At 53.6% G+C, this 57,671-nt stretch carries 45 protein-coding genes (2 of these 45 running past the window's edge); 33 read left to right on the forward strand and 12 right to left on the reverse strand.

Annotation, left to right across the window (positions count from 1 at the left end; translation table 11 throughout):
• Both cydD and trxB read right to left on the reverse strand, forming a co-directional pair.
• Positions 1–1,382, reverse strand: the 5' portion of a protein-coding gene (gene cydD / locus RT197_RS07325) for a heme ABC transporter permease/ATP-binding protein CydD (protein WP_312948799.1). The gene continues 385 nt to the left of window position 1, outside the view; the window shows 1,382 of its 1,767 coding nt (coding positions 1–1,382); its start codon is at positions 1,380–1,382; its stop codon lies off the left edge, out of view.
• Positions 1,383–1,495: 113 nt separating this feature from the next.
• Positions 1,496–2,461: a thioredoxin-disulfide reductase gene (gene trxB, locus RT197_RS07330; RefSeq protein ID WP_312948801.1), complete on the reverse strand. Its 966-nt coding sequence runs from the start codon at positions 2,459–2,461 to the stop codon at positions 1,496–1,498.
• Positions 2,462–3,010: 549 nt separating this feature from the next.
• Between trxB and lrp the strand changes: the two genes are divergently transcribed.
• The 9 genes from lrp (at position 3,011) to RT197_RS07375 (ending at position 16,778) form a co-directional block, all read left to right on the forward strand.
• On the forward strand, positions 3,011–3,505 hold the full coding sequence (gene lrp, locus RT197_RS07335) for a leucine-responsive transcriptional regulator Lrp (protein ID WP_000228473.1): 495 nt from the start codon (positions 3,011–3,013) through the stop codon (positions 3,503–3,505).
• Positions 3,506–3,624: 119 nt separating this feature from the next.
• Complete coding sequence (ftsK, locus tag RT197_RS07340) at positions 3,625–7,728, forward strand: DNA translocase FtsK (RefSeq protein ID WP_312948803.1); 4,104 nt, start codon at positions 3,625–3,627, stop codon at positions 7,726–7,728.
• A 121-nt stretch (positions 7,729–7,849) separates the two neighbouring features.
• Entirely contained in the window at positions 7,850–8,464 is a 615-nt protein-coding gene (lolA, locus tag RT197_RS07345) for an outer membrane lipoprotein chaperone LolA (RefSeq protein ID WP_312948804.1), read from the forward strand.
• 8 nt (positions 8,465–8,472) lie between these two features.
• Complete coding sequence (locus tag RT197_RS07350; protein ID WP_312948805.1) at positions 8,473–9,816, forward strand: replication-associated recombination protein A; 1,344 nt, start codon at positions 8,473–8,475, stop codon at positions 9,814–9,816.
• Between the two features lie 93 nt (positions 9,817–9,909).
• On the forward strand, positions 9,910–11,202 hold the full coding sequence (serS, locus tag RT197_RS07355; protein ID WP_312948806.1) for a serine--tRNA ligase: 1,293 nt from the start codon (positions 9,910–9,912) through the stop codon (positions 11,200–11,202).
• A gap of 215 nt (positions 11,203–11,417) precedes the next feature.
• Entirely contained in the window at positions 11,418–13,862 is a 2,445-nt protein-coding gene (dmsA, locus tag RT197_RS07360) for a dimethylsulfoxide reductase subunit A (protein WP_312948807.1), read from the forward strand.
• Between the two features lie 10 nt (positions 13,863–13,872).
• Positions 13,873–14,490, forward strand: a complete 618-nt coding sequence (locus RT197_RS07365) for a DMSO/selenate family reductase complex B subunit (protein ID WP_312948808.1) — start codon at positions 13,873–13,875, stop codon at positions 14,488–14,490.
• 1 nt (position 14,491) lies between these two features.
• Positions 14,492–15,355, forward strand: a complete 864-nt coding sequence (locus RT197_RS07370) for a dimethyl sulfoxide reductase anchor subunit family protein (protein WP_312948809.1) — start codon at positions 14,492–14,494, stop codon at positions 15,353–15,355.
• Between the two features lie 274 nt (positions 15,356–15,629).
• Positions 15,630–16,778 carry an MFS transporter gene (locus tag RT197_RS07375; RefSeq protein WP_312949467.1) on the forward strand — a complete coding sequence of 383 codons (1,149 nt, stop codon included), beginning with the start codon at positions 15,630–15,632 and terminating at the stop codon, positions 16,776–16,778.
• Here RT197_RS07375 and RT197_RS07380 read toward each other — a convergent pair.
• From RT197_RS07380 to RT197_RS07400, 5 genes are read right to left on the reverse strand one after another with little or no spacing between them, the layout of a single operon-like run.
• Positions 16,748–17,209 (reverse strand): PTS sugar transporter subunit IIA, encoded by a 462-nt coding sequence (locus RT197_RS07380; RefSeq protein ID WP_312948811.1) that lies wholly within the window; start codon positions 17,207–17,209, stop codon positions 16,748–16,750. The genes RT197_RS07375 and RT197_RS07380 overlap by 31 nt on opposite strands.
• A gap of 52 nt (positions 17,210–17,261) precedes the next feature.
• A complete protein-coding gene (locus tag RT197_RS07385; RefSeq protein WP_312948812.1) occupies positions 17,262–18,173 on the reverse strand; it encodes a transketolase C-terminal domain-containing protein in 912 nt (303 codons plus the stop codon).
• A complete protein-coding gene (locus tag RT197_RS07390) occupies positions 18,173–18,970 on the reverse strand; it encodes a transketolase (RefSeq protein ID WP_312948814.1) in 798 nt (265 codons plus the stop codon). The genes RT197_RS07385 and RT197_RS07390 overlap by 1 nt, the downstream gene beginning before the upstream one ends.
• Positions 18,971–18,982: 12 nt before the next feature.
• The gene (locus tag RT197_RS07395; protein ID WP_312948816.1) at positions 18,983–20,248 is read right to left on the reverse strand and encodes a PTS ascorbate transporter subunit IIC; all 1,266 of its coding nucleotides are present in this window, start codon (positions 20,246–20,248) and stop codon (positions 18,983–18,985) included.
• Between the two features lie 17 nt (positions 20,249–20,265).
• Positions 20,266–20,541 (reverse strand): PTS sugar transporter subunit IIB, encoded by a 276-nt coding sequence (locus tag RT197_RS07400; protein ID WP_312948818.1) that lies wholly within the window; start codon positions 20,539–20,541, stop codon positions 20,266–20,268.
• A gap of 120 nt (positions 20,542–20,661) precedes the next feature.
• Between RT197_RS07400 and RT197_RS07405 the strand changes: the two genes are divergently transcribed.
• Positions 20,662–21,510: a MurR/RpiR family transcriptional regulator gene (locus RT197_RS07405; RefSeq protein ID WP_312948820.1), complete on the forward strand. Its 849-nt coding sequence runs from the start codon at positions 20,662–20,664 to the stop codon at positions 21,508–21,510.
• Between the two features lie 54 nt (positions 21,511–21,564).
• Here RT197_RS07405 and pflA read toward each other — a convergent pair whose 3' ends face one another.
• The 4 genes from pflA to ycaO form a co-directional block, all read right to left on the reverse strand.
• A complete protein-coding gene (gene pflA / locus RT197_RS07410; RefSeq protein WP_312948822.1) occupies positions 21,565–22,305 on the reverse strand; it encodes a pyruvate formate lyase 1-activating protein in 741 nt (246 codons plus the stop codon).
• Between the two features lie 187 nt (positions 22,306–22,492).
• On the reverse strand, positions 22,493–24,775 hold the full coding sequence (gene pflB, locus RT197_RS07415) for a formate C-acetyltransferase (RefSeq protein ID WP_312948824.1): 2,283 nt from the start codon (positions 24,773–24,775) through the stop codon (positions 22,493–22,495).
• 51 nt (positions 24,776–24,826) lie between these two features.
• Positions 24,827–25,684: a formate transporter FocA gene (gene focA, locus RT197_RS07420; RefSeq protein ID WP_312948826.1), complete on the reverse strand. Its 858-nt coding sequence runs from the start codon at positions 25,682–25,684 to the stop codon at positions 24,827–24,829.
• Positions 25,685–26,088: 404 nt separating this feature from the next.
• Positions 26,089–27,849: a 30S ribosomal protein S12 methylthiotransferase accessory factor YcaO gene (ycaO, locus tag RT197_RS07425; RefSeq protein WP_312948827.1), complete on the reverse strand. Its 1,761-nt coding sequence runs from the start codon at positions 27,847–27,849 to the stop codon at positions 26,089–26,091.
• Between the two features lie 137 nt (positions 27,850–27,986).
• On the opposite strand from ycaO, the gene RT197_RS07430 reads away from it, so the two are divergent.
• From RT197_RS07430 to RT197_RS07490, 13 genes are all read left to right on the forward strand, one after another.
• Positions 27,987–28,679: a DUF421 domain-containing protein gene (locus RT197_RS07430; protein WP_312948829.1), complete on the forward strand. Its 693-nt coding sequence runs from the start codon at positions 27,987–27,989 to the stop codon at positions 28,677–28,679.
• A 183-nt stretch (positions 28,680–28,862) separates the two neighbouring features.
• Complete coding sequence (gene serC, locus RT197_RS07435) at positions 28,863–29,951, forward strand: 3-phosphoserine/phosphohydroxythreonine transaminase (RefSeq protein ID WP_312948831.1); 1,089 nt, start codon at positions 28,863–28,865, stop codon at positions 29,949–29,951.
• 123 nt (positions 29,952–30,074) lie between these two features.
• Positions 30,075–31,358, forward strand: coding sequence for a 3-phosphoshikimate 1-carboxyvinyltransferase (aroA, locus tag RT197_RS07440; protein ID WP_312948832.1), 1,284 nt, complete (start codon positions 30,075–30,077; stop codon positions 31,356–31,358).
• 244 nt (positions 31,359–31,602) lie between these two features.
• Positions 31,603–32,286: a (d)CMP kinase gene (gene cmk, locus RT197_RS07445; RefSeq protein WP_312948833.1), complete on the forward strand. Its 684-nt coding sequence runs from the start codon at positions 31,603–31,605 to the stop codon at positions 32,284–32,286.
• A 113-nt stretch (positions 32,287–32,399) separates the two neighbouring features.
• Positions 32,400–34,073, forward strand: a complete 1,674-nt coding sequence (gene rpsA, locus RT197_RS07450) for a 30S ribosomal protein S1 (protein ID WP_312948835.1) — start codon at positions 32,400–32,402, stop codon at positions 34,071–34,073.
• Between the two features lie 145 nt (positions 34,074–34,218).
• Positions 34,219–34,509, forward strand: a complete 291-nt coding sequence (gene ihfB, locus RT197_RS07455; protein WP_312948837.1) for an integration host factor subunit beta — start codon at positions 34,219–34,221, stop codon at positions 34,507–34,509.
• A 224-nt stretch (positions 34,510–34,733) separates the two neighbouring features.
• Positions 34,734–36,998 (forward strand): ComEC family protein, encoded by a 2,265-nt coding sequence (locus RT197_RS07460; protein ID WP_312948839.1) that lies wholly within the window; start codon positions 34,734–34,736, stop codon positions 36,996–36,998.
• 36 nt (positions 36,999–37,034) lie between these two features.
• Positions 37,035–38,783: a lipid A ABC transporter ATP-binding protein/permease MsbA gene (gene msbA / locus RT197_RS07465; protein ID WP_312948840.1), complete on the forward strand. Its 1,749-nt coding sequence runs from the start codon at positions 37,035–37,037 to the stop codon at positions 38,781–38,783.
• A complete protein-coding gene (lpxK, locus tag RT197_RS07470) occupies positions 38,780–39,760 on the forward strand; it encodes a tetraacyldisaccharide 4'-kinase (RefSeq protein WP_312948841.1) in 981 nt (326 codons plus the stop codon). The genes msbA and lpxK overlap by 4 nt, the downstream gene beginning before the upstream one ends.
• Before the next feature lie 25 nt (positions 39,761–39,785).
• Positions 39,786–41,018: a winged helix-turn-helix domain-containing protein gene (locus RT197_RS07475; RefSeq protein ID WP_312949470.1), complete on the forward strand. Its 1,233-nt coding sequence runs from the start codon at positions 39,786–39,788 to the stop codon at positions 41,016–41,018.
• A 52-nt stretch (positions 41,019–41,070) separates the two neighbouring features.
• Positions 41,071–41,253 carry a Trm112 family protein gene (locus RT197_RS07480; RefSeq protein ID WP_312948842.1) on the forward strand — a complete coding sequence of 61 codons (183 nt, stop codon included), beginning with the start codon at positions 41,071–41,073 and terminating at the stop codon, positions 41,251–41,253.
• Positions 41,250–41,996: a 3-deoxy-manno-octulosonate cytidylyltransferase gene (gene kdsB / locus RT197_RS07485; protein ID WP_312948844.1), complete on the forward strand. Its 747-nt coding sequence runs from the start codon at positions 41,250–41,252 to the stop codon at positions 41,994–41,996. The genes RT197_RS07480 and kdsB overlap by 4 nt, the downstream gene beginning before the upstream one ends.
• Before the next feature lie 131 nt (positions 41,997–42,127).
• Complete coding sequence (locus tag RT197_RS07490) at positions 42,128–43,021, forward strand: YcbJ family phosphotransferase (RefSeq protein ID WP_312948846.1); 894 nt, start codon at positions 42,128–42,130, stop codon at positions 43,019–43,021.
• Here the strand turns inward: RT197_RS07490 and elyC are convergent.
• The gene (elyC, locus tag RT197_RS07495) at positions 42,998–43,777 is read right to left on the reverse strand and encodes an envelope biogenesis factor ElyC (RefSeq protein ID WP_312948848.1); all 780 of its coding nucleotides are present in this window, start codon (positions 43,775–43,777) and stop codon (positions 42,998–43,000) included. The genes RT197_RS07490 and elyC overlap by 24 nt on opposite strands.
• Positions 43,778–43,896: 119 nt before the next feature.
• On the opposite strand from elyC, the gene cmoM reads away from it, so the two are divergent.
• From cmoM to RT197_RS07545, 10 genes are all read left to right on the forward strand, one after another.
• Positions 43,897–44,691: a tRNA uridine 5-oxyacetic acid(34) methyltransferase CmoM gene (gene cmoM, locus RT197_RS07500; protein WP_312948850.1), complete on the forward strand. Its 795-nt coding sequence runs from the start codon at positions 43,897–43,899 to the stop codon at positions 44,689–44,691.
• Entirely contained in the window at positions 44,684–46,006 is a 1,323-nt protein-coding gene (mukF, locus tag RT197_RS07505) for a chromosome partition protein MukF (RefSeq protein WP_312948852.1), read from the forward strand. The genes cmoM and mukF overlap by 8 nt, the downstream gene beginning before the upstream one ends.
• A complete protein-coding gene (gene mukE / locus RT197_RS07510) occupies positions 45,987–46,691 on the forward strand; it encodes a chromosome partition protein MukE (protein WP_312948854.1) in 705 nt (234 codons plus the stop codon). Before mukF ends, mukE begins: the two co-directional genes overlap by 20 nt.
• Positions 46,691–51,139 (forward strand): chromosome partition protein MukB, encoded by a 4,449-nt coding sequence (gene mukB / locus RT197_RS07515; RefSeq protein ID WP_312948856.1) that lies wholly within the window; start codon positions 46,691–46,693, stop codon positions 51,137–51,139. Before mukE ends, mukB begins: the two co-directional genes overlap by 1 nt.
• A gap of 561 nt (positions 51,140–51,700) precedes the next feature.
• Positions 51,701–52,399, forward strand: coding sequence for a type IV pilus major pilin (locus RT197_RS07520; protein WP_312948857.1), 699 nt, complete (start codon positions 51,701–51,703; stop codon positions 52,397–52,399).
• A 71-nt stretch (positions 52,400–52,470) separates the two neighbouring features.
• Positions 52,471–54,495 carry a type II secretion system protein gene (locus RT197_RS07525; RefSeq protein ID WP_312948859.1) on the forward strand — a complete coding sequence of 675 codons (2,025 nt, stop codon included), beginning with the start codon at positions 52,471–52,473 and terminating at the stop codon, positions 54,493–54,495.
• A gap of 19 nt (positions 54,496–54,514) precedes the next feature.
• The gene (locus tag RT197_RS07530) at positions 54,515–54,946 is read left to right on the forward strand and encodes a TcpQ domain-containing protein (RefSeq protein ID WP_312948862.1); all 432 of its coding nucleotides are present in this window, start codon (positions 54,515–54,517) and stop codon (positions 54,944–54,946) included.
• Between the two features lie 24 nt (positions 54,947–54,970).
• A complete protein-coding gene (locus tag RT197_RS07535) occupies positions 54,971–56,419 on the forward strand; it encodes a type II and III secretion system protein (RefSeq protein WP_312948864.1) in 1,449 nt (482 codons plus the stop codon).
• Positions 56,420–56,425: 6 nt separating this feature from the next.
• The gene (locus RT197_RS07540) at positions 56,426–56,965 is read left to right on the forward strand and encodes a hypothetical protein (protein WP_312948866.1); all 540 of its coding nucleotides are present in this window, start codon (positions 56,426–56,428) and stop codon (positions 56,963–56,965) included.
• A 12-nt stretch (positions 56,966–56,977) separates the two neighbouring features.
• On the forward strand, positions 56,978–57,671 hold the 5' portion of the coding sequence (locus RT197_RS07545) for a hypothetical protein (protein WP_312948868.1). The gene runs 137 nt beyond the window's last position; 694 of the gene's 831 nt are visible here — the first part of the coding sequence; the start codon lies at positions 56,978–56,980; its stop codon lies off the right edge, out of view.

Genomic DNA, 57,671 nt, shown 5'->3' on the forward strand with positions numbered 1-57,671 from the left:
CGATCCAGCGCGGACTGCAACTGCGCCTCGCTGGCGTCAGGATTTGCCAGCAGGACATTTTCACGCAGGGTCGCCGCCGGAAGCTGCGGATTTTGCCCGACCCAGCTCAGATGCTGTCGCCAGCTATCGGGATCGAGTTCACGCAGCTCAACGTCATTGATACACAGCGAACCGTCATAAGGCAGAAACCCGGAAAGCGTATTCAGCAGCGAACTTTTTCCTGAACCGCTCTGACCGACCAGCACCACCCGCTGACCAGCTGCAAGGGTGAAATTCAGCGGCCCGGCCAGCACTTTTCCTTCCGGCGACTTGATGATGACATCGCGAGCGGTAATGGCGACGGGCTGCTGGGTATTCAACTGGCTTTCACCCCGTTGCGGATATGCCAGCGGCGTTTCAAGAAACGTTTTCAGGCTGTCGGCAGCCCCGACCGCCTGCGCTTTGGCATGATAATAGGTGCCGAGATCGCGCAGCGGCTGGAAGAATTCAGGGGCGAGGATCAGCGCCAGAAAACCGGCGGCCAGCGTCACGCCTGCGCCGTAATGACCAAAATTCAGTTCGCCAAGATAGGAAAAGCCGAAATAGACCGCCACCAGCGCAATGGAGAGAGACGCAAAAAATTCCAGCACCCCGGAGGAGAGAAACGCCAGCCGTAAAACATCCATCGTGCGCTGACGAAAATCCTGTGAGGCCTGGCGGATATTTTCCGTTTCAGCTTCACCGCGACCAAATACCCGCAGAGTCTCCATCCCGCGCAGGCGATCCAGAAAATGCCCGCTCAGCCGCGCCAGCGCCTGGAAATTGCGTCGGTTAGCGTCGGCCGCGCCCATGCCCACCAGCGCCATAAACAGCGGAATGAGCGGCGCGGTGCCGAGTAAAATCAGCGCCGCAGCCCAGTTTGAGGGGAAGATGGCGATCACAATCAGCAGCGGAACAAAGGTCGCCAGCGCCATCTGCGGCAAATAGCGGGCATAGTAATCATGCATGTCGTCGATTTGTTCGAGGATAAGCGTGGCCCAGCTTCCGGCGGGCTTGCCCTGGATCCACGCCGGACCCGCCTGTTGCAGGCGATCCAGCACCTGGCGACGTATCGCGAAGCGAATATGCTGCCCCGCGTGGAACCCCACTTTCTCACGCAGCCAGATGACCCACGCGCGCAGCACAAACACCAGCACCAGCAGAACGAACGGCAGGAGCAGGGCTTCACGCGGGATGTTGTCCATAATCATATGCTGAAGAATATGCGCCAGGCTCCATGCCTGGGCGACAATTAACAGGCCGCTCACCAGTCCCAGCAGACGGGAAATCATCAGCCAGCGGCGGGAAATCACACTTTGCTGTTTTAACCAGCGGGTCAGCTCTTGTTGACGAGTTTTATTCATTACGTGCTTAGCAGGTGAATTATCAGGATTTCAGGCACGGCAATGTTACAACGGGGCAAAAATAAAGGCGACCTATAGTCGCCTTATTTACCTTTGTTACTGTCTTGTAAAGATTATTTGTTATTTTCAGCCAGACCGTCGAGATAACGTTCGGCGTCCAGCGCGGCCATACAGCCTGTTCCTGCTGACGTAATCGCCTGACGGTAGATATGATCCATCACGTCACCCGCAGCAAATACGCCGGGGATGCTGGTCTGGGTGGCATTGCCATGAATGCCTGACTGCACTTTGATATAGCCGTTCTCCAGCGCCAGTTGGCCTTCAAAAATAGCGGTATTCGGGCTGTGACCAATAGCGACAAACAAACCGGCAACATCCAGCGTCTCGATGTTATCGCTCTGCGTGTCGCGCAGGCGCAGGCCGCTCACGCCCATCTGATCGCCGGTCACCTCTTCCAGCGTGCGATGGGTATGCAGGATGATATTGCCGCTTTCCACTTTATCCATCAGGCGTTTGATAAGAATTTTTTCCGCGCGGAAGCTATCGCGACGGTGGATCAGATGCACTTCAGAGGCGATGTTCGCCAGATAAAGCGCTTCTTCAACGGCGGTATTGCCGCCGCCAATCACCGCGACCTTCTGATTCCGGTAGAAGAAGCCGTCACAGGTAGCACAGGCAGAAACGCCGCGGCCTTTATACGCTTCTTCAGACGGCAGACCGAGGTAACGCGCCGACGCGCCAGTAGCGATGATTAGCGCGTCGCAAGTGTACTCTCCGCTGTCGCCGGTCAGACGAAACGGGCGATTTTGCAGATCGACGGTGTGAATATGATCGAAAAGGATTTCCGTTTCGAATTTGGTCGCATGTTCATGCATACGTTCCATTAGCAGCGGCCCGGTCAGATCGTTCGGGTCGCCCGGCCAGTTTTCGACTTCCGTCGTGGTGGTCAACTGACCGCCTTTTTCCATTCCGGTAATCAGTACCGGATGCAGGTTTGCGCGTGCAGCATAGACGGCAGCGGTGTATCCCGCAGGTCCAGAGCCCAGAATTAACAGCTTACTGTGTTTCGCCGTGCCCATGAGATCCCCATAATTGTTGGCAGACATTGGGCGAGATTGTAGGGAATTTAGCGGCGTAAAAAAAGGGCGTAGCAATTTTGTTAACGATATGTGCAATAGAACAGAGCAATGGATTGCCGCGTTTGTAAGTGGCAAACATAATTATTTCTACTGAAAACCGGCCAGTTATAAGAGGATTACATGAGGATCACCGCAGCTGGATGATGAATATCCGGCATGTTGTACTAAAAAACGATGTTTTGCTTTGACAATCCCCTGTGCATTTGCGAAAACATTCGAGGAAGAAAAAAAACCGTATTACGTGTGGAGGGTATTTTCAGCACGCTACGGTCGTTTTGAACCGGGCTAACGAAATCAACGCATGGTGTGGACAGACGCCATACGCGATGTCGTTGGCTGCCTGTCGGCAACGGTCTTCTCACCGCATACCCTGGGTTAGGTTCCGCGCTTTTATTACTCGCGGCACGTTAACGATGGGCGAAGACCCCGAACAGTGAAGTGCACGGGGTCAAGACAGGAGTAGGGAAGGAATACAGAGAGACAATAATAATGGTAGATAGCAAAAAGCGCCCAGGCAAAGATCTCGACCGCATCGATCGCAATATTCTGAACGAATTGCAGAAAGACGGGCGTATTTCCAACGTCGAGCTCTCTAAACGAGTGGGACTTTCTCCGACGCCGTGCCTTGAGCGCGTTCGTCGCCTGGAAAGACAGGGTTTTATTCAGGGCTATACGGCACTATTGAACCCGCACTATCTGGATGCATCGCTTCTGGTCTTTGTTGAGATTACTCTGAATCGTGGCGCACCAGATGTTTTTGAGCAATTCAATACCGCAGTACAAAAACTTGAAGAAATTCAAGAGTGTCATTTGGTTTCCGGTGATTTCGACTACCTGTTGAAGACCCGCGTACCGGACATGTCAGCGTATCGCAAATTACTGGGCGAAACCCTGTTACGCCTGCCGGGCGTCAACGACACCCGCACCTACGTGGTGATGGAAGAGGTGAAACAGAGTAATCGTCTGGTTATTAAGACGCGCTAATACGGAACAGGTGCAAAATCAGCGGAATTTGATTACACTCCTGTTAATCCATACAGCAACAGTGCCGGGGAGACCCGGCACTGTTGTCCGTTTAGCATCAAGGACCTGGAGAGCCTTTCTTGAGCCAGGAATACACTGAAGACAAAGACGTCAAAATTACCCGTTTAAGCAGCAGCCGCCGACTTCTGGAGGCCATGCTGATCCTTTGCGCACTTTTTGCCCTGTGGCTGATGGCTGCGTTGCTCAGCTTTAACCCATCCGATCCCAGCTGGTCACAAACGGCGTGGCATGAGCCTATCCATAACCTGGGAGGCGTGCCTGGTGCGTGGCTTGCCGACACTCTGTTTTTCATTTTTGGCATCATGGCCTATACCATTCCGGTGATCATCATCGGCGGCTGCTGGTTTGCATACCGGCACCGGGCTAATGAAGACTACATCGACTATTTTGCCGTCTCGCTGCGTCTTATCGGCGTGTTGGCTCTGATCCTCACCTCCTGCGGGCTGGCGGCAATTAACGCCGACGATATCTGGTACTTTGCTTCCGGCGGGGTCATCGGTAGCCTGTTAAGCACCACGCTGAAACCGTTGTTGCACAGCAGCGGCGGCACCATCGCGCTGCTTTGCGTGTGGGCTGCTGGCCTGACGCTGTTTACCGGCTGGTCATGGGTCAGTATTGCAGAAAAATTAGGCAGTTTAATCCTCAATATCCTTACCTTCGCCAGCAACCGTACCCGTCGTGATGATACCTGGGTAGAAGATGACGATGAGTACGACTATGAGGATGAAGACGAATACGAAGAAGACGGATCCCGGGAGCCGCCGCATGAGTCCCGCCGCGCCCGCATCCTGCGCGGCGCATTAGCACGCCGCAAGCGCGTGGCAGAGAAATTTGCCAATCCGCTTGGCAGAAAAACCGATGATGCGCTGTTTTCCGGCCGACGGATGGACGATCCTGATGAGATTAGCTACAGCGCCCGTGGCGTAGCCGCCGATCCTGATGATGTGTTGTTCTCCGGTAATCGGGCCACGCAGTCTGACGAGTATGACGAATACGATCCGCTATTAAATGGCCATTCGGTGACTGAACCGGTTGCCGCCGCCGCTGCCGCCACGATGGCAACCCAGGCGTGGGCTGCTCCGGTCGAACCGGTTATTCCACAGCCGCAGGTGCAGGGTGCAGAGCCGGTTATCGGTCAGCCTGACGTTGCCTGGCAGGCAGTGCCACAGCCACAGGTCAGCCAGGAAACCTGGACCCGGCCCCCGGTTGCCCAACAACCATGGGAACAGCCACAGCCTCATGCTGCGCAGGAAGTCTGGCAACAGCCGCAGCCTCACACTGCACAGGAAGCCTGGGAACAGCCGCAGCCTCACGCTGCACAGGAAGTCTGGGAACAGCCGCAGCCTCACATTACACAGGAAGCCTGGGAGCAACCGCAGCCTCACGTTGCACATGACGCCTGGCAACAGCCGCAACCGCCAGCCGCTCACGATGCCTGGAGCCAGCCGGTTGACGATGCAGCGCAATATCCAGAATCGCATTACGATCCCTATGCGCAGTCGCAGCCGTATGAAACTCCGGCGCAACAGCCGTGGGCCGGGCAGTCGGTCAGCGAGCCGCCTCAGTCCACGCAGACGTATAACGAAGAACCGTCCGAGCCGCAGCCGATCGCGCAGGAAGAAGTAAAGGCAGGGCGTCCACCCCTGTATTACTTTGAAGAAGTTGAAGAGAAGCGCGCTCGTGAGCGTGAGCAGCTTGCCGCCTGGTATCAGCCCGTGCCTGAACCGGTGCAGCAGCCGGTTACGCCGCCGCCAGCCGTAGAGCCGCCGTCTGTCGATCCGACGCCGGCAGTCGCACCGGTTGCCGCCAGCGTTCACAAAGCAACCGCTGCCGCCAGCGCCGCCGCGCCGATCTTTAATCTGGCTGCCGGGGGCGTTCGTACCCAGGTGAAAGAGGGGATTGGTCCTCAGCTACCGCGTCCTAATCGCGTTCGTGTTCCTACGCGCCGTGAACTGGCCTCCTACGGCATCAAGCTTCCGTCACAGCGTATGGCTGAAGAGCGGGCGCGCCAGGCAGAACAGCATCACGAAGACGAATCAGACGAATTCGAACAGCAGCAGCTGGCGCGTCAATTCGCTGAGGCGCAGCAGCAGCGCTATGGCGCAGACTATGCTGATTCCCCCGCGCAGGATGACGAAGACGATGCAGCCGAAGCAGAGCTGGCCCGCCAGTTCGCCGCCGCCCAGCAGCAGCGCTATGCCAGCGAGCAGCCAGCAGGGGCGAATCCATTCTCATTAAGCGATTTTGATTTTTCTCCGACGAAAGCGCTGGTAGATGACGGGCCGAACGAGCCGCTGTTTACACCAGGCGTTGTTGAAGAGCCGCGCCCTGTGCAACAGCCAGCGGCACCGCAGCAGGGTTATCGCCCGCAACCGCAGGTACAACAGCCAGCGGCGCCGCAGCAGGGTTATCGCCCGCAACCGCAGGTACAACAGCCAGCGGCGCCGCAGCAGGGTTATCGCCCGCAGCCGCAGGTGCAACAGCCAGCGGCACCGCAGCAGGATTATCAATTCCAGACGCCGGTGAAGCAGCCAGTCACGCCGCAGAATGGTTATCAGCCGCAGGTCCAGCAGCCCGCCGCGCCGCAGCAGAATTATCAGCCGCAGGCACCGCAGCCGAAGGAAAGCCTGATCCATCCATTGCTGATGCGTAACGGTGACAGCCATCCGCTGCAAAAACCCACCACGCCGCTGCCGTCGCTGGATCTTCTCACCCGACCGCCGACTGAAGTTGAGCCGATAGACACCTTTGCGCTGGAACAGATGGCGCGGCTGGTGGAAGCTCGTCTGGCCGATTTCCGTATCAAAGCGGACGTAGTGAACTACTCGCCAGGTCCGGTAATCACCCGTTTTGAGCTGAATCTGGCTCCGGGTGTGAAAGCCGCGCGAATTTCCAACCTGTCGCGAGATCTGGCGCGTTCACTGTCCACCGCTGCCGTGCGCGTGGTGGAAGTGATCCCTGGCAAACCTTACGTTGGTCTGGAACTGCCGAATAAAAAGCGTCAGACGGTTTATCTGCGTGAAGTGCTGGATTGCCCGAAATTCCGTGAAAATCCCTCGCCGCTGACCGTGGTGCTGGGGAAAGATATTGCAGGCGATCCGGTTGTCGCCGATTTGTCGAAGATGCCTCACCTGCTGGTTGCGGGTACAACGGGTTCCGGTAAGTCGGTCGGCGTTAACGCCATGATCCTCAGTATGCTTTATAAAGCGCAGCCGGAAGATGTGAAATTCATCATGATCGATCCGAAAATGCTCGAACTTTCGGTCTATGAGGGCATTCCACATCTGCTGACTGAAGTTGTAACGGATATGAAAGACGCGGCCAACGCTTTGCGCTGGAGCGTGAACGAGATGGAACGCCGTTACAAGCTGATGTCGGCGCTGGGCGTGCGTAACCTCGCAGGTTACAACGAAAAAATCGCGGAAGCGGCACGCATGGGCCGCCCGATCCCGGACCCGTACTGGAAGCCGGGTGACAGTATGGATGCCACCCATCCGGTACTGAAAAAAGAGCCGTATATCGTCGTGCTGGTCGATGAATTTGCCGATCTGATGATGACGGTCGGTAAGAAGGTGGAAGAACTGATCGCACGTCTGGCGCAGAAAGCGCGTGCCGCTGGTATCCACCTGGTGCTGGCTACCCAGCGACCGTCGGTCGACGTGATTACCGGCCTGATTAAGGCGAACATCCCGACGCGTATTGCTTTTACCGTATCGAGCAAAATTGACTCGCGAACTATCCTTGACCAGAGTGGTGCAGAATCCCTGCTGGGAATGGGCGATATGCTCTATTCTGCGCCAAACTCGACCATCCCGGTGCGTGTTCACGGGGCATTTGTGCGCGATGAAGAAGTTCACGCGGTGGTGCAGGACTGGAAAGCGCGCGGTCGTCCGCAGTATATCGATGGCATTACTTCTGACAGCGAAAGCGAAGGTGGCGGTGGCGGTCTGGATAGCGGGGAAGAGCTGGATCCATTATTCGATCAGGCGGTGAACTTTGTAACGGAAAAACGCAAGGCGTCCATTTCCGGCGTGCAGCGTCAGTTCCGCATCGGCTATAACCGCGCGGCGCGTATCATCGAACAGATGGAAGCGCAGGGCATCGTTAGCGAACAGGGGCATAATGGCAACCGTGAAGTGCTGGCTCCGCCCCCGTTTGAATAATGGTAAAGATGGGTAAGTAAGCCAAAATTCAGTATTTTCTTCTGTCGCCATGCGGGCATGACGCCTAGAGTGAGTGACAAAGAGGACTCCCGTATCGGGAAGACGTATGTGAGGAATAACAATGAAAAAAATCGCTATCACCTGTGCATTACTTTCTGGCTTTGTCGTCAGCAGCGTCTGGGCTGACGCCGCAGGCGATCTGAAAACCCGCCTGGACAAAGTCAGCAGCTTTCACGCCAGTTTCACTCAAAAAGTAACGGATGGCAGCGGCGCGGCGGTGCAGGAAGGTCAGGGTGATTTGTGGGTTAAACGTCCCAATCTTTTCAACTGGCATATGACCCAGCCGGATGAAAGTACGCTGGTCTCTGACGGCAAAAACCTGTGGTTCTACAACCCGTTTGTAGAACAGGTCAGCGTCAATCTCCTGAAGGATGCCACCGGCAATACGCCGTTTATGCTGATTGCCCGTAACCAGGCGAGCGACTGGCAGCAGTACAATATCAAACAAAGCGGTGATGACTTTGTGCTGACGCCAAAAGGCAACAGCGGCAACCTGAAACAGTTCACCATTAATGTTGGACGCGATGGCACTATCCATCAGTTCAGCGCGGTGGAGCAGGACGATCAGCGCAGCAGCTATCAGCTGAAATCGCAGCAAAACGGTGCGGTGGACCCGGCTAAATTCACCTTTACGCCACCGCAAGGCGTCACTGTTGACGATCAACGTAGTAAGTAGAGGCATGAGTGAGCAACCTGTCGCTCGACTTTTCCGATAACGAGTTTCAGCCTCTGGCCGCGCGTATGCGGCCAGAAAATTTAGCGCAGTATATCGGTCAACAGCACCTGCTGGCGGCGGGAAAACCACTGCCGCGCGCTATTGAGGCGGGCCATCTGCACTCCATGATTTTATGGGGACCGCCCGGCACCGGGAAAACCACGCTCGCGGAGGTGATTGCCCGTTATGCCAGTGCGGATGTAGAGCGGATCTCGGCGGTGACTTCGGGGATCAAAGAGATCCGCGAGGCCATTGAGCGCGCGCGGCAAAATCGCAATGCCGGGCGACGGACTATTCTGTTTGTCGACGAAGTGCATCGCTTCAATAAAAGCCAGCAGGATGCCTTTTTGCCGCATATTGAAGATGGCACCATTACTTTTATTGGCGCCACCACCGAAAACCCGTCGTTTGAACTTAACTCGGCGCTCCTCTCGCGGGCCAGGGTTTATCTGCTTAAATCGCTGACCACGGATGATATTGAGCAGGTGCTCGATCAGGCCATGAACGACAGCGCGCGCGGTTACGGCGGGAAGGACATCATCCTGCCAGCGGAAACCCGTAAAGCCATTGCTGAACTGGTCAACGGTGACGCCAGACGCGCGTTAAATACCCTGGAAATGATGGCGGATATGGCCGAGGCTGACGATGCGGGAAAACGCGTGCTTCAGCCCGCCTTACTGACCGAAATCGCCGGTGAGCGCAGCGCGCGCTTTGATAACAAAGGCGATCGCTTTTACGATCTTATCTCTGCGCTGCATAAATCTGTGCGCGGCAGTTCCCCGGACGGCGCCCTGTACTGGTATGCGCGGATCATTACCGCCGGAGGCGATCCGCTGTACGTGGCGCGTCGCTGTCTGGCGATTGCTTCCGAAGATGTCGGTAACGCCGATCCGCGAGCCATGCAGGTAGCTATTTCCGCCTGGGATTGCTTCACCCGCGTGGGTCCGGCGGAAGGTGAACGGGCAATTGCCCAGGCGCTGGTTTATCTCGCCTGCGCGCCGAAAAGCAATGCCGTTTATACCGCCTTTAAAGCCGCCATGGCCGACGCCCGGGAGCGCCCGGATTACGACGTTCCTGACCATCTGCGCAACGCTCCGACCAAACTAATGAAAGAAATGGGCTACGGTCAGCAGTACCGCTACGCCCACGATGAACCCAATGCCTACGCCGCTGGCGAACAATACTTTCCGCAGGAAATGGCGCAGACGCGCTATTATCACCCCACAAATCGCGGGCTTGAGGGCAAGATTGGCGAAAAGCTCGCCTGGCTTGCTGAACAGGATCAAAATAGCCCCACAAAACGCTACCGCTAATGCGGGCGTTGCGGTAAGGTTATCGGTGAATCTTTGTGGCCGCAGGCTGCGGCCACATTCTCCTTTTACTCATTCGATAAGCACAGGATAAGCATGCTCGATCCCAATCTGCTGCGTAACGAGCCAGACGCAGTCGCAGAAAAACTGGCACGCCGGGGCTTTAAGCTGGACGTAGATAAGCTGGGCGCTCTTGAAGAGCGTCGTAAAGTTCTGCAGGTTAAAACTGAAAATTTGCAGGCTGAGCGTAACTCACGATCGAAATCCATCGGCCAGGCGAAAGCGCGCGGGGAAGACATCGAGCCATTACGCCTGGAAGTTAATAAACTGGGTGAAGAGCTGGATACCGCCAAAGCGGAACTCGACGTTTTGCAGGCGGAAATTCGTACCATCGCGCTGAGCATCCCTAACGTGCCTGATGAGTGCGTACCGCAGGGTAAAGATGAGAACGACAACGTCGAAGTCAGCCGCTGGGGCACGCCGCGCGAGTTCGATTTCGAAGTGCGCGATCACGTTACGCTGGGTGAGATGCATGGCGGGCTGGATTTTGCCGCTGCCGTTAAGCTCACTGGTTCCCGTTTTGTAGTAATGAAAGGGCAGATTGCCCGGATGCACCGTGCGCTGGCCCAGTTTATGCTGGATCTGCATACCGAGCAGCACGGCTACAGCGAAAACTATGTGCCGTATCTGGTCAATCACGACACCCTGTACGGTACGGGTCAACTGCCGAAATTTGCCGGCGATCTGTTCCATACCCGTCCGCTGGAAGAAGAAGCGGACAGCAGCAACTACGCGTTGATCCCGACGGCAGAAGTGCCGCTGACCAACCTGGTACGCGACGAAATTATCGACGAAGACGATCTGCCGATCAAAATGACCGCTCATACGCCGTGCTTCCGCTCTGAAGCCGGATCCTATGGTCGCGATACGCGCGGTCTGATCCGTATGCACCAGTTTGATAAAGTCGAAATGGTGCAGATTGTCCGCCCGGAAGATTCAATGGACGCGCTGGAAGAGATGACCGGTCACGCGGAAAAAGTGCTTCAGCTGCTGGGCCTGCCGTACCGCAAAATCCTGCTCTGTACCGGTGATATGGGCTTCGGTGCCTGCAAAACCTACGATCTGGAAGTATGGGTGCCTGCACAGAATACCTATCGTGAAATCTCCTCCTGCTCGAACATCTGGGATTTCCAGGCGCGTCGTATGCAGGCTCGCTGCCGCAATAAGTCAGACAAGAAAACCCGTCTGGTGCATACCCTGAACGGCTCTGGTCTGGCAGTAGGTCGTACGCTGGTTGCAGTGCTGGAAAACTATCAGCAGGCCGATGGCCGTATCGAAGTGCCTGAAGTGCTGCGTCCTTATATGAAAGGCCTGCAGTACATCGGTTGATTTGCCTTAAAACAAAAACAAAAAAGCGCCTGATGGCGCTTTTTTTATGCCTGCGTTTTGACGCCAGACAACACATCATTCCCCCAAAGTAGTGATACTTAACGCACTTATTATTAGCATAAAAATCTAATAACGATTCAATTCATTATATAAAAAACTATATAGCGGCATATGCCGCATCTTCATTTTTTTGTGAGCAACTAAAGTGAGTTTCTATGAAAATCAAAGTGCCTGATGCTCTACTGGCAGCCGAGGTGAGTCGTCGCGGGTTAGTGAAAACCACGGCGATTGGCGGCCTTGCTGTCGCCAGCAGCGCGTTCTCCCTGCCTTTTTCACGTATGGCATCGGCGGCGAAAGCTATCGCGCCGATGAGTCCCCCCGAAAAAGTGGTCTGGAGCGCCTGTACCGTTAACTGTGGCAGTCGTTGCCCGCTGCGTATGCACGTTGTCGATGGTGAAATCAAATATGTCGAAACCGACAACACCGGGGATGATAACTACGAAGGGTTACATCAGGTTCGCGCCTGCCTGCGTGGTCGGTCAATGCGCCGTCGCGTTTACAATCCCGATCGCCTCAGCTACCCAATGAAACGCGTGGGTAAACGCGGTGAAGGTAAGTTCGAGAAGATTAGCTGGGAAGAAGCCTTTGATACTATCGCCGGAAACATGCAGCGACTGATCAAAGAGTACGGTAACGAATCCATTTACCTGAACTACGGTACCGGTACGCTCGGTGGCACCCTGACGCGTTCCTGGCCGCCGGGTAAAACGCTGATCGCTCGTCTGATGAACTGTTGCGGCGGGTATCTCAATCACTACGGTGACTACTCTTCCGCGCAGATCGCCGCAGGGCTGAACTATACCTACGGCGGCTGGGCCGACGGCAACAGCCCGTCAGATATCGAAAACAGCAAACTGGTGGTTCTGTTCGGCAACAACCCGGGGGAAACGCGCATGAGTGGCGGCGGGGTGACCTATTACCTCGAACAGGCGCGCGCAAAATCGAACGCCCGGATGATCATCGTCGATCCGCGCTATACGGATACCGGGGCCGGACGCGAAGATGAATGGATCCCGATTCGCCCCGGCACTGATGCCGCGCTGGTTAATGCGCTGGCGTGGGTGATGATCACCGAAAACCTCGTCGATCAGCCCTTTCTCGACAAATACTGTGTCGGTTATGACGAAAAAACGCTGCCTGCCAGCGCGCCGGTCAATGGTCACTACAAGGCGTACATTCTTGGTCAGGGCAGTGACGGTATAGCGAAAACCCCGCAATGGGCCTCCACCATCACCGGCATTCCTGTTGAGCGAATCGTGCAACTGGCGCGTGAAATTGGTTCGGCGAAGCCTGCTTACATTAGCCAGGGCTGGGGTCCGCAGCGTCACGCGAACGGTGAAACCACCACCCGCGCGATTTCGATGCTCTCCATTTTAACCGGCAATGTCGGGATCCACGGCGGCAACTCTGGCGCGCGTGAGGGTTCTTATGAAGTGCCGTTCGAACGTATGCCAACGCTGGAAAACCCGGTTAAGACCAGCATCTCCATGTTCATGTGGACCGATGCGATTGAACGTGGCCCGGAAATGACGGCGCTACGCGACGGTGTTCGCGGCAAAGATAAGCTGGATGTGCCGATCAAGATGATCTGGAACTACGCCGGTAACTGCATTATCAATCAGCACTCGGACATCAACCGCACGCATGACATCCTGCAGGATGACAAAAAATGCGAGATGATTGTGGTGATCGATTGCCACATGACCTCGTCGGCAAAATACGCCGATATCCTGCTGCCGGACTGCACGGCCTCTGAGCAGATGGACTTCGCGCTGGACGCCTCCTGCGGCAACATGTCGTATGTCATCTTTACCGATCAGGTCATCAAACCGCGCTTCGGATGCAAAACCATTTATGATATGACGACCGAACTGGCAAAACGCCTCGGCGTTGAGAAGACGTTCACCGAGGGCCGCACGCAGGAAGGGTGGATGCGTCATCTGCATGAGCTCTCCCGTCAGGCGATCCCTGATTTGCCTGATTTTGATACCTTCCGCAAGCAGGGGATATATAAGCAACGTGACCCGGAAGGGCATCATGTGGCCTACAAAGCGTTCCGCGAAGATCCGCAGGCAAACCCGCTGACAACGCCGTCAGGAAAAATCGAAATTTACTCCGAAGCGCTGGCAAAAATCGCCTCCAGCTGGGAGTTGCCGGAAGGTGACGTTATCGACCCATTACCGATTTACACCCCAGGTTTTGAAAACTATAACGATCCGCTCACGGCCAGATACCCGCTACAACTGACAGGTTTCCACTATAAAGCCCGCGTTCACTCCACCTACGGCAACGTCGACGTGCTGAAAGCGTCCTGTCGCCAGGAGATGTGGATGAACCCGATGGACGCGCAGAAACGTGGCATCACCAACGGCGACCGTGTGCGTATTTTCAACGATCGCGGTGAGGTGCATATCGAAGCGAAAGTGACACCCCGCATGATGCCTGGCGTGGTCGCGCTGGGAGAAGGGGCCTGGTACAACCCGGATGCTAATCGCATCGACCAGGCTGGCAGCATTAACGTGCTCACTATGCAGCGCCCGTCGCCGTTGGCGAAAGGCAACCCGTCCCACACGAACCTGGTTCAGGTTGAAAAGGTATAAGGAGTAACCGATGACTACCCAGTATGGATTTTTCATTGATTCCAGTCGTTGCACCGGTTGCAAAACCTGCGAGTTAGCCTGTAAAGATTACAAAGACTTAACCCCGGACGTCAGCTTCCGCCGTATTTACGAATACGCGGGTGGCGACTGGCAGGAGGACAACGGCGTCTGGAATCAGAATGTGTTTGCCTACTATCTGTCGATTGCCTGTAACCATTGTGAAGATCCGGCGTGCACCAAAGTCTGCCCAAGCGGCGCGATGCACAAGCGTGAAGATGGGTTTGTGGTGGTGGACGAAGATGTCTGCATCGGCTGTCGCTACTGCCATATGGCCTGCCCGTACGGTGCGCCGCAGTACAATGCCGCTAAAGGTCATATGACCAAATGCGACGGCTGCCATTCCCGCGTTGCGGAAGGCAAAAAACCGATCTGCGTAGAGTCCTGTCCGCTGCGCGCGCTCGATTTTGGTCCGATTGAAGAACTGCGTCAGAAACACGGTCAGCTTGCGGCTGTCGCACCGCTGCCGTCTGCGCATTTCACCAGGCCATGTATCGTCATTAAACCGAATGCCAATAGCCGTCCGACGGGTGATACCACCGGCTACCTGGCAAATCCGAAGGAGGTGTGAGATGGGAAGTGGATGGCATGAATGGCCGTTAATGATTTTCACTGTCTTCGGACAGTGCGTGGCGGGTGGTTTTATTGTCCTGGCGCTGGCCTTGCTCAAAGGCAATTTATGCGCTGAGCAGCAACAGCGTCTGCTCATGAGCATGTTCGGTCTGTGGGTGTTGATGGGAATTGGCTTTATGGCCTCGACACTTCATCTGGGATCGCCGCTACGCGCTTTCAACTCCCTGAATCGGATCGGCGCATCTTCGCTCAGTAATGAAATCGCGAGTGGGGCCGTTTTCTTTGCGATCGGTGGCCTGGGCTGGTTGCTGGCAGCGTTGAAGAAATTGCCATCCGGGCTGCGCGGTGTGTGGTTGATTGTGACCATGGTGCTCGGGGTAGTGTTTGTGTGGATGATGGTGCGCGTTTACAACACCATCGATACTGTTCCTACCTGGTATAGCATCTGGACGCCGATGAGCTTCTTCCTGACCCTGTTTATTGGCGGACCGCTATTAGGTTTCCTGCTGTTGCGGGTGGCGGGTGTCGATGGCTGGGCGATGCGCCTGCTGCCTGCGGTTTCGCTGCTGGCGTTAGTCGTCAGTGCGATGGTGGCATTGATGCAGGGCGCTGAGCTGGCGGCTATCCATAGCTCCATTCAGCAAGCATCTGCGCTGGTATCGGATTACGGTTCGCTGATGGCCTGGCGTATCGGACTGCTGGTCGCGGCGCTGGCCTGCTGGGTGATCCCGCAGCTGAAAGGTTATCAACCTGCGGTTCCACTCCTGTCTCTGGCCTTTATCCTGGTGCTGGCAGGGGAGCTGATTGGTCGCGGCGTCTTCTACGGTCTGCATATGACGGTAGGGATGGCTGTCGCCAGTTAATCGTTCATTTGGTTATATCGGGCCGGGGCAAATGCTCCGGCTTTTTTGTTTTCTATCATGAAATTTTTCTACTTAGCGCGCGGATTTATTTGTCTCATAAATGAATAAAAACAATCAGATAATTATTACGTATTTTATTGAATGCACAGGGAGGATGAATTTTTTAAATCGACAGGGAACAATTCGTGCGAGGCCGCTAACAGTATGGATTGACTTTGTTTTTGATGGTGGCACGATGCGCTCGAAATCTTTACTTCCTTACGGTTTACCATCCATGACCACCTATACCCGGCCCGTGCTGTTACTGCTCTGCGGCCTGCTTTTGTTGACCCTGGCGATCGCTGTCTTAAACACGCTCGTTCCGCTTTGGCTCGCCCATGAAAATCTTCCCACCTGGCAGGTCGGAATGGTCGGTTCATCCTATTTCACCGGTAATCTGGTGGGGACGTTGCTGACCGGGCGCTTAATTAAACGTCTGGGGTTTAATCGCAGTTATTATATTGCATCGCTGATTTTCGCGGCGGGCTGCGTGGGTCTGGGAATGATGATCGGCTTCTGGAGCTGGCTGGCGTGGCGATTCATCGCGGGCGTTGGCTGCGCGATGATCTGGGTGGTGGTTGAAAGTGCTCTGATGTGCAGCGGGACGTCAAATAATCGCGGACGCCTGCTGGCGGCTTACATGATGGTTTATTACGTAGGGACGGTGCTGGCGCAACTGCTGGTCAGCAAAATGCCAACCGGGCTTCTTAGCGTGTTGCCGTGGGTGACCGGGGTGATCCTGGCGGGCATCCTGCCTCTGCTGTTTACCCGCATCGTCAATCAGCACAGCCAGCATCAGGAAGCAGCCCGGATCTGGCCGATGCTCAAAATGCCACAGGCGCGCCTTGGGGTGAACGGCTGCATTATTTCAGGCATTGTGCTTGGCTCACTGTACGGTTTAATGCCGCTCTACCTGAACCATCGTGGCGTCAGCGATTCCGGGATTGGTTTCTGGATGGCGGTGCTGGTCAGCGCCGGGATCTTTGGTCAGTGGCCGATTGGCCGCCTGGCAGATAAATTTGGTCGCCTGCTGGTACTTCGCGTTCAGGTGTTTGTGGTGATCCTCGGCTGCCTGGCGATGCTCAGCCATGCGGCGATGGCTCCGGCACTGTTTGTACTCGGCGCGGCAGGCTTTACTCTTTATCCGGTGGCGATGGCGTGGGCCTGCGAAAAAGTCGAACATCACCAGCTGGTGGCCATGAATCAGGCGCTGCTGCTGAGTTACACCATCGGTAGCCTGCTGGGGCCGTCGCTGACGGCCATGCTGATGCAAAACTATTCTGACAATCTGCTGTTTATCATGATTGCCAGCGTATCGTTTATCTATCTCCTGATGCTGCTGCGCAAAGCGGGTCAGCATCCTACTCCGGTGGCGCACGCCTGATCGTAAAGCGCGGAGTGAAGTTCCTCCGCGCTGCAAATAGCCGATAGCCGTTGCAGTCGATCGCCGTCATCCAGCCAGCATACCAGCCGTTGAATTGTCTCAATGTGCTGGGTGCTGTTAGCGGCAGCCAGCACGATCACCAGCCGTATCCCCGGATGATCGGGAAAAGCGACCGGCTCTTTCAGGCTCAGCAGCGATAAATGCGTTTGCTGACTGAGGACGCCTTCTTCCGGACGGGCGTGCGGCAGGGCAAACGCCGGGCTTAAAATATACCAGGGGCCGCTTTCCTCCGTTGCGCTGATAATCGCCTGGGCATAATCCTTGCTGACGATTTGCTGTTCCTCAAGCGGGGAGCAGGCGAGGCGGATAGCGTCCCGCCAGCAGGGACATTTCTCCCGAAACTGGCAGGCGGCAAAAAGGGAATCTTCCATTGTTTATCTCCTTTCCCAATAAGGCAGGCCGACACGCGGCCTGCCTTTCGTGTTAACGCAACGCGTTACAGAGCGCGGCAGCAGAAATACCGTATTTCTCTTTAAGCTGGCGACTATTACCCGATTCAGTAAAGGTGTCCTGGGTGCCGAGACGGATCAGGCGGGCGCTGTGCCCTTCCTCTGCAAGGACTTCCGCTACTTGTCCTCCAAGTCCGCTGTTGATGGTGTGGTTTTCGATGGTAGCAATACGCGGGCAGCCACTGACGAGTTCAAGAAATGCCCGGCGATTAAACGGTTTTAACGTGGCTACGTGGATCAGTTTGCCCGTTTTACCCTCAGCCAGTAATTGCTGATAGCCGCCGGTAGCCTGTTCAAGCACCGTTCCTTCGTACAGGATCGCGAAATCGTTACCTGAATCTTCAACGGCGGCAATATCGCTCACCCGGGGTATGCGGGTTTTATCCCGCACCGGCATCGGCTCGCGCGCAACGCGAATATAAACCGGGCCGTGGATCCTCGCCGCCTGCTCAAAGGCGGCTTCGACTTCTTCCGCATCCGCCGGGGCTAAAATCGTGATCCCCGGCAGAACGCGGGTGAGGGCCAGATCTTCCAGCGCATGGTGCGATGCGCCATCCGGGCCATCGTCCATTCCGGGATGGCTGCCCACCAGCTTGATATTGGCTTTGGCATAGCAGGCCTGACGTAGCTGGGTCCAGGCGGTTCCGGTAACAAACATGGCAAAGTTAACGTAAAAAGGGATATTGCCTTCCAGCGCCTGCCCGACGGCGAAACTCATTGCTGAACCTTCTGCAATGCCCATTTCGAAAAAGGCGTCAGGATATGCTGCCTGGAACTGATCCGTACGGGTTGAGCTTGCCAGATCGCTGTCGATGGCAACGACAGGGTAGCCTTTGGCTTTTAACGCGATCAGCGCTTTGCCGATCTCATCACGTGGTGCTTTCATTATTGTAATTCCTCCATTGCCTGCTGGTACTGTTCCGCGCTGGGGGTTTTGGAATGCCAGTCCCCGTTGTTTTCCATGTAACTGACGCCACTGCCTTTGGTGGTATGGGCGAGAATGGCGACCGGTTTGCCCTTCAGATGGCGTGACAGCAGCAGCGTATCGGCAACCTGATGCATGTCATTGCCATCCTGCATTTCCAGTACGTGCCAGCCAAAACTGCGGATCTTGTCGGCCAACGGTTCAAGATTGATCACTTGATTAACCGGATCGTGGGAAGAGAAACCGTTGTAGTCGATGACGGCGACCAGATTATCCATTTTCATATGCGCGGCCTGCTGCAACGACTCCCAAATCTGGCCTTCATGCATTTCGCCGTCGCCGATGATGGCGAAGACCCGGTGAGGATCGCCCGCGCGTTTTTTCGCTGCTGCCATGCCCAGCGCTACCGACAGTCCCTGCCCGAGCAGCCCGGTGGTGGCATCAACCTCCGGCAGCGATTTAATGCTGGGATGTCCCTGCAAACGCGAATTGATCTGCCTGAAGGTATTAAATTCGCTGCGCTCAACTTTGCCTTTTTGGTGGAGCAGGACGTACTGCGCGGCCACCGCATGACCCTTGCTCATCACCACTTTGCTGCGCGGCGCGGCATCCAGATCGACCTCCTGGTGATAAATCCACGTCAAAATATCAATGATTGACAGCGCCCCACCCGGATGGCCGATTCCCGATTCGTAAATCATGGTCACAATATCGCGGCGAGCCGCCAGCGCATGAGATTTCAGTTGTTCGATAGTCATGTTTTTTCCTTATCAGGGCAGCATTTTGCCCATGTAGTACACCACCAGCCCCAGAACGACAAAGTCAGTTTCCGGGAAGCTGGTACCGGAGAGGCCAACGGATTCCATAATCGGATAGATCAGTGCCGGACCGACGCCGATAAGAATGCCTGTGACGAAGCTGCCCGCAATCGCGCCTTTCCAGCCGCCGGATGCGTTGCCAAAAACCGCCGCCGTGGCACCGATGAAAAAATAGGGGATGGCAACCGGAATAATCACCGTCTGACCAATCAGCGCGAGAATGCCCATCACCACCAGACCGCCGATGAATGAAGAGATGAAGCCAAGCACCGTGGCGGTTGGGGCGTAAGGAAATACCACCGGACAATCGAGCGCCGGTTTGGCATTGGGAATAAACTTTTCCGAGATCCCAAGAAACGCCGGGACGATTTCAGACAGCAGCAGACGCACGCCAGTGATGATGATGTACAGCGAGGCGGTAAACGTCAGTGACTGAAACAGAGGGTACACCAGCCAGTGCATACCTCCGGCAGCGGCAGTCACCGCAGCTTTACCCGCAGCCAGCGCGGCGATGTAGTAGAAGATACTGACTGAAATAGAGACCGAGACGATATAGTCTTTGAAGATCCCCAGCCAGCCCGGCAGATTAAGTTTTTCCGTGGACTGTTTGGGATCGCCAACTTTAGAACCGATCCATCCCGATAACGCGTATGCCAGCGTAACGTAATGCCCCATCGCAATTTCGTCGTTACCGGTAATTTTGCGCATCCATGGCTGGGCGATGGCCGGATAAATACAGGCCGCCAGACCCAGCAGAATGGAGCCAGCCACAATGGTGACGACATCGCTGTAACCCAGCGCCTTTAACGTTACGGTCAGCAGTGCTGACAGATAAAGGTTATGCTGGCCGGTCAGGAAGATATACTTAAAGGGCGTGATGCGGGCAAAAAGCAGGTTCCAGCCAAATCCCACCACCATAATCAGTGACACGCACATGGAAAACTTCGTCTGCGCCAGACCGGTTAACGCTTCTGCCAGCGGCATCACGCCTTTCAGTCCGAAACCGTCGCTGAACAGCGTCTGGAAATTGCCCAGTGACGTTACCGCCAGCCCGGCACCGCCTGCAAATACCAGAAAGCCGACGATAGTCTTAAAGGTGCCGGACAATACTTTTTCGATGGGTTTACGTTGGATTAGCAGGCCGATTAATGCGATAAAGCCAACTAAAAGTGGGGTTACACCCAGAATGTCGAATACAATAAACTTGAGGAGATCCATATTTCCTCCGGGATTGGTTAGTTACCCTGAACTACGCTGGTGAGCGCAGATTCCATTTCGTCGCTGTTCATCAGGTCGACGATGCCGATAGCTCTGAATCCGGCAGCTTCGACCTCATCGGTGAGGTCGCGCATGGTGATGACAAAATCAATATTTTGCCAGGTACGGAGACCGGAAAGCACGTCATGTTCGAGGTCAATATCCCATCCATGTTTATCAATAATTTTTTGTGCTTTGATTTTGAGCATTAAGGAACTGCCCATGCCGGTACGACAGACGATAAGACCTTTCATTTACTTTCTCCTGTTTTGTAAAAATAATTATTTTTATTGATGATGTGACGAAAAAAATTATTATCTTTATACAAACAGATTAATGTGACAGCGTTTGCATTTTGTGCAAAAAGGCAAAAAATGAGCCAGATTAATGCTAATTTATTGATAAATATAAGAAATGAGTCTGCGGCGCTTAGCCCGATACTTGAGAAAGTTGGGCGCTTTGTGACGGAGAATCCAGATTTTGTCATGCGCCATACCATTACTGAACTGGCGGATTCGATTGAAACCAGTGAAGGGAGCATCACGCGCTTTTGCCGGGCCTTTGGCTTCAGGGGCTTCTCTGATTTCAGAACTGCGCTCGCAATGGAGCAGGGCGCAGCCCGTCCTGAAGACAAAAACAAAGAAGAAATCTCTTCGGTGCTGGCAAGCATCCGCGACAGCCATACCATCATTAACAGCCAGGAATTGCAGGCGGCAGCGGCATGGCTCAATCTGGTGAGTAACGTCTCGATTTACGCGGTGGGAACGGCGGTGCCGGTGGCGCTGTTTTTACAGATGAACCTGATCAAAATGGGTAAGGCCGCCAGCTTCGTCGATCGTTTTTACCTTTCGCCTTCAGCAATGATGGTGGAGCCGCAAAGTCAGGGGATCATTGTGATCCATACCGAGCAGACCTCCGCCGATATGATGCAGGTGCTGACGCTGGCGAAGCAGCACGGCGTGAAAATTTTATCGCTGACGCGCGGAACGTTTGCGCCGCTCAGTCGGCTTTCAGACTGGAATTTGCAGGCCGCCGTGGCGCTTAAAGGGGAAGGGGAGTACGGTTTTGCCGAAATCGCCGGGGCGATGATGGTGGCGGACAGAGTGCTTAACGCGCTCGAAGAGCAGGATGAGCGTTATGCGGAGTGCCGCAAGGCGCATCAGAAGAGTATTTTCTCGATTGAGAGCGTGGCGAATAAGCTGTCGGAATATTTTATGTCGTAATCGCTTTGCGCCGCTGGCACGGCCCGGAAAGGTCAGCGCCAGCGGCGTAGTTTGTCAGTACATCACCTTGTGTCCGTACTGCTCCAGAATGCCCTTCACGCGTTCCATCGTTTCTTTCTTCGGTGGTTTAACGCCGTCCAGCTTATATTCTTCGCCCATCGCCACCCACTTGTGCTTGCCTAACTCATGATAGGGCAGCATTTCAATTTTCTCGACGTTGCCCATGTCGCGGGTAAATTCACCCAGGCGGTGTGCGGAGTCATCATCATCAGACCAGCCGGGAACGACCACGTAGCGGATCCAAACTTTGATGTCTTTATTAGACAGGTAGCGAGCAAACTCCAGGGTGCGGTGGTTGGACACCCCGACCAGATTCTGGTGGATCTCATCGTTCATCTGCTTGAGATCCAGCATGACTAAATCGGTCACTTCCAGCAGTTCATCAATCACCGGATCGTAACGGCGCACAAAGCCGTTGGTGTCCAGGCAGGTATGAATGCCTTCTTTCTTACAGGCGCGGAACCAGTCGCGCACGAATTCAGCCTGCAGGATGGCCTCACCGCCGGACGCGGTTACGCCGCCGCCGGAGGCGTTCATAAAGTGGCGATAGGTGACGACCTCTTTCATCAGCTCTTCAACGGTAACTTCCTTACCGCCGTGCGTGTCCCAGGTATCGCGGTTATGGCAATACATGCAGCGCATCAGGCAGCCCTGAAAGAAGGTAATAAAACGGATGCCCGGGCCGTCAACGGTGCCACAGGATTCAAAGGAGTGAATGCGACCAGTAACTGACATTGCGATGGTTTCTCCAGCTTTGGCCTTCCTGGCCTGTGTATGCTCAACTCACTAAGATTGGAGTCTGTTTTGGCTGTCACCCATAAGTATAGATAACGGACAAAACCGACTGCGGGTATGAAAAAGGCCCCACTGCTGTGGAGCCTTTATTTTACGCTTTTTTAATCGCGATTTCAGTCAAAACCAATTACATGGTCTGAGTGAAGGTACGGGTAATAACGTCCTGCTGCTGTTCTTTAGTCAGGGAGTTAAAACGTACTGCGTAGCCAGATACACGAATGGTCAACTGCGGATATTTTTCCGGGTGTTCCATCGCGTCGAGCAGCATTTCGCGGTTCATGACGTTCACGTTCAGGTGCTGACCACCTTCGATGGACGCTTCGTGGTGGAAGTAACCATCCATCAGACCTGCCAGGTTGGTCTTACGAACTTCGTCGTCTTTACCCAGCGCGTTCGGCACGATAGAGAAGGTGTAAGAAATACCATCTTTCGCGTAAGCAAACGGCAGTTTAGCCACGGAGGTCAGAGAGGCAACCGCACCTTTCTGGTCACGACCATGCATCGGGTTAGCACCTGGTCCGAACGGCGCGCCAGCGCGACGACCGTCTGGGGTGTTACCGGTTTTCTTACCATAAACCACGTTAGAGGTGATGGTCAGAACAGACTGAGTCGGGATAGCGTTACGGTAAGTCGTCAGTTTCTGAATTTTCTTCATGAAACGTTCTACCAGGTCAACCGCCATGTCATCTACACGAGAGTCGTTGTTACCAAACTGCGGGTATTCGCCTTCGATTGCGAAGTCGACAGCCAGACCGTCTTCGTCACGAATCGGTTTAACTTTCGCATATTTGATAGCAGACAGGGAGTCAGCCGCAACGGACAGACCTGCGATACCACACGCCATGGTGCGGATAACGTCACGGTCGTGCAGCGCCATCAGAGAGGCTTCGTAGCTGTACTTGTCGTGCATGTAGTGGATAACGTTCAGCGCGGTGACATACTGTTTAGCCAGCCAGTCCATGAAGTGATCCATACGTTCCATCACTTCGTCGAAGTTCAGAACGTCGCCTTTGATCGGCTCAGATTTCGGACCAACCTGCATTTTCAGTTTTTCATCAACGCCGCCGTTGATTGCGTACAGCATGGTTTTCGCCAGGTTAGCACGCGCACCGAAGAACTGCATTTGTTTACCGACAATCATCGGGCTTACGCAACAAGCGATAGCATAGTCATCGTTGTTGAAGTCAGGGCGCATCAGATCGTCATTCTCATATTGCAGAGAAGAGGTATCGATGGAGACTTTAGCTGCGTATTTTTTGAAGTTCAGCGGCAGTTTTTCAGACCACAGAATGGTGATGTTCGGCTCCGGAGACGGCCCCATGGTGTACAGGGTGTTCAGGAAACGGAAGCTGTTTTTGGTGACCAGAGTACGTCCATCAACGCCCATACCACCGATAGATTCAGTTGCCCAAATCGGGTCGCCGGAGAACAGTTCATCATACTCAGGAGTACGCAGGAAGCGAACCATACGCAGTTTCATGACCAGGTGGTCAACCATTTCCTGCGCTTCTTGCTCGGTGATTTTACCGGCTTTCAGGTCACGTTCGATGAAGATATCCAGGAAGGTCGCGGTACGACCAAAGGACATTGCAGCACCGTTCTGAGATTTAACAGCAGCCAGGTAACCGAAGTAGGTCCACTGGATAGCTTCCTGAGCGGTGGTAGCCGGACCAGAGATATCGCAGCCATATTTAGCCGCCATTTCTTTGATCTGACCCAGAGCGCGATGCTGTTCTGCGATTTCTTCACGCAGACGGATAGTCGCTTCCAGGTTTACGCCGTTTTCCATGTCGGATTGCAGGGACAGGAACTGAGCGTATTTGTCTTTCGCCAGGAAATCGATACCGTACAGCGCAACACGACGGTAGTCACCGATGATACGGCCACGGCCGTAGGCATCCGGCAGACCGGTCAGCACGCCAGATTTACGGCAGTTCAGGATGTCTTTGGTGTAAACATCAAAAACGCCCTGGTTGTGAGTTTTACGGTATTCAGTGAAGATTTTCTTCAGCTGCGGGTCCAGTTCGCGGTCATACGCTTTGCAGGAACCTTCAACCATTTTGATACCGCCAAACGGGATAATCGCACGTTTCAGCGGGGCTTCAGTTTGCAGACCAACGATTTTCTCAAGCGCTTTGTTGATGTAGCCAGCGTCGTGAGAAGTGATAGTGGAGGCAACGGAGGTATCGAAGTCAACAGGCGCGTGAGTGCGGTTTTCCTGTTTAACACCTTCCATTACGTTGTCCCACAGCTTGGTGGTAGCGTCAGTCGCACCTGCCAGGAAAGACTCGTCACCCTCATACGGAGTGTAGTTTTTCTGGATGAAGTCACGGACGTTTACTGCGTTCTGCCAGTCACCTTTCGCAAAACCTTCCCAGGCTGTGGCTAATTTTTCATTAAGCTCGGACATGTAACACCTACCTTCTAAAGTGGACTTTTTATTTACTGCCTGGAACAATCATTAGTGATGATTGTTGCCACGCAGGTAAATGACCCAGTATGTCAACCCGACTAACAAACCACCGCCGATAATGTTCCCGATAGTCACTGGGATCAGGTTATCCGTGATGAAGTTCATAACAGTCAGATGAGAAAAATTGTCCGGTGATGAACCGATTGCGGTCCAGAATTCCGGGCTGGCGAAATTACGGATTACGATACCCAGGGGGATCATAAACATATTCGCGATGCTGTGTTCAAAGCCGCTGGCAACGAACATGGCGACCGGTAAAATCATAATCAGTGATTTATCGGTCAGGCTGCGGCCGGAGTAGCTCATCCACACAGCGAGGCAGACCATCAGGTTTGCCAGAATGCCGAGGCAGACGGCTTCAATAAAGGTGTGGTGCATTTTGTGGTCGGCGGTTTGCAGGACGTTAAGCCCCCATCCCCCGTTGGCGGTCATATACTCGCCGGAAAGCCACATCAGCAGCACAAAGAGCAGCGCGCCTATCAGGTTGCCGAAGTACACATTAAGCCAGTTACGTCCCAGTTGACCCCAGGTAATGCGTCCGCTGGCTTTCGCGACAACGATAAGCACGGTGGACGTAAACAGGTCAGCGCCACAAACGACGCAAAGGATCAGACCCAATGAGAAGCAAATCCCGCCTACCAGTTTCGCCATACCGTATGGCATGCCCGCAGTACCGGTCGTCGCGGTGATATAGAAAACAAAAGCAATAGAGATGAAAACGCCCGCAGTAATCGCCAGGAAAAAGGTGGTCAACGGTTGTTTCGTTGCTTTATAGACACCTGCTTCTTCGGCCACTTTGGCCATTGCTGCAGGAAGTATTAGATCAAAAGGGTTGTCAGCTTTCACACTAACTCTCTCTTTATTAAGTCGGCGACGAGATACTAACAAAGCATTATAGAAGAGAATTTGATATAGATCATATCTCGCCTGGCTTATAGGCCTGCATAGCGTATGGTTTTACAGCTATTTAGGGGTAAAGTCTTGATTATCCAAGTAAAAATAAATTTTAAAAATTACAAATTGAGTTGAATTTTTCTTTATGGTCTCCGGAGAATGGTTAATTAAAATGGAGTAATCAACACATAAGGTTACATTCTGGAAAAGATAAATCTAATTACCTTTACTCATATTTAACCTAATGATCACATTTTCGAATTTTGACCAAAAATACAAAAAACGGAGCGGTAAATTCGCTCCGTAATATAACGCAGACTTACGGGTAAGCCTACTGCTGCTATGGTTATCCGCTTTTATTTTGCCCAAAAAGCGGCTTTCGCACGCTGCAATTTTTCGTAGGCGCGTAGCAGCGACTGATGCGCAGGGAAGGCTGCTAATTCGTTATCGACTTCCTGCAACCCGTAGAACGGCGCTTCACCGCTCAGGGCGGCGCTGGCAGCTTCCACCGCTTCTGCACCGTACATGCGCACAAAAGCGTTCAGATACTGAAGCGGCTGGCGCTCTTCTTCCTGAGTAAGCAGCAGCAATGTTTGCAGGCAACGATAGTAGTTCGCCCGTTCCGCGCTGAAGACGGAGGCGTTGAACTCCATCGTCCATTCAGTCCAGATTAGCGCCTGCTCGGTATCACCGCCTGCCAGCGCGAGCATGGCTTTCAGTTCGCCAATACGCAGCGTATACCAGCCGTTATTGCTGCCGGTCGCCAGCCCAAGCAGTTCACGGACGCGAGTAAAATCGTCGTGGCCTTCTTCATCAAGCTGCTCGATAAGGCTGAGATAGTCTTCTTTATCCCAGTTGCTACCCGGCAGCGCCAGAATAGTCTCGCGCAGGTGGCTACCCATGCTGTTATTTGCCAGCCACAGATCTTCTGCCGGATAGATATCCGACATGCCCGGCACGATAATCCGGCAGGCGTAGACGCTGAGGTGTTCGTAATCAGCGATGTACACTTCTTTATCTTCCGACTTAAAGATGGCCATCAGCGTGGCGAATTCTTCTTCGGTGGTTCCTGCAAAGCTCCAGTCAACAAACGGATAATCCGCTTCCTGCTTGAACATATCCCAGGAGATCAGACCGCTGGAGTCGATGAAATGGGTTTCGAGATTGGTATGCTCAGCGACTTCTTCATCATCAAATGTCGGTGGCGTAAAGACGTCGAGATCTTTCAGGCCGCGACCCTGCAACAGTTCGGTGACGGTACGCTCCAGCGCCACGCCAAAATCAGGATGCGCACCAAATGAGGCAAAGCAGGTGCCATTAGCCGGGTTAAACAGCACTACGCAGATCACCGGATACTTGCCGCCCAGCGAACCGTCATAGGCAAAAATAGGGAACCCTTCTGCTTCCAGCGTATTGATAGCTTCAACCACGCCAGGATAACGCGCCAGTACGTCCGCCGGAATTTCCGGCAGGCTGATGGATTCGGCGATAATCCGGTTTTTAATATGACGTTCAAAGACTTCTGAAAGCCCCTGTACGCGCGCTTCATTTGCCGTATTACCCGCTGACATGCCGTTTGAAACATACAGATTGCCGATGATATTCATGGGAATATAAATGGTCTGATTATCAGACTGGCGAGTGAAAGGCAGGGCGCAGATACCGCGATCTTCATTACCGGATTGCAGGTCAATCAGCATTCCCGCGCTTAGATCGTTCTCCGGATCGTAAAAGGCGCGCAGGCGATCGTCGAGGATCCCTTTCGGCAGACTGTCGTCTTCCGGCAGCGGGAACCATTTTTCGTTCGGATAATGTACAAACGGGCCATTGGCGATGGTGTCGCCCAGCCAGAAGTCGGCAAAGAAATAGTTGGTAGAAAGACGCTCAAAATATTCGCCCAGCGCCGACGCCAGAGCCGCTTTTTTAGTCGCCCCTTTGCCGTTGGTAAAGCACAGCGCGCACTCTTTATCACGGATATGCACCGACCAGACGTTCGGCACCGGATTCAACCATGAGGCTTCTTCAATGTCAAAACCGAGGTCCTGAAGTTTGGTCTGGAAGCGAGCGATGGAATCTTCCAGGGCGGCATCTTTGCCGGGTATAAATGTTTGCGTCATGGAATTCACTTTTATCGTACGGAAAGCGCGCAATGATACGGGTTTTAGATGACCGGCGCTATCTCCCCGGCGCGCGCGGCGCAAATAAAAGTATTGGCTATGCTTATGATGAGTAACTGCCTGTTTGAGAATAAAAAATGAAAGCATTCGATCTTCAACGTATGGCGCTGGATAAAGTGCCGCTTGAGTTTCTTGGGGAAGTGGCGCTGCGCAGTTTGTACACCTTCGTGCTGGTTTTTCTGTTTCTGAAAATCACCGGGCGACGCGGCGTGCGTCAGATGTCGCTGTTTGAAGTGCTGATCATCCTGACCCTCGGTTCTGCGGCGGGTGACGTGGCCTTTTATGATGATGTGCCGATGCTGCCGGTACTGGCGGTATTCGTGACGCTTGGGCTGCTTTACCGGCTGGTCATGTGGCTGATGGCGCATAGCGAGAAGCTGGAAGATCTGCTGGAAGGTAAGCCGGTGATCATTATTGAGGATGGACAACTGGCATGGGAAAAGCTGAATGCCGCCAACCTGACCGAGTTTGAGTTCTTTATGGAGTTGCGCATCAACAGCGTTGAGCAACTGGGGCAAATTAAACTGGCGATCATGGAAACCAATGGTCAAATCAGCATTTATTACTTTGAAGATGATGAGGTGAAGCCGGGGCTTTGTATTCTGCCCGACGGTCGTGCCGGGCGTTTCACCGTCTTCCCGGCAGATGGCGAGTACGCCTGTAATCAATGTAGCGCCGTGTACGTGATGAAGGTCGGCGATCGACAGCTCTGCCCGCGTTGTGGAAATCCAGAATGGTCGAAGGCCAGCCGGGCGAAACGCATCACCTGACAGCGCTTTTGTCGGCAATCTTTCGTCAACGTGGCAGATTATATTGTGTGACAGGGCGCACATTTTTGCCTCTGCTCATATTACCCATTGCGACACATGTCACTGAATGGTAAAAACGATATCCACAGGAATAACTTATGCCCAACAGACAGGGCATATCATAATGCAGCGTGGTGAGGGGAAATGACTCAGGTCTTTAACTTTAGTTCGGGTCCGGCAATGATACCGGAAGCAGTGCTCAAACTGGCGCAACAGGAACTGTGTGACTGGCACGGTCTGGGAACGTCAGTGATGGAAATCAGCCACCGTGGGAAAGAGTTTATTCAGGTGGCGCAAGAGGCTGAAAAGGATTTTCGCGATCTGCTGAACGTCCCCTCTAATTATAAAGTGCTGTTCTGCCACGGCGGCGGGCGCGGGCAGTTTGCCAGCGTTCCGCTTAATCTGCTGGGTGACAAAACCACGGCGGACTACGTTGATGCAGGCTACTGGGCTGCCAGCGCGGTCAAAGAAGCCAAAAACTACTGCACGCCAAATGTCATTGATGCAAAAACGACCGTTGATGGACTGCGCGCGGTGAAACCGATGCGTGACTGGCAGCTTTCAGATGACGCCGCTTATTTGCATTACTGCCCGAACGAAACCATCGACGGTATCGCCATTGAGGAAACGCCGGACTTTGACGATGATGTGATCGTCACCGCTGATTTCTCTTCAACCATTCTTTCTCGTCCGCTGGACGTGAGCCGTTTTGGCCTGATCTACGCGGGCGCGCAGAAAAATATCGGTCCGGCCGGGCTGACGCTGGTGATCGTGCGTGAAGATTTGCTGGGCAAGGCGCATAAATCCTGTCCTTCGATTCTTGATTACACCATTCTTAATGACAATGAATCAATGTTTAACACCCCGCCAACCTTTGCCTGGTATCTCTCCGGCCTGGTCTTCAAATGGCTGAAAGAGCAGGGGGGCGTTGAGGCTATGGACAAGATCAACCAGCAAAAGGCCGATCTACTGTACGGCACTATCGATTGCAGCGATTTCTACCGTAATGACGTGGCGAAAGCCAACCGTTCGCGAATGAACGTGCCTTTCCAGCTTGCCGATAATACGCTGGACACGCTGTTCCTTAATGAATCCGTGGCGGCAGGACTGCACGCGCTGAAAGGACATCGCGTTGTCGGCGGAATGCGCGCTTCTATTTATAACGCTATGCCGCTGGAAGGCGTAAAAGCGCTGACTGATTTTATGATCGATTTTGAACGTCGCCACGGCTAATCATTTCATCCGTACGCAAAATCCTTCAGGTCGCAGTCAATGCGGCCTGAAGAATAGCGTATATATTTACCTCTCCCCGCAGTCAGCCTGCGGCGGACAATTTTTCTCTGAGAGTTAAGCTTCATGGATTCCCTGACGTTACAACCTATCGCGCGCGTGGACGGCACCATCAATTTGCCCGGATCAAAAAGCGTTTCTAACCGGGCGCTGCTGCTGGCGGCTTTAGCCCAGGGCACCACGGTGTTGACGAACCTGCTGGACAGCGATGATGTCCGCCATATGCTCAACGCTCTGAGCGCCTTAGGTATTAAGTACACCCTTTCTGCTGACCGTACCCGCTGCGAAATCACCGGCAACGGCGGCGCGCTACAGGCAAGCGGCGATCTGGAGCTATTCCTCGGCAATGCGGGCACAGCGATGCGCCCTCTGGCTGCCGCGCTTTGCCTGGGCAACGGTAATATCGTGTTGACCGGCGAGCCGCGCATGAAGGAGCGTCCGATTGGGCATCTGGTCGATGCGCTACGTCAGGGCGGGGCGCAAATTGACTATCTGGAGCAGGAAAACTATCCGCCGCTGCGTCTGCGCGGAGGTTTCACCGGCGGTCATAGTGAAGTAGATGGCAGCGTCTCCAGCCAGTTCCTGACAGCGTTACTGATGACCGCGCCGCTCGCGCCGCAGGATACAACCATCACCATTAAAGGCGAGCTGGTCTCGAAACCTTATATCGACATCACTCTGCACCTGATGAAAACCTTTGGCGTTGAGGTTGAAAACCAGCATTATCAGCGCTTTGTGGTACGCGGCGCGCAACATTACCGCTCGCCGGGCGCGTATCTGGTTGAAGGCGATGCCTCTTCTGCGTCTTATTTCCTCGCCGCCGCTGCGATCAAAGGCGGCTCGGTGAAAGTGACCGGCATCGGTCGTCACAGCGTGCAGGGCGACATTCGCTTTGCTGACGTGCTGGAAAAAATGGGCGCGGAAATTATCTGGGATGATGACGCGATTACCTGTACCCGCCGGGAGCTGCACGCTATTGATATGGACATGAACCATATCCCGGATGCGGCGATGACTATTGCCACCGCAGCGCTGTTTGCAAAGGGAACGACGACGCTGCGCAATATCTATAACTGGCGGGTTAAAGAAACCGATCGCCTGTTTGCGATGGCTACCGAGTTGCGTAAAGTCGGCGCGGAAGTGGAAGAGGGCGAAGACTACATTCGCGTCACGCCACCCGCGCAGCTTCAGTTTGCTGAAATTAGCACTTACAACGATCACCGGATGGCGATGTGCTTCTCGCTGGTAGCGCTATCCGATACGCCAGTGACCATTCTCGATCCGAAGTGCACCGCGAAAACCTTCCCTGATTATTTCGAACAGCTGGCGCGCATCAGCACGCTGGCCTAGTCCTCTGTTGCGCCGATCGTCAGGTCGGCGCAACACTCTGTCCGGTTCCAAACTTTTTTGCTATTAAAGTGTCATTTCCGGGGTGGGCATCACGCTCTCCCTTCATACCCGCTATAATTGCGCCATTCGTCCCTGGTTGACGTTCAATATTCTGCAATTTGCACGCAAAGATAACTGTTAACGACACAGACGCGTATAATGCGCGGCGTTTACGTTTACGGTATGCCTGTTTAAGGAGAAAAAGATGACGGCGAATGCCCCGGTAATTACCATTGATGGCCCAAGCGGCGCGGGTAAAGGCACTCTGTGCAAGGCAATGGCGGAAGCATTGCAGTGGCATCTGCTGGATTCAGGAGCGATCTATCGCGTGCTGGCGCTGGCAGCGTTACATCACCATGTTGATGTCACCTCCGAAGATGCGCTGGTCCCGCTGGCAACGCATCTGGACGTGCGCTTCATTTCGACCAACGGCAACCTCGAGGTGATCCTTGAAGGTGAAGACGTTAGCGGCGAAATTCGTACCCAGGATGTTGCCAGCGCAGCCTCCCAGGTTGCTGCTTTTCCCCGCGTCCGCGAAGCCTTGCTGCGCCGTCAGCGGGCATTCCGCGAAGCGCCGGGCCTGATTGCCGACGGGCGTGACATGGGTACCGTGGTTTTCCCGGAAGCGCCGGTAAAAATTTTCCTCGACGCCTCCTCTGAAGAACGCGCGAATCGCCGTATGCTGCAGTTGCAGGAGAGTGGCTTTAGTGTTAACTTTGAACGCCTTTTGGCCGAGATAAAGGAACGCGACGACCGCGATCGCAACCGCGCTGTTGCTCCGTTGGTTCCCGCTGCCGATGCTTTAGTTCTGGATTCCACTAGTTTAAGCATTGAGCAAGTGATTGAAAAAGCGTTACAATACGCGCGCCAAAAGTTGGCCCTCGCTTAAAAGCGACCGAATTAGCAGTACCCCCGCTGCAACGGAATGACAGCGGGTATGTTAAACAACCCCATCCGGCACGGAGCCAGGTGGACGTTAAATATGAAACCTGAAGATTAAACATGACTGAATCTTTTGCTCAACTCTTTGAAGAATCCCTGAAAGAAATCGAAACCCGCCCGGGTTCCATCGTTCGTGGCGTTGTTGTTGCTATCGACAAAGACGTCGTTCTGGTTGATGCGGGCCTGAAATCTGAATCTGCAATCCCTGCAGAACAGTTCAAAAACGCAGCTGGCGAACTGGAAATCCAGGTTGGTGACGAAGTTGACGTTGCTCTGGATGCAGTAGAAGACGGCTTCGGTGAAACTCTGCTGTCCCGTGAGAAAGCTAAACGTCACGAAGCCTGGATCACGCTGGAAAAAGCTTACGAAGAAGCTGAAACTGTTACTGGTGTCATCAACGGCAAAGTCAAGGGTGGCTTCACTGTTGAGCTGAACGGTATTCGTGCGTTCCTGCCGGGTTCCCTGGTAGACGTTCGTCCGGTTCGCGACACGCTGCACCTGGAAGGCAAAGAGCTTGAATTCAAAGTAATCAAGCTGGACCAGAAGCGTAACAACGTTGTTGTATCTCGTCGTGCCGTTATCGAATCCGAAAACAGCGCAGAACGCGATCAGCTGCTGGAAAACCTGCAGGAAGGCATGGAAGTTAAAGGTATCGTTAAGAACCTCACTGACTACGGTGCATTCGTTGATCTGGGTGGCGTTGACGGCCTGCTGCACATCACTGACATGGCCTGGAAACGCGTTAAGCATCCGAGCGAAATCGTGAATGTTGGCGACGAAATCAACGTTAAAGTCCTGAAATTCGACCGTGAGCGTACTCGTGTATCTCTGGGCCTGAAACAGCTGGGCGAAGATCCGTGGGTTGCTATCGCTAAACGTTACCCGGAAGGTACTAAACTGACCGGTCGCGTTACCAACCTGACCGACTACGGCTGCTTCGTTGAAATCGAAGAAGGCGTTGAAGGCCTGGTTCACGTTTCCGAAATGGACTGGACCAACAAAAACATCCACCCGTCCAAAGTTGTTAACGTTGGCGACGTAGTGGAAGTTATGGTTCTGGATATCGACGAAGAACGTCGTCGTATCTCCCTGGGCCTGAAACAGTGCAAATCTAACCCGTGGCAGCTGTTTGCAGAAACCCACAACAAAGGCGATCGCGTTGAAGGTAAAATCAAGTCAATCACTGACTTTGGTATCTTCATCGGCCTGGACGGTGGTATCGACGGTCTGGTTCACCTGTCTGACATCTCCTGGAACGTTGCAGGCGAAGAAGCCGTTCGTGAATACAAGAAAGGCGACGAAATCGCTGCCGTTGTACTGCAGGTTGACGCAGAACGTGAACGTATCTCCCTGGGCGTTAAACAGCTCGCAGAAGATCCGTTCAACAACTACGTTGCTGTGAACAAGAAAGGCGCTATCGTAAACGGTAAAGTCACTGCAGTTGACGCTAAAGGCGCAACCGTAGAACTGGCTGACGGTGTTGAAGGTTACCTGCGTGCTTCTGAAGCATCCCGTGACCGCGTTGAAGACGCTACTCTGGTTCTGAGCGTAGGCGACGACGTTGAAGCTAAATTCACCGGCGTAGACCGCAAAAACCGCGTAGTTAGCCTGTCTGTCCGTGCGAAAGACGAAGCTGACGAGAAAGATGCCATCGCAACTGTTAACAACAAACAGGAAGACGGTAACTTCTCTAACGCTATGGCTGAAGCATTCAAAGCAGCTAAAGGCGAGTAAGTTCTCCGAATCCTGTCACCAGGATAACGAGTAACTTGACAGATTACAGTTTTCGTTCTGTAATCAAGCACAAAGGGCGGCTACGGCCGCCCTTGTTCAAGCTGTTACGAATATTGCCTTTGCCTATAAGGAAACCGGAGGAAACATGACCAAGTCAGAGTTAATCGAAAGACTTGCCAGCCAGCAATCGCACATTCCGGCAAAAGCGGTTGAAGATGCCGTGAAAGAAATGCTGGAACATATGGCCTCTACTCTTGCCATCGGCGAGCGTATTGAAATCCGGGGTTTCGGCAGCTTTTCTTTACATTACCGTGCTCCTCGCACCGGGCGTAACCCGAAAACAGGCGACAAAGTGGATCTGGAAGGAAAATATGTTCCGCACTTTAAGCCGGGGAAAGAATTACGCGACCGCGCCAATATTTATGAAGGTGAGTGAGTTATCGCCTGTTAACTGACGGCGTAACTTAAGCATCACAAAAAAGCACCTGCGGGTGCTTTTTTCATTTCTGCCCCTTAAACGATTCTGGAATCTGTCTCGCAAATCGCGCTGTAAATGGCGTCGCAGGAGCAAATCCTTTCCGGCGCGTCTCGCAGAGCCGAAAATCCTCACCGGACAATCCTGTTTCATCGCGCGACACTATCCGTAACAGGGAGGTGTCTATGCGTTTGTCACAGCTGGCAATCTGCGTGATTGCAGGAATAGCCCCGCTTATCTGGCTACCAGTATTGCCGAAAGTTACAACGATCGGGTTAATCATCATTATCGCCAGCGCGTCAGGGTTTTGCCGCCGGAACAGGTATCGCTTCGGCGGGATGATACTACTGTGTTTTTGCTGGGGTGTACTGTCCGCGCATCAGGTGATCTGGCCCGCGCAGTATCTCACCGCCAGGAATCAGCAGGTAGAAATTACGCTTACCGCCACCGATGGCGCGATGATTCATCAGGGCGTGATTACCCGCGTCGAGGGCAGACGGCTTTTTCCTGCGCCGGGGATTCGGCTTTACGGTAATTATTTGCCGCAGACGGCCTGTGCCGGGCAGCGCTGGGCCATGACCATTCGCGCCCGCGCCGTACACGGTGAGCTTAACGATGGCGGCTTTGATACCCAGCGTAATGCCTTCGCACAGCATCACCCGCTCAGCGGTCGTTTTATTGAGGCCACGCCATTGGATGCGCGGTGTAGTCTGCGGGCGCGTTACCTTGCCTCGCTGACCACCACGCTTGCAGCGTACCCCTGGCAGCAGGTTATTTTAGGGCTGGGGATGGGCGAACGGCTGGCGGTATCGGCTGAGGTGAAAAAGCTGATGCAGCAGACCGGTACCCTGCACCTGATGGCTATTTCAGGTCTGCACATTGCACTGGGCGCGACGCTGGCCTGGCTGCTGATGCGCGGGTTCCAGTTCTTTCTTCCCTGTCGATTAATCAACTGGCGCGCACCGCTGGTGGTCGGGCTGGCAGGCGCGACATTCTACGCCTGGCTTACCGGTTTGCAGCCGCCCGCGTTACGTACCGTCGTGGGACTGGCGATCTGGTACGCGCTGCGCTTAACCGGGCGGCAGTGGTCGCCGTGGGATATCTGGCTGTGCTGCATTGCAGCAATTCTGTTTTACGATCCGCTGGCGGTACTGTCCCAAAGCCTGTGGCTTTCGGCTTTTGCGGTGGCGGCGCTGATCTTCTGGTATCAGTGGATGCCGCTACCCGCGTGGTCCATACCTGCGCCGCTACGCCTGCTCGCAGAGCTGATCCACTTGCAGGCTGGGCTGATGGTTTTGCTGCTGCCCCTTCAGGTACTGCTTTTCCACGGCATCAGTACTACATCGCTGCTGGCGAATCTGTTCGCAGTGCCGCTGGTAACGTTTGTCATCGTGCCGCTTATTCTCGCCGCCATGCTGCTGCATCTGACCGGCCCGTTCCTCATCGAGCATGGAATTTGGTATCTGACGGATCGCCTGCTGGCGCTGCTATTTTACCTGCTGCAACGCCTGCCCGATGGCTGGCTGGATGTCGACCAGCGCTGGCAGGGTGTGGTACTGCTACCGTGGCTGCTGGTGATGCTCTGGCGTTTGCGGGCGTGGCGCAATCTGTGGGCCGTCACGCTAACCCTTGCTATCGTGCTGACATTTCCGCTATGGCGACAGACGCGCCAGGATGTGTGGTCCGTGCATATGCTGGATGTCGGGCAGGGGCTGGGAATGGTTATCGAGCGGCAGGGTAAAGCGATTTTATATGATACCGGGCTGGCGTGGCCCGGCGGTGACTCCGGTCAGCAGTTGATTATCCCCTGGCTTCGCTGGCACCATTTGCGCCCGGAAGGCATCATCATCAGCCATGAACATCTCGATCATCGCGGCGGCCTTGAATCAGTGCGTCGGGCCTGGCCCGACGCCTGGGTGCGCAGCCCGCTGGGCTGGGAAGGACATCAGCCCTGCTTTCGCGGTGAACGCTGGCAGTGGCAGGGACTGACCTTCAGCGCGCACTGGCCGTTAGAGGCGTCTCAGGATAACGGCAACAATCGCTCTTGCGTGGTGAAAGTGGACGACGGGCAGCACAGCATTTTATTGACGGGCGATATCGAAACGCCAGGCGAATTAAGAATGCTAAGCCGCTACTGGCAGCATCTGGCGGCGACGGTTATCCAGGTGCCACATCACGGCAGCAATACTTCATCCGGCGTGGCCTTCATTCAGCGGGTGAACGGGCGGGCAGCGCTGGCTTCCGCGTCACGCTATAACGCCTGGCATTTTCCGTCTCCGAAGGTGGTGAAGCGCTATGGGCAGCAGGGATATCAGTGGCTAGATACGCCACATCAGGGACAGATTACGGTGACGTTTTCCCCACACGAATGGCAAATCAACAGCCTGCGCGAGCAAATTTTACCCCGCTGGTATCATCAGTGGTTTGGCGCGCCCGCAGATAACGGGTAGAATATGCGGCTATTTCAACAAATGCTGGTTTTATGAATGCATAACGATAAAGATCTCTCTACGTGGCAGACATTCCGCCGACTCTGGCCGATTATTGCCCCTTTCAAGCCGGGTCTCATCGTGGCGGGAATTGCGTTAATCCTCAACGCAGCCAGCGATACCTTCATGTTATCGCTCCTTAAACCGTTACTGGATGACGGTTTTGGTAAAACAGATCGCTCGGTGCTGCTATGGATGCCGCTGGTGGTGATCGGGCTGATGATTGTGCGCGGGATCACCAGCTATATCTCCAGCTACTGTATTTCATGGGTCTCCGGCAAAGTGGTGATGACCATGCGCCGTCGCCTGTTCAGCCATATGATGGGGATGCCGGTCTCCTTTTTCGACAAGCAGTCCACCGGGACATTGCTTTCCCGCATTACCTACGATTCTGAACAGGTAGCGTCTTCTTCCTCCAGCGCGTTAATTACCGTGGTGCGTGAAGGGGCGTCGATTATCGGCCTGTTCATCATGATGTTTTATTACAGCTGGCAGTTATCGGTGATCCTCATCGTGCTGGCTCCGATTGTCTCTTTTGCCATTCGCCTGGTTTCCAAACGCTTTCGCAGCATCAGTAAAAATATGCAGAATACCATGGGGCAGGTGACTACCAGCGCGGAACAGATGCTGAAAGGGCACAAAGAAGTGCTGATTTTCGGCGGTCAGGAAGTCGAAACAAAACGCTTCGACAAAGTCAGTAACAAGATGCGTTTGCAGGGCATGAAGATGGTATCTGCCTCTTCCATTTCCGATCCGATTATTCAGCTTATCGCTTCTCTGGCGCTGGCATTTGTTCTCTATGCGGCGAGTTTCCCAAGCGTCATGGAAACCTTAACCGCCGGGACTATCACCGTCGTCTTCTCTTCGATGATTGCCCTGATGCGCCCGCTGAAATCGCTGACCAACGTCAACGCCCAGTTCCAGCGCGGTATGGCAGCCTGTCAAACTCTGTTCACCATCCTGGATTCTGAGCAGGAGAAAGACCAGGGAACCTTTAGCGTAGAACGCGCGAAGGGCGATCTCGAATTTCGTAACGTCACCTTCACCTACACAGGGCGCGAAGTCCCGGCGCTGCGTAATATCGACCTTAACATTCCTGAAGGTAAAACGGTCGCGCTGGTCGGGCGCTCCGGCTCGGGTAAATCCACTATCGCCAGTCTGATCACCCGTTTCTACGACGTTGACGAAGGTCAGATCCTGCTGGATGGTCGCGATCTGCGTGAATACACCCTCTCGTCGTTGCGTAATCAGGTGGCGCTGGTCTCGCAGAACGTACATCTGTTTAACGATACCGTGGCAAACAACATTGCCTACGCGCGTACGGATATTTACAGCCGCGAGCAAATCGAAAACGCTGCGCGGATGGCGTATGCGATGGACTTTATCAATAAAATGGATAACGGCCTTGATACCATCATTGGCGAAAACGGCGTAATGCTCTCCGGCGGTCAGCGCCAGCGTATTGCAATTGCCCGTGCATTGCTGCGCGACAGCCCGATCCTGATCCTCGACGAAGCGACCTCCGCGCTGGATACCGAATCCGAGCGCGCGATCCAGTCGGCACTCGACGAGCTACAGAAAAACCGCACCTCGCTGGTCATTGCGCACCGTCTGTCTACCATTGAGCAGGCGGATGAAATTGTAGTGGTTGAAGATGGTCGCATTGTCGAGCGTGGGACTCACCACGATTTACTGGAACAGCGCGGCGTCTACTCACAGTTGCATAAGATGCAATTCGGCCAATGATTGCCCGCATCTGGTCCGGTGAATCCCCGCTCTGGCGGCTGCTGCTTCCGCTCTCCTGGCTTTATGGCCTGGTGAGCGGGCTGATTCGCCTCTGCTATCGCCTGGGACTGAAAAAGGTGTGGCGGGCACCGGTACCGGTCGTTGTGGTGGGTAATCTGACCGCCGGAGGCAACGGCAAGACGCCGGTGGTGATCTGGTTAGTGGAACAGTTGCAGCAGCGTCATATCCGCGTCGGCGTGGTCTCTCGTGGCTACGGCGGGAAGGCTGAGCATTATCCCTTACTGCTGGAACCGCACACTACCACGGCCAGCGCGGGTGATGAACCGGTGCTGATTTATCAGCGCACCGGGGTGCCGGTTGCCGTCTCGCCAGTTCGCGCTGATGCCGTCCGCGCGCTGCTGGCGCAGCACGACCTTCAGCTCATCATCACCGACGATGGTCTGCAACACTACCGTCTTGCGCGCGACGTTGAAATCGTCGTGGTCGATGGCGTGCGGCGTTTTGGCAACGGCTGGTGGCTGCCTGCCGGGCCGATGCGTGAACGCGCGTCCCGCCTGCAAAGCGTGGATGCGGTGATTACCAACGGCGGCACGCCCGCGCCGGGTGAAATCCCGATGCGGCTTCAGGCCGGGCTGGCGGTGAATTTGCACACCGGCGAACGGCGCGACGTCGCCACCCTTGAGAACGTGGTCGCTATGGCGGGTATTGGTCATCCGCCGCGCTTTTTTGCCACCCTTGAGGGCTGCGGGGTGCGGGCGGTAAACACCGTTGCGCTAAACGATCATCAGGCGCTGGCGCAGGACGATCTGCTGGCAATGACCCGGACCGGACAAAACCTGGTGATGACCGAAAAAGATGCCGTCAAATGCCGGGCATTCGCGCAGGCTAACTGGTGGTATTTACCGGTAGATGCCGAACTGTCCGGGGACGGCGCACAACGCCTGCTTGAGAAACTTACCGCACTGGCACAGCGTTAGCCTTCAGCCGACCGCGCCGGTAATGATGACGGAGATCCCTATGCTTTCTCTTTCCGCCGCGCGCTGTCTTCATCTTGCCGCGCAGGGGCTGCTTAAAAAGCCCCGCCGACGCGCCCGACCTGACGATATTCTGCGGGTTATCCGCCAGATGTCGCTCCTGCAAATCGATACCATCAATATTGTTGCCCGTAGTCCTTATCTGGTGCTTTTTAGCCGTCTTGGCGCTTACCCGCAGACATGGCTGGACGACGCGCTTAGTCGGGGCGACCTGATGGAGTACTGGGCGCATGAAGCCTGCTTCCTGCCGCGTAGCGATTTTGCGCTGGTACGCCACCGGATGCTGGCCCCGGAAAATATGGGCTGGAAATACCGCAAGACGTGGATGGAAGAAAATATCGATGAAATCGAACTGCTGATGGCGCACATCGCCCAGTCCGGGCCGGTACGCTCTGCGGATTTTGCACATCCGGCGAAAGGCTCCAGCGGCTGGTGGGAATGGAAGCCGCACAAACGTCATCTTGAAGGGCTGTTTACGGCCGGTAAGCTGATGGTGGTCGAACGGCGCAATTTTCAGCGGGTTTATGATTTAACCAGCCGGGTCATGCCTGACTGGGACGATACGCGCGATGCGTTAAGCCAGGCCCAGGCAGAAGAGATCATGCTACAGAATAGCTCCCGCAGCCTCGGTATTTTTCGCGCGCAGTGGCTGGCGGATTATTACCGCCTGCGCCAGCCCAATACCCGTGAAGTGCTGGCGCGCTGGCAGGCAGAAAACCGGGTGGTGCCGGTTGACGTGGAGACGCTGGGCACGCTGTGGCTGCATAGCGATCTGTTTGATCTGCTGCCTGCCGCACAGGCGGGCAGGCTCAACGCCACCCATAGCGCGGTGCTGTCGCCATTCGACCCGGTGGTATGGGATCGTAAACGCGCAGAACAGCTATTCAATTTCAGCTACCGACTGGAGTGCTATACGCCTGCGCCTAAACGTCAATACGGCTATTTTGTCCTGCCGCTGCTGCATCACGGACGACTGGCGGGGCGGATGGATTGTAAAATGCACCGCCAGCGGGGAGAGCTGGAAATCATCTCGCTGTGGCTGGAAGAGGGCGAGACGGTCAGCGGCGCTCTGGAGCAGGGACTGAAACGCGCCATCGACGATTTTGCCCGCTGGCAGGGGGCGACCCGCGTGCGGGCCGGGCTTCTGCCGCCGGAATTGTTTATCCATCAGCGCGGCGGCTGGGAGATTGACGCCGCCTGATCTGCCATTATGATATGCTGCAACGGACCTCATCGGTCTATCAGGAGGAGTTATGGATCATCGTTTGCTCGAAATCATTGCCTGCCCGGTCTGCAACGGCAAGCTCTACTATAGTCAGGATAAACAGGAGCTGATCTGTAAGCCCGATCACCTGGCTTTTCCGGTGCGTGAAGGCATTCCGGTGCTGCTGGAGACAGAAGCTCGCCAGCTTAATGCAGAAGAGAGCCGTCCATGAGTTTCGTCGTTATTATTCCGGCGCGCTACGCCTCAACCCGTCTGCCGGGTAAACCCTTGCAGGACATCAACGGCAAACCCATGATCCTGCATGTCCTGGATCGCGCGCGGGAGTCCGGCGCGGCGCGGATCATCGTGGCGACCGACCACCCGGAAGTGGCAAGTGCGGTTGAGGCTGCGGGCGGCGAAGTGTGCATGACTCGCGCCGACCATCAGTCCGGCACCGAAAGGCTGGCGGAAGTGGTGGAAAAATGCGCGTTCAGCGACGATACCATCATTGTGAATATCCAGGGTGATGAGCCGATGATCCCACCGGCTATCGTGCGTCAGGTGGCGGCGAATCTGGCTGCCAGCGAGGCCGGTATGGCGACGCTGGCGGTGCCGATCCACAGCGCGGAAGAAGCCTTTAACCCAAACGCGGTTAAAGTGGTGATGAACGAGCAGGGCTACGCGCTCTATTTCTCGCGCGCCACCATTCCCTGGGATCGCGATCGTTTTGCGCAGTCGCGCCAGGCCATCGGCGATACGTTGCTGCGTCATATCGGTATTTACGGCTATCGCGCCGGATTTATTCGTCGCTATGTCAGTTGGGCACCCAGCCCGCTGGAGCAAATTGAAATGCTCGAACAGCTACGTGTGCTGTGGTACGGCGAAAGAATTCACGTCGCCGTGGCTGAGGAAGTCCCCGGCACCGGGGTTGATACGCCGGAAGATCTGGCCCGGGTGCGCGCAGAAATGCGCTAGCCTTCATCTCCCTTTCATCCGAAAGGGAGACATTATTTAAACTTTTCTGTAGCAGTTTTGATCTAATCCGGTGACATCCCTGCCCAGGGCGCTCATTATGAAATCAGTAACGTTCATAAGGGTTATCCGTCATGGAACAATTGCGTGCCGAATTAAGCCACCTGCTGGGAGAAAAACTCAGTCGGCTGGAGTGCGTTAATGAAAAAGCCGACTCGTCGCTATGGTCGCTGTATGACTCCCAGGGCAACCCGATGCCGCTGATGGCGAAAAGCTTTTCCACGCCCGGCATGGCGCGGCAACTGGCCTGGAAAGTCTCCATGCTGGCGCGTAGCGGTACGGTCAGAATGCCCGTCGTGTATGGCGTGCTGACGCATGAAGAACATCCGGGGCCGGACGTGCTGCTGATTGAGCGTCTGCGCGGAGTGCCGGTAGAAGCACCCGCCCGGACGCCGCAGCGCTGGGAACAGCTCAAAGATCAAATTGTGGAAGGATTGCTCTCCTGGCACCGGCAGGACAGCCGGGGCTGCGTCGGAACGGTGGACAGCACCCAGGAAAACCTGTGGCCGCAGTGGTATCGCCAGCGGATTGAAATGCTGTGGAGTACGCTTAATCTTTACAGCAACACGGGCTTAACCATGCAGGACAAGCGCCTGCTGTTTCGCGCCCGCGAATGCCTGCCTGCGCTGTTTGAAGGGTTTAACGATAACTGCGTATTGGTTCACGGTAATCTGACGCTGCTTAGCATGTTAAAAGATGCGCGCAGCGATCAACTGGTGGCGATGGTCGGGCCGGGCATCACTCTGTGGGCGCCGCGTGAATATGAGCTTTTCCGCCTGGCTGACGATAAGCTGGCGGAGGATTTGCTGTGGCATTATTTGCGGCGCGCGCCGGTGGATGAGGCGTTTCTCTGGCGACGCTGGCTCTATTTATTGTGGGATGAAGTTGCGCAACTGGTGAATACCGGGCGTTTTAACCGCGCCCGGTTCGATCTGGCGGCAAAATCACTCGTCCCCTGGCTGACCTGACGACCCTTTCAGCCACTGCCAGAGGCGTCCCAGCGTCTCATAGCCCACGCGGTCACTGTGCATCAGCCAGACCGGAGAGGGAATGACCCGTTCCCACGGATTAAGCGGTGATTCAATCGCCAGCTGATTCGCGGGAGCCGGAAGCGGATGCAGCCCGACGTGCTCAAAGAAAATCATTGCGCGTGGCAGGTGAGAGGCGGAAGTGACCAGCAGGAACGGCGCATCGCCAATGGCCTGCTTCACCGCCGCCGCTTCCTCTTCGGTATCTTTGGGGTTATCGAGAGTGATAATCTCGCTGCGCGGCACGCCAAGGCTTTCCGCGACTCTGGCACCCACTTCCGCCGTGCTGACGTTATTACTGACGGCAATTCCGCCGGTAAAGATCATCGTCGACCCCGGATTTTCCCGCCACAGGCGAATCCCTTCATTCAGGCGCGGCAGGCTGTTGTTGATAAGATTCGAACTGGGTGCCCATTCCGGGTTCCAGGTATAGCCACCGCCGAGCACCACGATATATTTCACCGGCTCACTGCCACGCCAGGTCGCATATTTATTTTCTATGGGTCGGAGTAGACTATCGGCAACGGGTTGCAGGCTTAGCAGCAGCAACGCCAGCCAGCCGAGAGTAATAAAACTCTTCCCCGTGCGCTGAAAACGGCTGAACCAGACCAGCACGATCCCAAGGCCGATCAGCAAAAGTAGCAGCGGCAGGGGCAGCATCATGCCACCGATGTATTTCTTTAGCGTAAAAAGCATCCTTCGTGGCTCCTTTTTGACCATACAACCTTGCTTTGCCCGGGATATTACACCAGATTGCTTCATTCTCTGCCCGGCTGTGACAAAATAGCCGTTTTGACAGGATCGCGGAGTGCGCCATGCAGGATCGCAATTTTGATGACATCGCGGAAAAATTTGCCCGCAATATTTATGGCACCACCAAGGGCCAGCTTCGTCAGGCGATCCTGTGGCAGGATCTTGACAGCCTGCTGGCCGCGTCGGGCGATCGCCCGTTGCGCGTACTGGATGCTGGCGGTGGAGAAGGGCAGACGGCCATTAAAATGGCGGAGCGCGGGCACCACGTCACGCTGTGCGATCTCTCTGCCGAAATGATCAGCCGCGCCAGGCTCGCCGCAGAGAATAAAGGTGTGAGCGACAACATGCATTTTGTACAATGCCCGGCTCAGGATATCGCTCAGCATTTGGAAACGCCGGTTGATCTGATATTGTTTCACGCGGTGCTTGAATGGATCGCCGAGCCGCAGCGCGTTTTAGACACGCTATGGTCGGTATTACGTCCCGGTGGCGCGCTGTCGTTGATGTTCTACAACGTTAACGGCCTGCTCATGCATAATATGGTCGCCGGAAATTTCGACTACGTACAGGCGGGAATGCCGAAAAAGAAAAAACGCACCCTGTCACCCGACTACCCGCGCGATCCGCAGCAGGTATACGGCTGGCTGGAAGCCGCAGGATGGCACATTACCGGCAAAACCGGCGTGCGGGTATTTCATGATTATTTGCGCGAAAAACATCAGCAGCACGACTGCTTTGCCGCGCTGCTGGAATTAGAAACGCGCTATTGCCGTCAGGAACCCTATATTAGCCTGGGTCGTTACATTCACGTCACTGCGCGTAAACCGCAGGAAGATGCAAGGATAACCGATGAGTGAATTTTCCCAGACAGTCCCCGAACTGGTTGCCTGGGCCAGAAAAAATGATTTCTCCATTCAGTTGCCGGTCGACAGGCTTTCATTTCTGCTGGCCGTTGCCACCCTGAACAGCGAACGGCTGGATGGCGAAATGACCGAGGGCGTTCTGATTGATGCCTTCCGTCACGTCAGCGATGCGTTTGAGCAAACCAGCGAAACCATTGGCGTGCGCGCGAATAACGCGATTAACGACATGGTCCGTCAACGTCTGCTGAACCGCTTTACCAGCGAGCAGTCCGAAGGCAATGCGATTTATCGCCTGACGCCGCTGGGGATCGGCATCACCGATTACTACATTCGCCAGCGCGAATTTTCTACCCTGCGTCTGTCTATGCAGTTGTCGATTGTCGCCGGTGAGCTGAAACGCGCTGCCGATGCCGCTGCCGAAGGGGGCGATGAATTCCACTGGCACCGCAACGTTTATGCGCCGCTGAAATATTCGGTGGCGGAAATCTTCGACAGTATCGATCTTACCCAGCGTTTGATGGATGAGCAGCAGCAGTCGGTGAAAGACGACATCGCCCAGTTGCTGAATAAAGACTGGCGTGCGGCGATCTCCAGCTGTGAACTGCTGCTTTCTGAAACCTCCGGCACCCTGCGGGAATTGCAGGATACGCTGGATGCGGCAGGCGACAAACTCCAGGCTAATCTGCTGCGCATTCAGGATGCGACGCTGACCCGTGACGATCTCAACTTTGTCGATCGTCTGGTCTTTGACCTGCAAAGCAAGCTCGACCGCATCGTAAGCTGGGGACAGCAGGCCATCGACCTGTGGATCGGCTATGACCGCCACGTGCATAAGTTTATCCGTACCGCGATTGATATGGATAAAAACCGCGTTTTCGCCCAGCGCCTGCGCCAGTCGGTGCAAACCTATTTCGACGCGCCATGGGCGCTGACCTACGCCAGCGCCGACCGGTTACTGGATATGCGCGATGAAGAAATGACGCTGCGCGACGAAGAAGTGACTGGTGAACTGCCGCCGGATCTGGAGTTTGAAGAATTTAACGAGATCCGCGAACAGCTGGCGGCGATGATCGAGCAGCAGCTGGAGGTCTACAAATCCAGACAACTGCCGCTGGATCTCGGCCTGGTTGTGCGCGAGTATCTGGCGCAGTATCCACGCGCACGCCATTTCGACGTCGCGCGTATTGTCGTGGACCAGGCGGTACGCCTTGGGGTCGCACAGGCAGATTTCAGTGGGTTGCAGGCAAAATGGCAGCCAATTAATGATTACGGAGCCAAGGTACAGGCGCATGTCATTGACAAATATTGAACAAATGATGCCAGCTAAAATGGCACAGGCTCTGGCAAATCCGCTTTTTCCGGCGCTGGATAGCGCCCTGCGTGCGGGTCGCCACATCGGTCTTGATGAGCTGGACAATCACGCCTTTCTGATGGATTTCCAGGAATACCTGGAAGAATTTTATGCCCGCTATAACGTCGAACTGATCCGCGCACCGGAAGGTTTTTTCTACCTGCGCCCGCGCTCGACGACGCTGATCCCGCGTTCGGTGCTTTCCGAGCTGGATATGATGGTCGGCAAAATTCTTTGCTACCTCTACCTTAGCCCGGAACGTCTGGCCAACGAAGGCATTTTCACCCAGCAGGAACTGTATGATGAACTGCTTACCCTCGCCGACGAAAGCAAGCTGCTGAAGCTGGTTAACAACCGTTCGACCGGCTCTGACGTCGATCGGCAAAAGCTCCAGGAAAAAGTGCGCTCCTCGCTCAACCGCCTGCGCCGTCTGGGGATGGTGTGGTTTATGGGGCACGACAGCAGCAAATTCCGCATCACCGAATCGGTCTTCCGCTTCGGTGCTGACGTGCGTAGCGGCGACGATCCGCGTGAAGCCCAGCTGCGTATGATCCGCGATGGTGAAGCGATGCCGATTGAAAACCATCTGCAACTCAATGATGAGGCCGAAGAGAATCAGCCAGATAGCGGGGAGGAAGAATAATGATTGAACGCGGTAAATTTCGTTCGCTAACGCTGATTAACTGGAACGGCTTTTTTGCCAGGACCTTTGACCTGGATGAGCTGGTCACCACGCTGTCCGGCGGTAACGGTGCCGGTAAGTCAACGACGATGGCGGCCTTCGTCACGGCGCTGATCCCCGATCTGACGCTGCTGCATTTCCGTAATACCACCGAAGCGGGGGCTACCAGTGGTTCGCGCGACAAGGGCCTGCACGGAAAATTAAAAGCCGGGGTCTGTTATTCACTGCTCGACGTCGTTAACTCGCGCCACCAGCGCGTGGTGGTCGGCGTGCGTTTGCAGCAGGTCGCGGGGCGCGATCGCAAAGTCGATATCAAACCTTTTGCCATCCAGGGGCTGCCGATGTCGGTGGTGCCGACCGAACTGCTGACGGAGACGCTGAACGAACGTCAGGCGCGGGTGCTGACCCTCCAGGAGCTGAAAGACAAGCTGGAAGAGATGGAAGGGGTGCAGTTTAAGCAGTTCAACTCCATCACCGACTACCACTCGCTCATGTTCGATTTGGGCGTGGTTGCGCGCCGCCTGCGTTCTGCATCGGATCGCAGTAAATATTATCGTCTGATTGAAGCCTCGTTGTACGGCGGGATCTCCAGCGCCATTACCCGCTCCCTGCGCGATTATTTACTGCCAGAGAACAGCGGGGTGCGTAAGGCGTTTCAGGATATGGAAGCCGCGCTGCGCGAAAATCGCATGACGCTGGAAGCCATCCGCGTCACCCAGTCGGATCGCGATCTGTTCAAACATTTGATCTCCGAAGCCACCGACTACGTGGCGGCGGATTATATGCGTCATGCCAACGAACGCCGGGTGCATCTTGATAAAGCGCTGGAATTCCGCCGCGAACTGTTCACCTCCCGGCAAAAGCTGGCGGCTGAACAGTACAAGCATGTTGAGATGGCCCGCGAATTGCAGGAGCACAACGGGGCGGAAGGCGATCTGGAAGCCGATTATCAGGCGGCCAGCGATCATCTGAACCTGGTGCAAACCGCGCTGCGCCAGCAGGAAAAAATCGAACGTTACGAGTCGGATCTGGAAGAGCTGCAAATCCGTCTTGAAGAGCAGAATGAAGTTGTTGCCGAAGCGGTAGATCGCCAGGAAGATAACGAAGCCAGAGCCGAAGCCGCCGAGCTGGAAGTGGACGAGCTGAAAAACCAGCTTGCAGATTATCAGCAGGCGCTCGACGTCCAGCAAACCCGCGCTATTCAGTACAATCAGGCACTGCAGGCCTTACAGCGCGCGCGTGAACTGTGCCATTTGCCGGATCTGACCCAGGACAGCGCGGAAGAGTGGCTGGAAACGTTCCAGGCGAAAGAGCAGGAAGCCACCGAGCGCCTGCTGTCGCTGGAACAAAAAATGAGCGTGGCGCAAACCGCGCACAAACAGTTTGAACAGGCGTTCCAGCTGGTGGAGGCGATCAACGGCCCGCTGGCACGCGATGAAGCGTGGAACATTGCCCGCGAGCTGTTGCGCGACGGCGTCAACCAGCGTCATCTGGCAGAGCAGGCGCAGCCGCTGCGTAGCCGCCTGACCGAACTGGAGCAGCGTCTGCGCCAGCAGCAGGACGCGGAGCGGATGCTTTCGGAGTTTAATAAACGCCAGGGCAAACGTTACGACCTTGACGAGCTGGAAGCGCTGCATCAGGAACTGGAAGCCCGCATTACTGACCTTTCCGATAGCGTCTCAAACGCGCATGAAAAACGGATGAATCTGCGTCAGGAGCTGGAGCAGATCCTGGCGCGCATTCAGAAATTGCAAAAGCGTGCCCCGATCTGGCTGGCGGCGCAGAGCAGCCTGAATCAGCTTTCCGAGCAGTGTGGTGAAGAGTTCGAATCCGGTCAGGACGTGACGGAATACCTGCAACAACTTCTGGAGCGCGAGCGGGAAGCCATCGTTGAGCGCGACGAAGTGGGCGCGCGCAAAAATGCGGTTGACGAAGAAATTGAGCGTCTCAGCCAGCCGGGCGGTTCGGAAGACCAGCGTCTTAACGCGCTGGCTGAACGCTTTGGCGGCGTGCTGCTGTCTGAAATCTATGATGATGTCAGCCTGGAAGATGCGCCGTACTTCTCTGCGCTGTACGGCCCGTCACGTCACGCGATTGTGGTACCGGATCTCTCACTGCTGAGCGAACAGCTTGCCGGGCTGGAAGACTGCCCGGAAGATTTATACCTCATTGAGGGCGATCCGCAGTCGTTCGACGATAGCGTTTTTGCCGTTGATGAGCTTGAGAAAGCGGTGGTCGTCAAAATTGCTGACCGCCAGTGGCGCTACTCGCGTTTCCCGACGGTGCCGCTGTTTGGTCGCGCCGCGCGGGAAAGCCGCATTGAGGCGCTGCATACCGAGCGTGAAACGCTTTCCGAACGTTTCGCCACGCTTTCTTTCGACGTGCAGAAAACCCAGCGTCTGCATCAGGCGTTTAGCCGCTTCATTGGCAGTCATCTGGCGGTCGCTTTTGATGCCGACCCGGAACTGGAGCTGCGCCAGTTGACCAGCCGTCGCGGTGAACTGGAACGGGCGCTGACGAATCATGAAAGTGATAATCAGCAACAGCGTGCGCAGTTCGATCTGGCGAAAGAGGGCGTTTCCCAGCTTAACCGCCTGCTGCCGAATCTCAGTCTGTTGGGCGATGAAACGCTGGCTGACCGGGTAGATGAAATTCAGGAACGTCTTGATGAGGCCCAGGAAGCCGCGCGCTTTATCCAGACGTATGGCAATCAGCTGGCGAAGCTGGAGCCGCTGGTGTCGGTCCTGCAAAGCGATCCTGAACAATTTGAACAGTTCAAAGAAGATTACGCCTGGTCGCAGCAAACGCAGCGTGAGGCGCGCCAGCAGGCGTTCGCCTTAACCGAAGTGGTCCAGCGTCGGGCGCACTTTGGCTATTCTGATTCTGCGGAAATGCTCAACGGCAACAGCGATCTTAACGAAAAACTGCGCCAGCGTCTTGAACAGGCGGAAGGGGAACGTACCCGCGCCCGTGAAGCTATGCGCGGACACGCCGCGCAGCTGAGCCAGTACAATCAGGTACTGGCCTCGCTGAAAAGTTCGTATGACACCAAAAAAGAGCTGCTGGGCGATCTGCATAAAGAGCTTCAGGACATTGGCGTGCGTGCCGACAGCGGCGCAGAAGAACGCGCGCGCAGTCGTCGCGATGCATTACATGCCCAGCTGAGCAACAACCGTTCGCGGCGCAATCAGCTGGAAAAAGCGCTGACCTTCTGCGAAGCGGAAATGGATAACCTGACCCGTAAACTGCGCACGCTGGAGCGGGATTATCTCGCCATGCGCGAACAGGTAGTGACGGCGAAAGCGGGCTGGTGTGCGGTAATGCGACTGGTCAAAGACAACAACGTCGAGCGCCGTCTGCACCGCCGCGAGCTGGCCTACCTGTCGGCTGATGAACTGCGTTCGATGTCGGATAAGGCGCTTGGCGCGTTGCGTCTGGCGGTTGCGGATAACGAACATTTGCGTGACGTACTGCGTATGTCCGAAGATCCGAAACGTCCTGAACGTAAAATCCAGTTCTTTGTCGCGGTTTATCAGCATCTGCGCGAGCGTATCCGTCAGGATATTATTCGTACTGACGATCCGGTTGAAGCCATTGAGCAGATGGAAATCGAACTCAGTCGCCTGACGGAGGAGCTGACTACCCGCGAGCAGAAACTGGCAATCAGTTCGAAGAGTGCGGCGAATATTATCCGCAAGACCATCCAGCGCGAGCAGAATCGCATTCGGATGCTCAATCAGGGACTGCAAAGCGTCTCCTTTGGTCAGGTTAACAGCGTACGGCTGAACGTAAATATTCGCGAAGCCCATGCCACGCTGCTGGATGTCCTTTCCGAGCAGCATGAACAGCATCAGGATCTGTTTAACAGCAACCGTCTGACCTTCTCCGAAGCGCTGGCGAAACTGTATCAGCGCCTCAATCCACAAATCGACATGGGACAGCGCACGCCGCAAACCATCGGCGAGGAGCTGCTCGACTACCGTAACTATCTGGAAATGGAAGTCGAAGTTAACCGTGGCTCGGACGGCTGGCTGCGTGCGGAATCCGGCGCGCTGTCAACCGGGGAAGCGATTGGTACCGGGATGTCAATTCTGGTGATGGTGGTGCAGAGCTGGGAAGATGAATCCCGCCGCCTGCGCGGTAAAGATATTTCACCGTGCCGCCTGTTGTTCCTTGATGAAGCGGCTCGTCTGGATGCGCGCTCCATCGCCACGCTGTTCGAACTGTGTGACCGTCTGGAAATGCAGCTGATTATCGCCGCGCCCGAAAATATCAGCCCGGAAAAAGGCACAACGTACAAGCTGGTGCGTAAGGTTTTCCAGAATACCGAACACGTGCACGTCGTGGGCCTGCGTGGGTTTGCCCCACAGCTCCCGGAACCATTGCCGGGAACAGCGGACGCGTCCTGACCGATAAAGGATATGTGACCAGAGGAGGGGCGACAGCAATGTCGCCCTTTTTAATTTTGGTTGAAATACGCTCAGTGAGGGTGGTCAACAACCGATTTTAGTAATGTATTATCATTTTTAATCAAATCTCCTGTTACGGCTGAGGCCTTTTGCTATCTTCTTTTAGTCCACATCTGCATCTTCCCTACACACCGAATATTAACCATTAATAAAATATTCTTTCATTCAATTTAATAATGTGTACCTATAATAATGCTTAAATAGCATTATTTTTCCGCGCAAATATTATCAAGGTGGCTGAATTACGCCTCATTATTTATCAGCGCACTATATATATTTATCTGTATGAGTTGTCATCAAGAAATAGGTTGTGGTGATATATGGGATTTGTATGGTTCATACGGATTATGATTTTTTGTTACAAATCTTTATATATTCCTAAAAATTTCCTGACCAGGCCGATGTGATTGTTTTCCTGAAGGATTGGTTCCATAATCAATCCCGCTAAAGGTTATTTTTAGCAAGCCGTATTAGTAAATTATTTTAATAAGGGAATTAAAAATGAAAAACATGATCAATTCATGGAAAAGAAAAGCTTCTCGCTATCAGGAACTGAAAAAGCAAGAAGGTGTAACATTATTGGAAATCATCATTGTTCTGGGTATTATTGGTATTATTGCTGCGGGTGTGGTAATTCTGGCGCAACGTGCGTTTACCTCTCAGGATATTACTGGTGTTGCGGATAGCACAAACACCGTTCGTGTTTCCATGAATGATGTTTACAAAAATAGTGGTTATCCAGACACTTATAACTCAATTGTGGCCGTAGCGCAGGACGACCTGGCTGCCTCTACCATTGATAACCCAATTATTGCAATGGTTAAAATGGGTAAACTGACCCCGCAAGAAGCCATCAACTCCTTCTCGCGTGACCCGCTCGAAGTTCATCCTGCACTGACGGATTCTACCGGTACTGCAGGTAAAGCTTTCGTTGTTGTGGTTAACGGACTGGACCAGGAACAGTGCCGTTCCTTCGTAAGTCAGGTAGGTAGTGACTGGGATTATGTTGAGACTATTGAAGGTGCCTTACCAGGTGCGGACAGCGGTGTGGACGATACCAAAGCGCTGAACTCACCAGCAACCGGTGCGGTTTTGAAATCTACTGTTGGTTCTAATCTGACGCCTAACTATATTGCCAATACCGCAGAAGTCTGTGCGGATCAGAATGGCGCAAACGGCGTTGTTTTAGGTAGCCGTTAATTTTAAATAGTTTTTTAACTACTAATACCTCTCCCATTTGGGGGAGGTACTGTATATATGGATTACAATTAATGAGATATCAACGCCATTTAAGATTATTTTCACGCAGCGTGGGTGTGACATTGTTTGAAATGCTTGTGGTGTTAGTCATTATAGGTATGATGTTGATGCTGCTGGCGAATTATAAAAGAAGAGAAGCCACTCAGGTAAATCAGCAAACGACTGCTAATGTTATTGCTCGTGAGATAGCGGGTGTGATGGGTTTCATCAAACAAAAAGAATTCGAAAGTGATAATGGCTCGTGGAACAACCCGCTCTACAAATCCTCTACCGGTACGTATCAATCGCCTTATGATTTACGTAATAAGGGCACCCTACAGGATGCGGTTAACAATACAGGGCAGTATTTCAGTGATTGGTCAGGGTTAAAAACAACCCCGCCATCGACGACGAGCCAATCCCGACGCCTGTTTCTCGGTAAAGAGTGTAAACCACAAGGGGAGTTACCTCGGAAATTAATGGATAACCCATTAACTTGTGAGATGGCTAATAATCAGAAAGTAAGCGATTTTATTCTGCAGCGTGTAGATTTCATCAATAATGAGACGGATCCCACGCAGGCTGACCAAATAGACAGAGTTGACTTTTATCTTCTTTCTCAGCCCGGAAATGATGATGAGCAGTGGAATTTTCTCGGCTATGCCAATCCGCTGATGAAGGCGCTGCAAAATGAGGGACTAAGTTATTTGCAGGCTGTGGTGGTAAGAAGTACATCTACTGATAACCGTCAGTTTGCCCTCGTTGAGGTGAATAATAAGCCCCTTGAGCTAAGCCAGGCGGCTGCAAATTTACATGACCTTGCTCGACAATACTCGGCAAATACGCGATTGGGAGTGCGCATCAGCCTGAGTAAAACCAGCGCCGAAGTGACCGCTGACGGGGAAACGCCAGTAGATAAATTATGCTGGAACACAAAGAGTAACACGCCGGGTCCTTGCATAAGTGCACAAGACAATGAGCGTCTGGTCATAACCAGCGATGAGAGTAGCACGACGAAAGAAGCGGCTATGTGCTGGGATAAAGGCACAGGACTTAGCACGCTATGCCTGACATCAATGTCAGGCCAGGGAAGCAACACGGATCAGGACAATAGCGATGATCGCGTATTGCATCTGCGTACCAGCGATATAACCGCGTCAGGTGAAAGTCATAGCGAGCAGCCATCATCGATTAAAGGCACAACCGCCACGCTCTATGCCAACGTGGTTATGGAAAATACAGCGCGTAAACATGCCGCTCAGTGGCGTATAAACGATGTTGGTGGTTCACGCACTTTTACCGATATGTATGGCGGTCAGTATGAACTGGTGACACCTGCAACGGTGTTTTATCAGGCATTTAATAATACTTCAGTGATAGAATTTACCGGGGTAAATGATGAAACGGGTGCCATTCGACTCCCGGTACAGCGATGTCCTAAAGTGGAAGCCAAACCCTCTAAAGAGACTGGCATAGAGGATTATGATGCCGCTTTGAAAGGAATTTATTATCGACAGTTATATCCACGGATGACCGTCGCAATTTCTTCTGTCTCTGCTGAGAATAGTCCGACTGAATACATGGATTACAGTTTGCAAGGAAAGACCCGGAAAAATACGGTGAATAATCCGGCGGTGGGAGGACTGGGAGGTGTTGCGCTCCAGGTCAATCTCGTTATTCCTGACAATATTGCCAAAAAGATTGCTGGTCAACCGGCGAAAGATCGCACGCCAGCGGAATATGGAGCATTTGTGAGCAATGCTGCATGGGGATCGTTTGATGACTATTTATATACTAATGAATTATTCAACCTGGATAGTGAGAACAGTGAGCTCTACCACTGGATAATTAGTGCAACATCGGCAGCAATAGATATTAACGGCGGAGGAGTTAATAAAATTAACCCCCGGTCATTGTCGGTAATTGTCACTCAATGGTGTAGTACCATCCCACAAAGTGGTGTGATCTCTGATATAAATTATCTATGGATGTGGGATGGCCCATGGTATATGTTGGATAAAATAGAATCAAGCGATACAGCAACATTTGAATATTAATGTCAACGGATTGAATAACATGAAAAAAATTAAATCGATAATACTGGTAGGATGCATGTCCTGTAGTTGGGGAGGATATGCTGCAGAAACAGTAGAACTTGTTTCAGAAACAGCAGGTATTTCTTCTGCAGCTCCAAGAAATCCGTTTTCTGCAGGCCGGGAGGTGACCACGACTCAGGGAGCTCTAAATGTCGCGTCTGCAAATGTCACGCTCGATCTTATAGAGGGAGAGTTACTTAGCCAGCAACTGAAAACATGGGCAGAGAAAAACGGTTTCAAAGTGTTGTGGAACAGTAGCCATGACTACCTTATTTATAAAAGTATTCATATGACAGAGCGTGATAAAGACACTGTTCTGTTGAGATTAGGCGAGCTTTTCACATCAGAGAATTATGGGCTGGTGATAAAGTATTTCCAAAAGAACAGCGTGCTGGTTATTGATGAGCAGTGATTGACGGAATAAGGGAACAAGCAAATGAAATTAAAAGCAATTGCCATATGTTTAAGTATTGCTTTACAGGGATGTACGGTTTTCGATCACAAATATAACCAGGATAATGTATTATCTGAAACAGGCTCGCCTACAACACCTGAACAGATGAAGTCATCAGGCTATATGAAATACGACAATGCTTACCTGGGTAAAAAAGTCGATTATAATTCAAAGAAACAGGCTTTATTACGTAAGCATGTGAAAATTCAGTCTTATGAACAGACTGACTTAATGACAGTGCTTGAAGCTGTTTCTGCGCAAACAGGTACCAGCTATCGCATTAATACTGCCCCGAGCGGCGGTAAAGCCAGTAATGACACAGTCGGTGAGGACACTCATAGCGTATCCTTTGAGGGCACATTTGAAGAATTCGTTAATTATATCTCAACGCTCTATGATGTGAATCCTGTACTGGATGATAACGGTATTCTGAAAGTCTCTTATTTTGAGAATTATGTGATCCGTTTAGATTTTTACGGCGAGAATAATAAGTTTGAAGCAAGCCTTGATCTTTCTGGTAATCAGGCCACTTCGGGCGGTGGGTTAAAAGGAAAGACAGAACAAAAATTTGAATCGTCATTCTGGGATGATGTGGAAGATATGGCCGGTAAATATATTACCAGCGGAGTCTATAGTATCTTTAAAGATGCCTCGATTATTACTTTGAATGCACGTCCTTCTGAATACAAGGCGCTCAATGAGGTGCTTAAGAAGTATCAGGCGGATAATTCTCGTCAGTTTGTTCTTACATATAAAATATTTACTCTGGACAAAAGCAAAACAAAAGAGTTTGGTGCCGGTGTAAATGTTAACTTTAATGATGGAACAACCTCAATTGGTATTGATAGCAATGATATGCTGGCAAAACTCTCTGGTGGATTAACGACGGGTTGGAAAAATAGCCATCTTGACGTTACCAGTCAGCTGGATGCCTTGTACGAATTAACAGGAAGTAAAGTTCTTCAGAGTGGTTCTTTTATTACCAGGAATAATGTCCCGATCCCTCTTAACCTGACGAACTCTCAGTACTATGTCTCCAGTCGAACCCGTGAGGAGAACTCGACGACCGGGAATGTTGACACGGCCGTTGAAACGTCTGAGCTGGTTACGGGTACCAGTTTTATCATAACCCCCCGTATTTTAACGGATGGCAGAATTGAAGTCGCCAGTGGTTTCACGAAACGATTCCTCAATTCCATTGATGTGTTTGATAATGTACAGCTGCCTTCGGTCAGTACAACAGAAACCTTTAACGTCTCGACGATTACCCCCGGCAGTTTGTTGATGGTGAGCAAATATGAGGCTAAGGAAGACAGTGATGGGCGTACTTTTTCAATCATGGGGGGAAACTATACCAGCGGTGACAACATTGATACGGTTGTGATGGTCGTAGGTATTGATAACTATCGCGCGCCCACGTATACGCGGTGATAAACTATGCGTCTGGAAAAGCTCAAACAGAATAATGTTCTGATAGAAAACGTTTGGGGTTATACGCCGGCAGAATATGAGCCATTCTATCTTCAATGGCTGACTGCGCTAAAACGTGACCATCGGCTCATAGAGTATCTGAACACCGACAACGTTCGATGCATGGGATTTTGTGCAAAACATTCGACTTTATATGAACCGTTTGCGCTACATGCTAAGGAGTTGTATGGAGATGCTATTTATTGGCTGGAAACAAAAGGTAATTATTACTTTCTTATTATAGCCAATGGAGAGCTAGTATCCGGTAGCGACCGAATTGTATCGCAACGCTTTTGGATACACTTACGAGAGCAATTGAAAACTAATTCTCTGTATCAACATCTTAATGTCAGAGAGCTTGATGAGACGATGATTAACAATGTTATTGAAAACTGTGTTGCTCACCAGAATAAGCTGAAGAAGAAACGTCAGGCAGTGATCGTTGGGCTGGCATTAGGTGGAGTCGCAATACTCATACTTACAACATTGTTATTAAAATTTATCTAAAGGAATAAATGGATGGCTGGAATTGACAGGCTCTATTTATGGAAGAACAGCATGAATCGCAAAATGCAGATAACACTCCTGGTGAGTACTGTGCTGCTGGCGAGTTGTGCGGCGGGGACGGGATATTATTATTTCGTTTACCATCCGGAGAAAGTACGTCAGGAAGCTCTGGAGCGTCAACGGCAGGAGCGTCAACGTAAGATAGCGAGTGTAAAAAAATACTATCAGGATACGCTCTCCGGTGGTGATATCACCGCGCTGGAAAAACTGGCTTTATCGATTCAGAGTAACGTCCAGAAACTGGATTTCCTCGGTTTCTCATTAGCACAAATGAAGTGTACGCCTACCGGGTGTGCAGTCAGTTTTTCTTTGAAAGGTGGGCGAATTTTTAATGTTGCTGATATGACAATTGACGGTAAAGATTATTCACCAAGTTTCTCAGCCACTACGCTTGATTACAGTAATATTCCTTCAGGGTTGAATGTGCACCCTTGGCTCACGCAATGGGGTACCGGTAAACAGGCCGATCTTCCTGGTTGCACTTCAATGCTAAGTGCGATCAACACCTGGAATTCGATGAGTAGCGCTCAATACCAAATTGAAATGAGTGGAATGCCTTCATCAGCGGCTGCTGATCAGGAACTTAGCGTTAAGGATGCGATAAACTCATGGCAACTCATGTCAGTCAAATGGAAGTTGCAGGCAG

Origin of the sequence: Superficieibacter sp. (assembly GCF_032071645.1) — a bacterium.
Taxonomy (GTDB): domain Bacteria; phylum Pseudomonadota; class Gammaproteobacteria; order Enterobacterales; family Enterobacteriaceae; genus Superficieibacter.

Excerpts from the sequence above, each read along its gene's own strand:
- trxB (WP_312948801.1), bottom strand. The coding sequence starts at position 2,461 with ATGGGCACGGCGAAACACAGTAAGCTGTTAATTCTGGGCTCTGGACCT.
- lrp (WP_000228473.1), top strand. The coding sequence starts at position 3,011 with ATGGTAGATAGCAAAAAGCGCCCAGGCAAAGATCTCGACCGCATCGAT.
- lolA (WP_312948804.1), top strand. The coding sequence starts at position 7,850 with ATGAAAAAAATCGCTATCACCTGTGCATTACTTTCTGGCTTTGTCGTC.
- serS (WP_312948806.1), top strand. The coding sequence starts at position 9,910 with ATGCTCGATCCCAATCTGCTGCGTAACGAGCCAGACGCAGTCGCAGAA.
- dmsA (WP_312948807.1), top strand. The coding sequence starts at position 11,418 with ATGAAAATCAAAGTGCCTGATGCTCTACTGGCAGCCGAGGTGAGTCGT.
- RT197_RS07365 (WP_312948808.1), top strand. The coding sequence starts at position 13,873 with ATGACTACCCAGTATGGATTTTTCATTGATTCCAGTCGTTGCACCGGT.
- RT197_RS07370 (WP_312948809.1), top strand. The coding sequence starts at position 14,492 with ATGGGAAGTGGATGGCATGAATGGCCGTTAATGATTTTCACTGTCTTC.
- RT197_RS07375 (WP_312949467.1), top strand. The coding sequence starts at position 15,630 with ATGACCACCTATACCCGGCCCGTGCTGTTACTGCTCTGCGGCCTGCTT.
- RT197_RS07380 (WP_312948811.1), bottom strand. The coding sequence starts at position 17,209 with ATGGAAGATTCCCTTTTTGCCGCCTGCCAGTTTCGGGAGAAATGTCCC.
- RT197_RS07385 (WP_312948812.1), bottom strand. The coding sequence starts at position 18,173 with ATGAAAGCACCACGTGATGAGATCGGCAAAGCGCTGATCGCGTTAAAA.
- RT197_RS07390 (WP_312948814.1), bottom strand. The coding sequence starts at position 18,970 with ATGACTATCGAACAACTGAAATCTCATGCGCTGGCGGCTCGCCGCGAT.
- RT197_RS07395 (WP_312948816.1), bottom strand. The coding sequence starts at position 20,248 with ATGGATCTCCTCAAGTTTATTGTATTCGACATTCTGGGTGTAACCCCA.
- RT197_RS07400 (WP_312948818.1), bottom strand. The coding sequence starts at position 20,541 with ATGAAAGGTCTTATCGTCTGTCGTACCGGCATGGGCAGTTCCTTAATG.
- RT197_RS07405 (WP_312948820.1), top strand. The coding sequence starts at position 20,662 with ATGAGCCAGATTAATGCTAATTTATTGATAAATATAAGAAATGAGTCT.
- pflA (WP_312948822.1), bottom strand. The coding sequence starts at position 22,305 with ATGTCAGTTACTGGTCGCATTCACTCCTTTGAATCCTGTGGCACCGTT.
- pflB (WP_312948824.1), bottom strand. The coding sequence starts at position 24,775 with ATGTCCGAGCTTAATGAAAAATTAGCCACAGCCTGGGAAGGTTTTGCG.
- ycaO (WP_312948827.1), bottom strand. The coding sequence starts at position 27,849 with ATGACGCAAACATTTATACCCGGCAAAGATGCCGCCCTGGAAGATTCC.
- RT197_RS07430 (WP_312948829.1), top strand. The coding sequence starts at position 27,987 with ATGAAAGCATTCGATCTTCAACGTATGGCGCTGGATAAAGTGCCGCTT.
- serC (WP_312948831.1), top strand. The coding sequence starts at position 28,863 with ATGACTCAGGTCTTTAACTTTAGTTCGGGTCCGGCAATGATACCGGAA.
- aroA (WP_312948832.1), top strand. The coding sequence starts at position 30,075 with ATGGATTCCCTGACGTTACAACCTATCGCGCGCGTGGACGGCACCATC.
- cmk (WP_312948833.1), top strand. The coding sequence starts at position 31,603 with ATGACGGCGAATGCCCCGGTAATTACCATTGATGGCCCAAGCGGCGCG.
- rpsA (WP_312948835.1), top strand. The coding sequence starts at position 32,400 with ATGACTGAATCTTTTGCTCAACTCTTTGAAGAATCCCTGAAAGAAATC.
- ihfB (WP_312948837.1), top strand. The coding sequence starts at position 34,219 with ATGACCAAGTCAGAGTTAATCGAAAGACTTGCCAGCCAGCAATCGCAC.
- RT197_RS07460 (WP_312948839.1), top strand. The coding sequence starts at position 34,734 with ATGCGTTTGTCACAGCTGGCAATCTGCGTGATTGCAGGAATAGCCCCG.
- msbA (WP_312948840.1), top strand. The coding sequence starts at position 37,035 with ATGCATAACGATAAAGATCTCTCTACGTGGCAGACATTCCGCCGACTC.
- lpxK (WP_312948841.1), top strand. The coding sequence starts at position 38,780 with ATGATTGCCCGCATCTGGTCCGGTGAATCCCCGCTCTGGCGGCTGCTG.
- RT197_RS07475 (WP_312949470.1), top strand. The coding sequence starts at position 39,786 with ATGACGGAGATCCCTATGCTTTCTCTTTCCGCCGCGCGCTGTCTTCAT.
- RT197_RS07480 (WP_312948842.1), top strand. The coding sequence starts at position 41,071 with ATGGATCATCGTTTGCTCGAAATCATTGCCTGCCCGGTCTGCAACGGC.
- kdsB (WP_312948844.1), top strand. The coding sequence starts at position 41,250 with ATGAGTTTCGTCGTTATTATTCCGGCGCGCTACGCCTCAACCCGTCTG.
- RT197_RS07490 (WP_312948846.1), top strand. The coding sequence starts at position 42,128 with ATGGAACAATTGCGTGCCGAATTAAGCCACCTGCTGGGAGAAAAACTC.
- elyC (WP_312948848.1), bottom strand. The coding sequence starts at position 43,777 with ATGCTTTTTACGCTAAAGAAATACATCGGTGGCATGATGCTGCCCCTG.
- cmoM (WP_312948850.1), top strand. The coding sequence starts at position 43,897 with ATGCAGGATCGCAATTTTGATGACATCGCGGAAAAATTTGCCCGCAAT.
- mukF (WP_312948852.1), top strand. The coding sequence starts at position 44,684 with ATGAGTGAATTTTCCCAGACAGTCCCCGAACTGGTTGCCTGGGCCAGA.
- mukE (WP_312948854.1), top strand. The coding sequence starts at position 45,987 with ATGTCATTGACAAATATTGAACAAATGATGCCAGCTAAAATGGCACAG.
- mukB (WP_312948856.1), top strand. The coding sequence starts at position 46,691 with ATGATTGAACGCGGTAAATTTCGTTCGCTAACGCTGATTAACTGGAAC.
- RT197_RS07520 (WP_312948857.1), top strand. The coding sequence starts at position 51,701 with ATGAAAAACATGATCAATTCATGGAAAAGAAAAGCTTCTCGCTATCAG.
- RT197_RS07525 (WP_312948859.1), top strand. The coding sequence starts at position 52,471 with ATGAGATATCAACGCCATTTAAGATTATTTTCACGCAGCGTGGGTGTG.
- RT197_RS07530 (WP_312948862.1), top strand. The coding sequence starts at position 54,515 with ATGAAAAAAATTAAATCGATAATACTGGTAGGATGCATGTCCTGTAGT.
- RT197_RS07535 (WP_312948864.1), top strand. The coding sequence starts at position 54,971 with ATGAAATTAAAAGCAATTGCCATATGTTTAAGTATTGCTTTACAGGGA.
- RT197_RS07540 (WP_312948866.1), top strand. The coding sequence starts at position 56,426 with ATGCGTCTGGAAAAGCTCAAACAGAATAATGTTCTGATAGAAAACGTT.